Annotated in this window: 48 protein-coding genes (1 of these 48 running past the window's edge); 19 read left to right on the forward strand and 29 right to left on the reverse strand. The window is 42.0% G+C overall.

What is annotated here, in order from left to right:
- Positions 1–197: 197 nt before the first annotated feature.
- The 4 genes from F0249_RS00005 to F0249_RS00020 form a co-directional block, all read right to left on the reverse strand.
- Positions 198–869, reverse strand: a complete 672-nt coding sequence (locus tag F0249_RS00005) for a hypothetical protein (RefSeq protein ID WP_171755452.1) — start codon at positions 867–869, stop codon at positions 198–200.
- Positions 808–2,421 carry a hypothetical protein gene (locus tag F0249_RS20105; RefSeq protein ID WP_216599477.1) on the reverse strand — a complete coding sequence of 538 codons (1,614 nt, stop codon included), beginning with the start codon at positions 2,419–2,421 and terminating at the stop codon, positions 808–810. The genes F0249_RS00005 and F0249_RS20105 overlap by 62 nt, the downstream gene beginning before the upstream one ends.
- Positions 2,421–3,419: a hypothetical protein gene (locus F0249_RS20110; protein WP_216599478.1), complete on the reverse strand. Its 999-nt coding sequence runs from the start codon at positions 3,417–3,419 to the stop codon at positions 2,421–2,423. Before F0249_RS20110 ends, F0249_RS20105 begins: the two co-directional genes overlap by 1 nt.
- 253 nt (positions 3,420–3,672) lie before the next feature.
- Positions 3,673–4,932: an adenylosuccinate synthase gene (locus tag F0249_RS00020; protein WP_171755453.1), complete on the reverse strand. Its 1,260-nt coding sequence runs from the start codon at positions 4,930–4,932 to the stop codon at positions 3,673–3,675.
- A gap of 130 nt (positions 4,933–5,062) precedes the next feature.
- Here F0249_RS00020 and F0249_RS00025 point away from each other — a divergent pair, with 130 nt between their 5' ends.
- Positions 5,063–5,941 (forward strand): LysR family transcriptional regulator, encoded by an 879-nt coding sequence (locus tag F0249_RS00025; protein WP_017053440.1) that lies wholly within the window; start codon positions 5,063–5,065, stop codon positions 5,939–5,941.
- A 60-nt stretch (positions 5,942–6,001) separates the two neighbouring features.
- Here the strand turns inward: F0249_RS00025 and F0249_RS00030 are convergent, their stop codons facing one another.
- Positions 6,002–6,418 carry a GFA family protein gene (locus F0249_RS00030; RefSeq protein WP_017053441.1) on the reverse strand — a complete coding sequence of 139 codons (417 nt, stop codon included), beginning with the start codon at positions 6,416–6,418 and terminating at the stop codon, positions 6,002–6,004.
- A 103-nt stretch (positions 6,419–6,521) separates the two neighbouring features.
- Complete coding sequence (locus tag F0249_RS00035; RefSeq protein WP_171755454.1) at positions 6,522–6,899, reverse strand: hypothetical protein; 378 nt, start codon at positions 6,897–6,899, stop codon at positions 6,522–6,524.
- Between the two features lie 98 nt (positions 6,900–6,997).
- On the opposite strand from F0249_RS00035, the gene F0249_RS00040 reads away from it, so the two are divergent.
- On the forward strand, positions 6,998–7,765 hold the full coding sequence (locus F0249_RS00040) for a YafY family protein (RefSeq protein WP_171755455.1): 768 nt from the start codon (positions 6,998–7,000) through the stop codon (positions 7,763–7,765).
- 120 nt (positions 7,766–7,885) lie between these two features.
- On the opposite strand, the gene F0249_RS00045 is transcribed toward F0249_RS00040, so the two are convergent.
- Positions 7,886–8,446, reverse strand: a complete 561-nt coding sequence (locus tag F0249_RS00045; RefSeq protein ID WP_113798253.1) for a TetR/AcrR family transcriptional regulator — start codon at positions 8,444–8,446, stop codon at positions 7,886–7,888.
- Positions 8,447–8,566: 120 nt separating this feature from the next.
- Here F0249_RS00045 and F0249_RS00050 point away from each other — a divergent pair, with 120 nt between their 5' ends.
- Positions 8,567–9,130 carry a dihydrofolate reductase family protein gene (locus F0249_RS00050; RefSeq protein WP_017053445.1) on the forward strand — a complete coding sequence of 188 codons (564 nt, stop codon included), beginning with the start codon at positions 8,567–8,569 and terminating at the stop codon, positions 9,128–9,130.
- A gap of 32 nt (positions 9,131–9,162) precedes the next feature.
- Here the strand turns inward: F0249_RS00050 and F0249_RS00055 are convergent, their stop codons facing one another.
- Both F0249_RS00055 and F0249_RS00060 read right to left on the reverse strand, forming a co-directional pair.
- Positions 9,163–10,695 (reverse strand): phospholipase D family protein, encoded by a 1,533-nt coding sequence (locus F0249_RS00055; protein WP_171755456.1) that lies wholly within the window; start codon positions 10,693–10,695, stop codon positions 9,163–9,165.
- A gap of 329 nt (positions 10,696–11,024) precedes the next feature.
- Positions 11,025–11,192: a hypothetical protein gene (locus F0249_RS00060; RefSeq protein WP_171755451.1), complete on the reverse strand. Its 168-nt coding sequence runs from the start codon at positions 11,190–11,192 to the stop codon at positions 11,025–11,027.
- Here F0249_RS00060 and F0249_RS00065 point away from each other — a divergent pair.
- Positions 11,116–12,015, forward strand: coding sequence for a DMT family transporter (locus F0249_RS00065; RefSeq protein WP_029203458.1), 900 nt, complete (start codon positions 11,116–11,118; stop codon positions 12,013–12,015). The genes F0249_RS00060 and F0249_RS00065 overlap by 77 nt on opposite strands.
- Positions 12,016–12,120: 105 nt before the next feature.
- On the opposite strand, the gene F0249_RS00070 is transcribed toward F0249_RS00065, so the two are convergent.
- The gene (locus F0249_RS00070) at positions 12,121–13,101 is read right to left on the reverse strand and encodes a Gfo/Idh/MocA family protein (RefSeq protein WP_171755457.1); all 981 of its coding nucleotides are present in this window, start codon (positions 13,099–13,101) and stop codon (positions 12,121–12,123) included.
- Entirely contained in the window at positions 13,098–13,400 is a 303-nt protein-coding gene (locus F0249_RS00075; RefSeq protein WP_017053450.1) for a putative quinol monooxygenase, read from the reverse strand. Before F0249_RS00075 ends, F0249_RS00070 begins: the two co-directional genes overlap by 4 nt.
- A gap of 112 nt (positions 13,401–13,512) precedes the next feature.
- On the opposite strand from F0249_RS00075, the gene F0249_RS00080 reads away from it, so the two are divergent.
- The 3 genes from F0249_RS00080 (at position 13,513) to F0249_RS00090 (ending at position 16,728) form a co-directional block, all read left to right on the forward strand.
- On the forward strand, positions 13,513–14,394 hold the full coding sequence (locus F0249_RS00080; protein ID WP_171755458.1) for a LysR family transcriptional regulator: 882 nt from the start codon (positions 13,513–13,515) through the stop codon (positions 14,392–14,394).
- Between the two features lie 190 nt (positions 14,395–14,584).
- Positions 14,585–15,559, forward strand: a complete 975-nt coding sequence (locus tag F0249_RS00085; RefSeq protein ID WP_171755459.1) for an ornithine cyclodeaminase family protein — start codon at positions 14,585–14,587, stop codon at positions 15,557–15,559.
- 44 nt (positions 15,560–15,603) lie between these two features.
- Positions 15,604–16,728, forward strand: coding sequence for an aminotransferase (locus tag F0249_RS00090; protein WP_171755460.1), 1,125 nt, complete (start codon positions 15,604–15,606; stop codon positions 16,726–16,728).
- A gap of 72 nt (positions 16,729–16,800) precedes the next feature.
- On the opposite strand, the gene F0249_RS00095 is transcribed toward F0249_RS00090, so the two are convergent.
- Positions 16,801–17,427 carry a transcriptional regulator gene (locus F0249_RS00095; protein WP_017053454.1) on the reverse strand — a complete coding sequence of 209 codons (627 nt, stop codon included), beginning with the start codon at positions 17,425–17,427 and terminating at the stop codon, positions 16,801–16,803.
- Between the two features lie 200 nt (positions 17,428–17,627).
- Here F0249_RS00095 and F0249_RS00100 point away from each other — a divergent pair, with 200 nt between their 5' ends.
- A complete protein-coding gene (locus tag F0249_RS00100; RefSeq protein ID WP_171755461.1) occupies positions 17,628–19,166 on the forward strand; it encodes a PAS domain-containing methyl-accepting chemotaxis protein in 1,539 nt (512 codons plus the stop codon).
- Between the two features lie 129 nt (positions 19,167–19,295).
- Here F0249_RS00100 and F0249_RS00105 read toward each other — a convergent pair whose 3' ends face one another.
- Positions 19,296–19,547, reverse strand: coding sequence for a DUF2999 family protein (locus F0249_RS00105; RefSeq protein WP_029203459.1), 252 nt, complete (start codon positions 19,545–19,547; stop codon positions 19,296–19,298).
- Positions 19,548–19,612: 65 nt separating this feature from the next.
- The gene (locus F0249_RS00110) at positions 19,613–20,842 is read right to left on the reverse strand and encodes a M20/M25/M40 family metallo-hydrolase (protein ID WP_171755462.1); all 1,230 of its coding nucleotides are present in this window, start codon (positions 20,840–20,842) and stop codon (positions 19,613–19,615) included.
- Between the two features lie 202 nt (positions 20,843–21,044).
- On the opposite strand from F0249_RS00110, the gene F0249_RS00115 reads away from it, so the two are divergent.
- A complete protein-coding gene (locus tag F0249_RS00115) occupies positions 21,045–22,325 on the forward strand; it encodes a DEAD/DEAH box helicase (protein ID WP_171755463.1) in 1,281 nt (426 codons plus the stop codon).
- 122 nt (positions 22,326–22,447) lie between these two features.
- On the opposite strand, the gene F0249_RS00120 is transcribed toward F0249_RS00115, so the two are convergent.
- Positions 22,448–24,433, reverse strand: a complete 1,986-nt coding sequence (locus tag F0249_RS00120; RefSeq protein WP_171755464.1) for a GGDEF domain-containing protein — start codon at positions 24,431–24,433, stop codon at positions 22,448–22,450.
- Between the two features lie 545 nt (positions 24,434–24,978).
- On the opposite strand from F0249_RS00120, the gene F0249_RS00125 reads away from it, so the two are divergent.
- Positions 24,979–25,344, forward strand: coding sequence for a hypothetical protein (locus tag F0249_RS00125; protein ID WP_017053460.1), 366 nt, complete (start codon positions 24,979–24,981; stop codon positions 25,342–25,344).
- A gap of 79 nt (positions 25,345–25,423) precedes the next feature.
- Here the strand turns inward: F0249_RS00125 and F0249_RS00130 are convergent, their stop codons facing one another.
- On the reverse strand, positions 25,424–26,311 hold the full coding sequence (locus F0249_RS00130; protein WP_171755465.1) for a DMT family transporter: 888 nt from the start codon (positions 26,309–26,311) through the stop codon (positions 25,424–25,426).
- A gap of 733 nt (positions 26,312–27,044) precedes the next feature.
- On the opposite strand from F0249_RS00130, the gene F0249_RS00135 reads away from it, so the two are divergent.
- From F0249_RS00135 to F0249_RS00145, 3 genes are read left to right on the forward strand one after another with little or no spacing between them, the layout of a single operon-like run.
- Positions 27,045–27,488: a TadE/TadG family type IV pilus assembly protein gene (locus F0249_RS00135; protein ID WP_040887258.1), complete on the forward strand. Its 444-nt coding sequence runs from the start codon at positions 27,045–27,047 to the stop codon at positions 27,486–27,488.
- An 8-nt stretch (positions 27,489–27,496) separates the two neighbouring features.
- Positions 27,497–28,051 carry a TadE/TadG family type IV pilus assembly protein gene (locus tag F0249_RS00140; RefSeq protein WP_017053463.1) on the forward strand — a complete coding sequence of 185 codons (555 nt, stop codon included), beginning with the start codon at positions 27,497–27,499 and terminating at the stop codon, positions 28,049–28,051.
- A gap of 11 nt (positions 28,052–28,062) precedes the next feature.
- A complete protein-coding gene (locus tag F0249_RS00145) occupies positions 28,063–29,451 on the forward strand; it encodes a pilus assembly protein TadG-related protein (protein WP_017053464.1) in 1,389 nt (462 codons plus the stop codon).
- A gap of 126 nt (positions 29,452–29,577) precedes the next feature.
- Here the strand turns inward: F0249_RS00145 and F0249_RS00150 are convergent, their stop codons facing one another.
- The 3 genes from F0249_RS00150 to F0249_RS00160 all read right to left on the reverse strand — a co-directional run bounded on the left by F0249_RS00150 (position 29,578) and on the right by F0249_RS00160 (position 31,806).
- Positions 29,578–30,135: an outer membrane beta-barrel protein gene (locus tag F0249_RS00150; protein WP_171755466.1), complete on the reverse strand. Its 558-nt coding sequence runs from the start codon at positions 30,133–30,135 to the stop codon at positions 29,578–29,580.
- A gap of 110 nt (positions 30,136–30,245) precedes the next feature.
- Positions 30,246–31,121, reverse strand: coding sequence for an EamA family transporter (locus F0249_RS00155; protein WP_171755467.1), 876 nt, complete (start codon positions 31,119–31,121; stop codon positions 30,246–30,248).
- A 73-nt stretch (positions 31,122–31,194) separates the two neighbouring features.
- Positions 31,195–31,806 (reverse strand): beta-phosphoglucomutase family hydrolase, encoded by a 612-nt coding sequence (locus tag F0249_RS00160; protein ID WP_171755468.1) that lies wholly within the window; start codon positions 31,804–31,806, stop codon positions 31,195–31,197.
- A gap of 86 nt (positions 31,807–31,892) precedes the next feature.
- On the opposite strand from F0249_RS00160, the gene arfB reads away from it, so the two are divergent.
- The 4 genes from arfB (at position 31,893) to F0249_RS00180 (ending at position 38,278) form a co-directional block, all read left to right on the forward strand.
- Positions 31,893–32,303 carry an alternative ribosome rescue aminoacyl-tRNA hydrolase ArfB gene (arfB, locus tag F0249_RS00165; RefSeq protein WP_017053467.1) on the forward strand — a complete coding sequence of 137 codons (411 nt, stop codon included), beginning with the start codon at positions 31,893–31,895 and terminating at the stop codon, positions 32,301–32,303.
- A 164-nt stretch (positions 32,304–32,467) separates the two neighbouring features.
- Positions 32,468–34,234 carry a methyl-accepting chemotaxis protein gene (locus F0249_RS00170; RefSeq protein ID WP_171755655.1) on the forward strand — a complete coding sequence of 589 codons (1,767 nt, stop codon included), beginning with the start codon at positions 32,468–32,470 and terminating at the stop codon, positions 34,232–34,234.
- Between the two features lie 162 nt (positions 34,235–34,396).
- Positions 34,397–34,846, forward strand: a complete 450-nt coding sequence (locus F0249_RS00175; protein WP_017053469.1) for a dCMP deaminase family protein — start codon at positions 34,397–34,399, stop codon at positions 34,844–34,846.
- 450 nt (positions 34,847–35,296) lie between these two features.
- Positions 35,297–38,278, forward strand: a complete 2,982-nt coding sequence (locus tag F0249_RS00180) for a diguanylate cyclase (RefSeq protein WP_171755469.1) — start codon at positions 35,297–35,299, stop codon at positions 38,276–38,278.
- 117 nt (positions 38,279–38,395) lie between these two features.
- Here F0249_RS00180 and F0249_RS00185 read toward each other — a convergent pair whose 3' ends face one another.
- The 5 genes from F0249_RS00185 to nirB all read right to left on the reverse strand — a co-directional run bounded on the left by F0249_RS00185 (position 38,396) and on the right by nirB (position 46,700).
- Positions 38,396–40,024: an NAD(P)/FAD-dependent oxidoreductase gene (locus tag F0249_RS00185; protein WP_171755470.1), complete on the reverse strand. Its 1,629-nt coding sequence runs from the start codon at positions 40,022–40,024 to the stop codon at positions 38,396–38,398.
- Positions 40,025–40,230: 206 nt separating this feature from the next.
- Positions 40,231–42,063 (reverse strand): bifunctional protein-serine/threonine kinase/phosphatase, encoded by a 1,833-nt coding sequence (locus F0249_RS00190; RefSeq protein ID WP_171755471.1) that lies wholly within the window; start codon positions 42,061–42,063, stop codon positions 40,231–40,233.
- 81 nt (positions 42,064–42,144) lie between these two features.
- The gene (locus F0249_RS00195; protein WP_171755472.1) at positions 42,145–43,614 is read right to left on the reverse strand and encodes a NarK family nitrate/nitrite MFS transporter; all 1,470 of its coding nucleotides are present in this window, start codon (positions 43,612–43,614) and stop codon (positions 42,145–42,147) included.
- A gap of 17 nt (positions 43,615–43,631) precedes the next feature.
- Positions 43,632–43,970 (reverse strand): nitrite reductase small subunit NirD, encoded by a 339-nt coding sequence (gene nirD / locus F0249_RS00200; RefSeq protein ID WP_171755473.1) that lies wholly within the window; start codon positions 43,968–43,970, stop codon positions 43,632–43,634.
- 93 nt (positions 43,971–44,063) lie between these two features.
- Entirely contained in the window at positions 44,064–46,700 is a 2,637-nt protein-coding gene (gene nirB / locus F0249_RS00205; protein WP_171755474.1) for a nitrite reductase large subunit NirB, read from the reverse strand.
- Between the two features lie 443 nt (positions 46,701–47,143).
- Between nirB and F0249_RS00210 the strand changes: the two genes are divergently transcribed.
- A complete protein-coding gene (locus tag F0249_RS00210) occupies positions 47,144–49,675 on the forward strand; it encodes a molybdopterin oxidoreductase family protein (protein WP_171755656.1) in 2,532 nt (843 codons plus the stop codon).
- 143 nt (positions 49,676–49,818) lie between these two features.
- On the opposite strand, the gene tdh is transcribed toward F0249_RS00210, so the two are convergent.
- The 4 genes from tdh to F0249_RS00230 all read right to left on the reverse strand — a co-directional run bounded on the left by tdh (position 49,819) and on the right by F0249_RS00230 (position 55,390).
- Positions 49,819–50,850 (reverse strand): L-threonine 3-dehydrogenase, encoded by a 1,032-nt coding sequence (gene tdh / locus F0249_RS00215; RefSeq protein WP_136995139.1) that lies wholly within the window; start codon positions 50,848–50,850, stop codon positions 49,819–49,821.
- A gap of 19 nt (positions 50,851–50,869) precedes the next feature.
- On the reverse strand, positions 50,870–52,066 hold the full coding sequence (locus F0249_RS00220) for a glycine C-acetyltransferase (protein WP_113798314.1): 1,197 nt from the start codon (positions 52,064–52,066) through the stop codon (positions 50,870–50,872).
- A gap of 392 nt (positions 52,067–52,458) precedes the next feature.
- A complete protein-coding gene (locus F0249_RS00225; RefSeq protein ID WP_171755475.1) occupies positions 52,459–53,706 on the reverse strand; it encodes an SGNH/GDSL hydrolase family protein in 1,248 nt (415 codons plus the stop codon).
- A 439-nt stretch (positions 53,707–54,145) separates the two neighbouring features.
- Positions 54,146–55,390 (reverse strand): MFS transporter, encoded by a 1,245-nt coding sequence (locus tag F0249_RS00230; protein ID WP_171755476.1) that lies wholly within the window; start codon positions 55,388–55,390, stop codon positions 54,146–54,148.
- A gap of 446 nt (positions 55,391–55,836) precedes the next feature.
- Between F0249_RS00230 and F0249_RS00235 the strand changes: the two genes are divergently transcribed.
- On the forward strand, positions 55,837–56,769 hold the full coding sequence (locus tag F0249_RS00235) for a LysR family transcriptional regulator (protein ID WP_136995136.1): 933 nt from the start codon (positions 55,837–55,839) through the stop codon (positions 56,767–56,769).
- An 84-nt stretch (positions 56,770–56,853) separates the two neighbouring features.
- Here the strand turns inward: F0249_RS00235 and F0249_RS00240 are convergent, their stop codons facing one another.
- Positions 56,854–57,671, reverse strand: partial view of a PepSY domain-containing protein gene (locus F0249_RS00240; protein WP_171755657.1) — the 3' portion only. 631 nt of this gene lie beyond the right edge of the window; only the last 818 of its 1,449 coding nucleotides appear in the window; its start codon lies beyond the right edge, outside the window; the stop codon is at positions 56,854–56,856.

Genomic DNA, 57,671 nt, shown 5'->3' on the forward strand with positions numbered 1-57,671 from the left:
TCAAAACTGGCGTCAGGCTATGAGTCGGTTTATTATCGAGTTCGAGGAACGTCTCGATAAACACGTTAACTAAATGGCAGTTACACAGAATCTGTTACAGCCTCGAAAGGACTTAACGTTCCACGTTCAGTCCTATTTGTCCCAGCCAAATACATGAATACACACACTTGGTTTGAATAGTACTTCTGCAAAATAGGTTATTCCGAAATAAGTTCAGGTATTTCATCTAGCCCACTTTCAGCAATAGTCGGAGCACCCTGCACCGTTACACCATCACAGCTAACATAAACTTTTCCGTTCCTACGCACTTGAGTACATTCTTCTGGAATAATTTCTTTTTCGACCGTCTCTGTTACTGTTTCAGTGACTGTCTTAATAATAGGCTCTTCCGTTACCATCCTATATAAGTAATAAAGCCCCAAAGCAGCAGCGGTTGTAATAGCAACTAATAGCACTAGTAGAAAGGCTAACTTTAACCATCGAAGCACTCTGTCTAATCTACTGTTCCAAACACCATCTGAACTCTCTTTTCTCGCACTTGCTTCTTTTGAAGTAGCTTTAGCATTGGCCTCAGCAGTCCGACGATTAGCTTCCGCAGCTTTTCGTTTCTCATTCGCTATCTGTAATTCAATATGTGAATTTCGATTCTTTTGCTTATTGAGCTTAGAGCGTTCCTCTTCAATAAAGGTCTCTTGTTTTACAGCAGTTAACTCCGAATGCTCAGCTCCTGTATTATTTATATTGTTATCATCATTCTCTGTTGGAATACCTGTAGGGAATTTAGACTCTTCTAAGCTTTCGCTATTACTAGAGCTTGGCATCCCCGACTGAGTTGTGTTCTGGTTGTTTTGATTCAGTTGCGAAATCACTTGCTGCATCCGAATCTGGTGTAACTTCGTTAAGTCGAGGCTGCGCATTGATTAATTCCTCTAGCTCTTTGCCTGTGATATCAGCTGGTACAGGGATGATTCGCTCATGGATGATTACCTGAGGATCTTTAATGAAAATAGGTTCAGGTACAGTTTTAATCTTATCTACATAAACGGGAACTTCCGTTGGTACTTCGACGATTTTATCGACTTCCACAGCAACTTCTTTTACAACAACTTTTTCGATTTCTACAATTCGTTCTACTTCTACCTCTTTCTCGACAATCTTCTCAACCTCAACGATCTTCTCAACTTCTACTTCAACAGGTATTTCAATCTCAACAATTTTCTCAACTTCAACCTCTGTTGGGATTTCTTTAATTTTCTCGACTTCAACCTCTCGAATTTTCTTTCGACGATGAGCCCAAACCCTCATGTAACGAATCATTTTCCGATATGTAACTTCACGACGTGATTTCCTTTTACGTCGCAGTTTCATACTATCAGTAAGGCTATCCAAGCTAGCTTTTTTCTTTCTGAGAACTCTAGCTCTAACAGAACGTGCAATATGTTGAAGCAATGTATGCCTGACCTTCTTACTCTCCAAACGTTTTTCTCTAGCAATTCGGTTCTCTTCCGAGTTAAGAGACAAAAACAAATTGAGCAAAAAATACACTGGGTAAATCAGTCCAGAGACAAGCATCATAAATAAATCAAAAGGCTTCTGTAACTCAACATCAAACAAAGAAAATACAGATACAACAGCCTTTTCATAAGCGGCTTTCTTCAAGATGAATCCTGATTCAGTGCCTGCAAATTGATTCTTACTTTGTGTATTTTCTAATTTACGTTGTTCTATAGCGGTTTGTGTCTTATCCAAACTATCTTGAATACGAGATAAACGTTGCTGGTTATTCTCTCGAGTTATATTGAGGTTCGACACATCACTTGCTATTAGAGCCGCCTGTTGTTCAAAAGCCTTTACGGAGGAAGCACAATCAGCAACAGCAGAACAATCTACAGCTTTAAACCTACGAGTACTTGCTTGGTCATTTTGCTGTTGAATTTGTTCATTTTTAAGTGATATCTGTTCATTTATTGAAATCTGTTCCGCTCTAATTTCTGTCAATTGACGTTCAAACTTTTCAACATTGGTAAGAAGCGTAGTTAAGTATTCTTCACTGTTAGAAGTCAGTGTCTTTGCCTCTTCAACTTTACGAATTTCTTCTGTCGCTAAAGAATCCAGATAACTATTAACACCTGCATAGCAAAGAAACCAAAAAGATGGAACGAGAATGAACATCGAAACTTTTAGTACCCGACTAGATACACTCCACTCCTTGATCACTGCCGACGTCCAAATTAACACAGCAATCTCAGCACACCCCAGCAAAATACCAAATGGCGATATTGGTATAAATGGAATTAAAGGCTCAGCAGCAAAAAGGACATCATACCCTTTCACATTAAAGGTTATGATCATTGCACCCATGACATAAAGCATCAGAGTTAGTCCCCAGTGCTCTGGGAATTTCGCGGTTTCTATTTTCATTAATACATCTCTACGGAAAAGTATTCACGTATATTGTGAGCTTCAAGGATTAGCATGTCGTCACGACCATACTCAGCCATAAATTTGACGTACAAGTCCATGTCTCCACCAATGACCTTCCAATAGTCGATATATTCTTCGTACACTGCTTCTATGAATTCTGGGGTGTCTGGTTTGCTCGGTATATATGGGCGATGAAAACCAATTTCAGCTCCAGTTTGAATCCGTTTGTTAGTTCCTGCTGCATATATAAATCCACACGTAGAATAGCAATGCATATACTTATCAGCATCAGTGTCCCACTTATTATCATGCAAATATTGGCCGATCAAAATACCTTCGTCTAGAACACCTCCAGGGCTATGAAGCATCAATCGGTCAAGGTTAACTCCTTGTTTTTTAAAATGTTCGACATATGTAATAAACTTTTTATATGCCCCTTCAATTATCGGTCCCTCACCATATAAATAATGCCCATGCTCATCTTCTCCAATCATAAAATTCAATTTTTTAGAGTATTGCAAAGGGTGCTTATACTTCTCCGGAGCAAAAAAGCTCGGAAATATGAGTTGTTCAGGTGGCACTGTTGGTTTGGTAGGCTCAGTAGGCTCAGTAGGCTCAGTAGGCTCAGTAGGCTCAGTAGGCTCAGTAGGCTCAGTAGGCTCAGTAGGCTCAGTAGGCTCAGTAGGCTCTACATTAAGAGTCTCTTCTATCTTTTCAACATCTTTATCAACTATTTTCGAATTTGGCTGAGGTTCATTAGCTTTTTTATCTTGAGGCTCAGAATTTAGCTCGCTTGATTCGTCAGCATATAATGCCATTGCAGGCTCAACAGGAGCCTTAGCATTTGAAATACTAGGGTTCGAGCTATCAACTTGCTCAGCCCGACTTCCAAACTCGATTCTCTCAGATGTTGTATTTAATGATTTGTTGTATGAAGAGCAAGCTGAAACAAGAAGCATTAAGATCGTAGACACATATTTCTGATACAAGGTCATCTAAGAGCTCTCAATATGATAAAAGGGGCGTATCATATAGAATGACGTCTTATATATCAATATCCCACTCTAAAGAAAAGCTTCAAGGGATAAACACTAAAACTCCGTTGATTTACGACTTAACTGGATTTTAGCTGTCTGGTGATTTTATTGACTCTGTCATTCTTTGTAATCAGAAGAGCCACTCAGCAAAAACAAATAAACCCAGCGCGATGCTAGGTTTATTTTTTCAATAGACAATGAGGTTACAACGCTACTTGCGAATGATCATTTGCTCACGCTCTGGTCCAACCGAAACCATAACAATCGGCACACCCATTAACGCTTCAATCCGTGTGATGTAATCTTGCGCACCTTGAGGAAGGCTCTCGAACGTACGGCAACCAGTGATGTCTTCATCCCAGCCCTGCATAGTTTCATATACAGGCTGAAGATTTGCGGTTTGAGGCCAGATTGGGTTTTCGCTGTGTTCACCCTCATAAGCGACACAGATTTTAAGATCTTTCATACCCGTCAGGCAGTCAATTTTGGTCAATGCAATCTCGGTGGCCGCTTGCAGTTCAACCCCATTTCGAGTGGCTACCGCATCAAAGTAACCCATATCACGAGGACGGCCAGTAACCGCTCCATACTCATTCGAACTTTCGCGGAAGTTATCTTGCTCTTCCATCGCGGTCACTAAGGTTCCGGTTCCTACTGATGAGCTGAAAGACTTAGCAACGGCAATCACTCGCTCTGGTCTTAGCGCTGGTAAACCGCTACCAATTCCTGCATACGCTGCCGTCACATTAGATGAAGTTGTCCACGGATACTCGCCGTAAACAAGATCACGACCCGCCCCCAATTGCGCTTCAAATAATAGATTGGCTTGTTTGGCCTGCAATGCTTTTAGAGGCTCGGTGACATTGCAAATAAATGGTCTCCAAGTTTTTGTCTCTTCTAATAACCATGCCGTAAGTTCTGCCGCACTTTGGGTATAATCGAAATCAGGATATAACGCTTTCAACTGAGGCAGTTTCCAATCCAGCATGAACTGAATGCGTTGTTCTAATACCTCTGGTTGATTCAACCAACCGACCAAGATGCCTTTTTTCATGACACGATCACCGTAGGCTGGTGCAATGCCCTGTCGAGTCGAACCGTACGCGGCATCACCCAGTCGTAGCTCTTCTAGCGTATCTTCCAAAGCATGAAGAGGAAGGCATAACGTTGCACGATCAGAGATACACAAATTGACATCGACACCTACACTTTTTACTTCTTTAATTTCTTCTGTCAGCGCGGCAGGGCTGATCACCATTCCAGGGCCAAGAACAGCAATACAACTTGGATTGAAGATGCCGCTTGGAAGTTGGTGCAGTTTAAAGGTACCAAAGTCATTAACGACGGTATGGCCTGCATTATTACCACCTTGAAAACGAATGCTGGCAGAAGCATCTGATGCTAAAAAGTCAACGATACGGCCTTTGCCTTCATCACCCCAATTGGCACCCACAACAACAATAGACGACATAATAATTCTCCTCACTGATTAAGAAATGATCTTAGGCTCATTGATGAGATATGAGAAATTAATTATAATTATCAGCTTAATAAGAAACTCATATACCAACCTATTTTGTTCGCACACATAAAGGTAAACGATGCTCGATATCCATTGGCTTAAAACATTTGTTACGTTGGCGGAATATAAGCATTTTGGCAAAGCAGCCATCGCATTGCATATGACTCAGCCCAATGTGAGTTTGCACCTCAAACAGTTAGAGCAAGCCACCAACGTCAAACTCATTGAACGAAGCCCTTTTCATTTAACTCAAGCTGGCGAACGGTTACTTGAAAGTAGCCAAAGAACACTTCAAGAATTACAGGTTTGCCAAGCTGACCTTAATGCTCTCAATGATCTCGATAAAGGCGTGATTACCATTGCGGCCAGCGATATTATTTCTCGTGCGTTACTCATTGAGGCATTTAAGTTGTTTAAAGCCCAGTACCCGGGTATCGATATCGTGCTATTAAACACCACATCATCACAGGCTTCTAAACTGGTGAAAAATGCGGAGGCTGATCTGGGTTTTGTTATCTCCCAAAAACAGACACAACCTTTGCATTTTGTCGAATTACAGCAGGTAAACTGGGTCGCATTCGGCGATGGATTTGAACGAAATACCGAACAAGGCGAGGAGTTAACTTTGATCTTGCTCGGTCATGATACTCGTACAAGAGATCTCATTGATAACGCGTTACCGAAACTCAACCTTTCCAATTACAGAGTGATGGAAGTCGGCAGCGTGGATGCACAAATCGATTGGGCAGAAGCAGGATTTGGCGTCGCCATCGTTCCTGAATTCGCCCTATCCACTCAACGCCACCTGACCTCCTTGGTCACACCATTACCTGACTTTCCGACCACCGATCTGGGCTACATTGTTCGGCAAAATCAGATTCTATCTAAAGCCACCAAGCAGCTTCTTCATTGGGTCAACGATGGCATTTCTCTATTGCAAGAGAACGGAAACGAATAACGAATAAAGTGACAGCCTTTCTTTATCATCGTTTTGTGCCCAGATCCTCACAATATCTATTTACACTTTATCTGCAAAATAGGCCATGATCTCAGCAGTTGTCATCTCTTGGGTTTCATTTGAGAAACAATAATAGCTTGGCCTCATATCACTGAAATACTGCATATCCATTTCTAACCCATCCAAATTCGGAAACAAACCTACGGGCATGTTGTACTCACCCGTTGCTTTAAGTTTATAGAACAGATGAGTTCCACATTCAGAGCAAAAACCTCGCGATGCCCAAGAGGATGACTCATACATTTTGATATGGTCATCCCCTTCAATGTTTACTTTTGAGCCGCATTTCACCGCAAAGAAGGGTGCCCCACCCCATGTCCGGCATGATTGGCAATGACACACCGTAAATTTTGGATTTATATCCTCTGCAACGATTTTTACAGCGCCACAAAGACAACGTGTTTCTGAATGAGACATTCGCTTCACTCCTTAGTGAATGGATCGGTAAACGTATCTTCTCTCTTCGAGATATTGATCAAGATATATAACTAAAATTGAGACCTAGAGATCCCCTTTAACCCTACTTAACCACCGACTCCGCTTCGATGTTTCCAACCGATTGATAATGTGAAAATATCGTATTATCCATATCCATTTTAGAAAAGACTTGCTGAGCCTTTGGGTTTTCCATCGCTTTTACGGTTGCCGATTGAGCGAGTTCCGCACTTTCCCAAACAACAATATCAGTCCAACGATTTAGCTCCTCACTATAAAAATAGTGACGGCTCTGAAAACCATCGAAATGCTTCACTATTGTATTTAAGCTCTCCATCGCCTCTTGCTGCTCTTGATAATTCACCCCATCTACAAATTTAGTATTCACAATTTCAAATGTCGATGCCGCGCTAACTGAAGAAGCCAAAACTACGGCGGTAAAACCAGTCATCAGTGTTTTCATTTCTCTATTCCCTATTTAAACATTCCAATTATTTGATTAAGTCATGTCCATACTCAAAGCGAATACTGCATATCTGTCTCAATCAGTGGTGAAATGTTATGCTAACTATAAATACGACACTAAATGGCCTATTAATAATGCGCAGCTTTCAAAATAGACAAGAACGGCTTGATAATCTTATTGGTCTATTAGAAAACAATAATCTATGGACGGCGAAGGCATTAGCCGATTCACTTGATGTCTCGGTGAGAAGTATCTCGCGAGATATAACTTTGTTACGTCAACAAGGTTACGATATTGATGCTGAACGAGGTGCCGGAGGTGGGATTGAGTTAAGAGGGATGGCCCGTCCTCCTAAATTCTTTTTAAGTGATGAAGAGATTTTGAATACCTTAATGGCCCTCGCACTGACCGATTCGTTGAACTGCCCCATACTGGGTGACAACATATCGAGCGTGAAAAATAAACTCACTTTCTTTCTAAACGATGAGCAGAGAAAACGCATCAACCTCTTACGTAAGCGTGTATTGGTTGGTGCTGTTGCTTCTGAAACTGTCGCCAATACAGTGACGAATACGCACTACCCTTTTTTGAATAACGTCAGCCAAGCATTTATTCAGCAGCAAAAGCTCTCCATTCGCTATGTCTCAGAAAAAGAAGTAGAGACAAAAAGAACCATAGAACCGCAGTTTATTTTACTCAATTGGCCTGCTTGGTATCTTTTAGGCTGGGACTATCTGAGAGCTGCACCTAGATTATTTCGAATTGATAGAATAACCGATGCCACGGTCGAAAATGGGCGTTTTCGGCTTAGAAGTTCGCGGAGTTTACTTAGTGAGTATGGGGATTATTTCAATAGCATGTAGCTTTGGCGGCCTAAAGACCGCCCACACAAAACGAAACTACGCAGCTTGGTTCACGCCATCTTCAGGACAATTTTGTCATCTTAAAACCGCCGCGCCAGTACGAGATAAGTTGCTGTCCTTCTATGCATTTTCCAACGCAATACAGTACATATTAAGTGGGCCTTCTAACATATCGATATTCAGTTTCGAAACGTCAACACTACAATTTAATGCAAGTGCAAATCCATGAAGATAATCAACCAGTAAATCTAGTGCATTTTTCGTTGATTCATCACTTAAGTTTAATGGCGCTACCACCACATGAAATCGCTCAATGAATACTGCTGCGGGGCTATCAGAACTCATACCAAGAAGTGTTTCCAGTAGTCCAGAGTAATTGTTTAACAACGCTAAGTAGCTGGTGCACAACTCTTTCAGCTCTAGTTTCCAATGGTTAATCGCCTGCGGTTCATAAATATCTTCTATCAACGACGTTGTGATCGACTCTAGTAGTGTATTTTTATTGCTGAAGTAGTGATAAATCGCCATCGCATCAACATCTAAATGTGATGCTAACTTTCTGATACTCGGGATTTTTCCCTCAGCTCTCATTAATGATTTGGCCATATCAATAATGGTGTCCGCACTTAACTGATTGCTCACACCTTTTGGTCGACCGCGTTTTTTTTCCTTGACAGACATTTCACTCTCTCACTAAAATAACTTTAATTTCTACACTGTAGAATAATTTAACTCCATACTGAATGTAAAGCAAGGGCTCAGCTCAGCTTCGTTCTTCTAAACTCAAAAAGAGACGACAATATGAAATGTTCCGTATATATCGCGACCAGCCTTGATGGTTTCATCGCTAAAAATGATGGCAGTGTCGATTGGCTACATACTGCTGGTAACCCAAATGCAGATATGGGTGACCAAGCCGATATGGGATTTGCTCAATTCATGGCGTCTGTAGATTGTTTGATCATGGGCCGAAAGTGCATGGAAATGATTTCAAGTATGGAACTAACGCCAGAACAGTGGCCTTATGGTGACACTCGTATCATCGTTCTGAGTAACACCATAAAGCAGGCTCCAGACAACGTGAAGCAACACGTTGAAATGTATTCAGGGGATCTCAACGCTTTAATCTCTAAGCTTGAAAATGAAGGACACCACCACGCGTATGTCGATGGCGGTAATACAATTCAAGCCTTTCTTAATAAACAATTAATCAATGAGATCACCATAACACGCGCCCCACTGTTACTCGGAGAAGGTATCCCTCTATTTGGCGAAACGGCCAATGTAATCAAATTAGAACAGGCACAAGCAACGGCTTTTGCTAACGATTTCATTCAGGTTAAGTACAGCGTCAATTATTCATAACCAATTTTATTTCAGTGATATTGATACTCAGCCTACAAGTATTTCTCTATCGGTAATAGCTGCAAGAAGCGTGATTTGAAACGCTCCCATTTGCCTGTTTCTGGCTCACTTTCCCAGCTATTATCCCCTGAATACCAACGCGTCTTGCCTTCGTACAAACTAAGACGCCAACTATTATCTTCACTCATCGCCAGCTCAATATCATCTGCGAGGCTTTGTGCCACCGTTTGATTTTCAATGATCAAAACAGACTCAGTATTCAGATAGGTAGAACGTAAATTAAAATTGAAAGAGCCAATGCTCGCGATTTGTCTATCAAAAACAGCTGATTTTGCATGCAGCCCATAAGCTAATGTTGGTGCACATTTAGAGGCATCACCCGTAGACACTTCACACAATTTTGTCTCAGGTTTTAGCTCAAATAGCTCGATTCCGTGATCAAGCATCTCATCTCGTCGACCTGCATAGCCAGAGTGATTCGTTGTTAAATCATTAGACGCCATCGAATTCGTCAATGCTTTTATCTGAACACCTTCACGGTTAAGCGATTGCCACTCCTCTAATTGGTTATCATCAAAGATCAAATAAGCGGATTCCAATAGTATCTCTTGATCAGATTCTCGCGCTAACTCAGCTAATACTTTAGCCGTGGCTTTTGGTTCGCTGGTATTGTCTGCATCAATTGGAACAGGTCGGTCAGACACAAAACGGGCGCTCACCCATGTCATCTCACTCATCAGTGTTTTTAGAAGCAGATTCGCCGTCTTACTATCTTCAGGTAATGCTGGATAATTTGTATAACGAGGTGCTGAGATTTCATCTAATACAGGCAGATCAGATGACGCCTTCCCGCCTAACAAATCGACAGGGTATGACCAACGACTGTCCCAATAGCGTCCAAAGCTCATTTGGATATCGCCAACAACCGCGCCCATCACGAGAACATCTCGGTCACGGAAATTAATTTCATCTGAGAGATCAAAATACTCATCACCAATGTTACGTCCGCCAACAACAGAAAAGGCACCATCAACGGTAAATGATTTGTTGTGCATACGGCGATTTAGGCGAGAAAAATCACCCAATACATTTAACCATTTGGCGACGCCACGACGAGTAGGAATGGGATTGAAAATGCGGATCTCAATTTGAGGATGTGAATCCAGTGCAACAAGCAGATCTTCTCTTTCATTAAGATTAATGTCATCAAGCATGACACGCACTTTAACGCCTCGATCAGCCGCAGCAAGTAAGCGGCTCGCGAGATAATGACCCGACGCATCAGAGTTCCAAATATAGTATTGAATATCAATGCTCTGTTCTGCAGTTTCTATCAGTGCAAGCCGTTGTGACAATGCATCCCAACCCGTATCTTGCAATAAGACGGCACTGTTTTCTTGTTTAGAAGGACTAAGCGGATAAGTACTCACCAACTCTGATAATGTGCTCGTCGACGAAGTGATGATCGGCTCTGCTGGGTGGTCGATCTCTTCTGGAAGTGATCCACACCCAGATAGAATCGTGATTAAAAATAGGGTGACACTGACACGTTGTAGCAAAAGCATGAATCGCACTTCCTCTATAGTATGAAGTCCAATAAGAACTATCTTTCCTTTAATGTCGGCATCACCATACAATTTGGGAGTACCGAACTGAAAACTATTATGGCAAACAAAGTTCATCAAGATAAGTACGATAGCCATTTAAACTTTTGTCACATAAACTTTAGTCACATAAACTTTAGTCACATAAACTATAGTCACTTAAATTTCAGCTACTTGAACTTTAGTCGCTCAACATTAAAGAGTCCAAAATACCTTTACCACTATGAATGCCGCCTTCATTTTACTCGCAAGATCATAATGCCAAATTGCACCACAGCCTAGCGTTAGAGCTACTGGCTGAGCATCTCAATGAGCAAACTTTTAAGCTGAATATCTAAAACTAAGATATGATGACCTACCCACAACTTGACTGATATTTTTATGCCCTCTTTCTCTTTTTCGCTAATCCCTGTTGGGGTTAGGTTCATGCTCCTCTCTGCTTTTGGATTCGCGCTCATGTCTGCTTGCGTGAAGTACATTAGCCTATACGGTATTCCAGTATTTGAAATTGTAGCAGCAAGGGCTTTAGTCTCTTTGATCATTAGCTATATCGATGTCAAAAGAAAAGGCATTTCGATTTGGGGAAACAACAAAACACTGCTTTTCGTTCGCGGCCTTGTCGGCACTACCGCTTTGATGTGTGTGTATTATGCCGTAACGACGTTGCCGCTAGCTGAGGCAACCATCTTACAATACGTTCATCCCATTTTTACCGCTTTACTCGGCGTTCTATTTCTTAAAGAACGAGTCCAACACTCCACCATGATATGCATTGCTTTCTGCCTTGCAGGTTTATTGGTGATGGTACAACCGAGCATGACAAGTGACTTAACCCATGAACTGCCACTTTTTAGCGTAATCATCGCGTTATGTGGGGCATTTGGAAGCTCGATTGCTTACGTAATCGTGAGGAAGCTAAGCCAAACTGAAGATAGCTCCGTCATTATTTTCTACTTTCCATTGGTCGCGTTGCCGATCTCGACTGTACTTATCTGGAATGACTTCGTATGGCCAAGCTTCTTTTTAACCATCATGCTGGTTTTGGTCGGTATTTTTACCCAAATCGGTCAATACGGTCTTACTAAAGCGATGCAGACTCAAGCCGCAGGTAAAGCTTCAGCCTACTCATATGTTCAGATTATTTTTTCTGCACTTCTAGGAGTATGGATATTCAATGAAGTCCCTTCAATTTGGACTTATTTAGGAGGCGGTTTGATAGTGACAGGCGCTCTGATCAATGTATTCGGCAAACGAATATTCTCTCAATTTAGCGCTAAGTAATCGAAAGGCAGAGTCTCTTGTAACGACTCTGCCTTCGCTTATCTATTCTGCTAAAGAGAAAATATCGTTTTAGCAGTATGGCTTGTCTACATCAAACGTTGGAAACTATTCGCTGGCCGCGGCGGATTCCCATTCCGTTAGCAGTTGCATTATTCGATACGAATCATCCCAAGTCGCGCATGGGTTAGATAACGCTTTCTCTCCTGCTTTTACTGCATTGGCTACATGGCGCACTTGATACAAAAAGGCGTCACCGTCCGCAGGAACAGAAACATTACGCTTTGACGTTTCATACACTTCAACCGAGAAGTCATTCTCTTTATTTGGCAGCCATGGATTAGAGTTCATGGTGATGCACCCTTTGCTACCTAGAATAGTGAAGTGGTGTTTTAATCCATGATCTTCTGCGGTGTGAACCGTTGCTGTCTGCTGGTCGCCAAAGCGCATCATAAGGCTAGATTCACAAAGGTTCCCATCCGAGCCTTTTCTTCCAATAGCATGGAGTGTGCGATTATCAAAAACGTGCTCTCCTAGCATAGTTTTTGCTACCAAATGCAATAAAGACACGGGATAACAACCCAAATTGTATAACGCGCCTTTACTGTCTGGATTTACAAATTGAGCAATGGATGCGATGTACGACGTTTGAATGGAGCGCAGTTCACCGATCTCGCCCGAATCAAGAACCGCAACGAGTTCACGAATAAGTGGGTGGTGCAAATACATCAGCCCTTCAGCAAAAAAGACGTTATGTTCTTTCACGGCTTGTAAGGCAAGTTCTGTTTTTTCCATATCAACCGATAGTGACTTTTCACAGAGAATCGCTTTTCCACGCTGCGCGGCTTTGATAATAAAATCATGGTGGACGTGGTTTGGCAATGCGATGTAAATGATATCCACCAGATCATCGTTTAATAGCGCTTCGTAATCGGTATAACGAGTGCCAACGGAGTATTGATCTGCAAATAAAGACAGGTTCTGTTCTGAGCGTCCAGCAACGGCATACAAATGGCTATCAGGATCTGAGTTAATCGCTTCAGCCATGACGCCAGAAATAAAACTTGTACCTAAAATTCCCCAATTCATTCTGCTGCCTCTCCCGCTTGATGAGTTTCAAAAACTTGAACTAATGAGGTCACATCTGAAGCAATAAACGCTTGAGTGTGTGGCATAACAAAGTGTGCGTCGATGGCGGCTCTATTTTTATACCGCTCCCACAATATCACTCTGTCTGGTGTCTTTTCATCGTAAGTCGCCATCGCTTGTAAACACCCTTCTTCAGCCTGCATGTCGACACAAAATTGCTCAATGGCTTCAATAACGGATTCTCTTGATAACTGAGTCTTCATTTTTAGCTCAGCCGTAACAAATATAGTGTCGTTCATCATCACTTCCTATGTTGTTAAATTTATTCTCAATATTGGGCTCAACTATAATTAACTTCATAAGATTGATAAACTGCCCCATATTTTATTGTTTATTAACTGGTAGTGCATAATGGACAAACTAACAAGCATGAAAATTTTTGCTTATATTGTCGAACATGGCAGCTTTCGAAGTGCTGCTCATCAGTTCCAAATTTCACCGACAATGGTAGGTAAACACGTCAATTTTCTTGAACAAAGCTTGGGAACTCAACTGATTCAACGGACAACTCGTAAGCAGTCTTTAACTGAAGCAGGTAAGCTTTACTACAGCGAGTGCCATCGAATTATTGAAGATATAACAAACGCAGAAAACCTGATTCAGACGTTAATCAACCGACCAACAGGGACCATTAAAGTCAACTGCCCTGTAACATTCGGCAAGAAAATTCTGACTCCCATTGTGGCAAGCTTTCTTGAAGAATACCCAGATCTTAATATCGAGTTAATGCTAGATAACGGACTTATTGACCCTTATCAGAATGATGCAGATATGATAATTCGTATTGGCGATCTTGTTGATTCTTCCCTTGTTGCAAGAAAGCTCGGCCACTATGAAATGACCTACTGCGCTTCTCCCATTTATCTTGAAAAGCATGGACAGATTAATTCATTAGAAGAACTCAAACACCACCACTGTTTAGGATTTCACTATCATCAAAGTGAAAGCCAACAGGTGATGAACTTACCGTCGAACACCTTTAGCAATACTAGCTCTCGGCTGACCTCTAATAATGGTGATGTTTTAAAGTTTGCAGCACTTCAAGGCATTGGCATCCTTCTTCAACCCAAGATTTTGGTCACACAAGAGATAGAATCGAATCAGCTTATCGAAATTCTCACAGATTCCACTCCAAAGCCAAAACCGATCCATTTACTTTATCGATCTAAACATCTGTCTTTAAAAAATAGAACTTTTGTTGATTATGTTCTCAAGCATATTGATGAGAGTTAGCCGACTTTCGATACTTACTCATAGCCTAAAGCATCAGGAAACTTTCAATTTATGGGAAGCTTCAATGGATAGGAAACTTAAGAGCTATAGAAACCTTAAATTTATAGATTCACAAAAACACCATAGACTTCACAGTATAGTTTGGACTAATAAGTATTATTGGTACTACAAAATCTAACGAGTAACTCAAATGACCAATAATACTTCCGAGTCACCCTGGGCTCCCTACGTTCTCAATGACCAAGAGGTGCAATCGCTTCTCCCTAAATTAGATGTTAAATCTCTCATGGGGACGCTGTTTTCATCTTTAGCTCGTGATAACGCAGTACAGCCTAGCCAAACGTTAACACCATTCCCTAACAATAAAGGCGATTACATCACTTACCTCGGCGTACTTGCTGAACAAGGAGTGTTCGGTGCTAAGCTTTCCCCTTACATAGTGACTGATGGGGCTCCGATTATTACCGCTTGGACACACCTGATGTCGATGAATACAGGTATGCCACTGCTGCTTTGTGATTCAGGGCAACTGACGGTTGAACGAACCGCAGGAACCACGGCATTAGCCATTGATTACTTAGCAAAAAAAGAGAGTTCGCATTTAGCATTAATAGGTGCAGGTAACGTCGCTTTAGCGCATCTTCGCCATGTGATTTCGTTAAGAAAGTGGGAACGCATCACGATATTTGCCCCTGAATTAATTGATAACGACGTTCGCCAAAATGAAATACGGGCAATAGATAGCCGAATTCAAATTGCTTTACACTCTAGTCAAGCCACAGAAAACGCCGATGTCATTATGCTATGTACCTCTGCGGCAAGCGCTGTCATTTCCGAACAACAGATCCCACAATCGGCATTGATCACTTCCATTAGTACGAATGCCGTCAATGCGCATGAAGTGCCACCAGCGTTACTGAACAAAATGGATGTATATTGCGACTACAAATTAACCACACCTGAAAGTGCTGGGGAAATGAAATTGGCAAAAGATCAACACGGTTGGGATAAGGCTAACATTGTTGGAGACTTATCAGATCTTGTCGCTCAACGCTGTCACCTACCGGACTATAAGAAGCCTGTGTTCTTTCGCTCTATCGGCTTAGGGCTCGAAGATGTTGCGATCGCTTATGGTATATGGCAACTGATAGACAGCAAAAAATAATAGAGACCATCGATTTTAAAACTTTATGAATAAAGGAATGTAATATGAAAATTAAAGAGTTTGGTGTTGAAATTTGGATGAATGAGTATGAAAACTCTTGTCTCTATAATTTGGCTGAAACCTGTGTTGAATCTTTAACTGTTGAACAGTTGCTCGATATGGCAGGAAAACGAGAAACGATTCTCAATGAGTTACTGCCAATGAAGCTCACTTATGGAGCAATTGAAGGTTCGGATCGTTTACGCAATAACATCACTGAGATTTATCAGAATCAGCAAAAAGAGAACATTCTGATTACTCACGGAGCAATCGGTGCAAATGCGCTGATTCACCAAACGCTGGTAGAACCGGGAGATCGTGTTGTTTCAGTCTTACCCACTTACCAACAGCACTACTCCATTCCCGAAAGTTTCGGTGCGGATGTGCAAATAGTAAAACTAAAAGAAGAGAATAATTTCTTACCTGATTTAGAAGAATTGCAAAAGCTAACCAATAGCAACACTCGCCTGATTACTATTAACAACCCGAATAACCCAACAGGCGCATTAATGGATGAAACTTTTCTAAAACAAGTCGTAGATATTGCTCGTGCCTGTGATGCGTATTTACTGTGTGATGAAGTCTACAGAGGAACGGATGCTTCCGGAGACGGTTTCACCGCGTCCATTGCCGATCTGTACGAAAAAGGGATCAGCACTGCAAGTATGTCTAAAAGCTTCTCTCTTGCAGGGTTAAGACTGGGCTGGATAGCGGCTCCAACGGATGTTATTCACGCGGTCACTATCCATCGGGATTACAATACGATCAGCGTTGGAATGCTAGACGATCACTTCGCCTGCATAGCATTAGAATGCAAAGAGCAGATCCTTGAAAGAAGTCGTTCTATCTGCCAAGCCAACCGAGAGGTTCTTGATGCTTGGATCTCTAATGAACCGTTAATCAGCTACGTAAAACCACAGTCAGGAACCGTGGCATTACTTAAATATGATCTTGATATGTCCAGCCGTGAATTCTGTGTACGCCTGCTTGAATCAAAAGGCGTCATGTTCACACCTGGAAGTGTTTTAGAAATGGAAGGTTATGTACGAATCGGATATGCCAATAACCCACAAGTACTCAAAGATGGGCTTCAGAAGACTTCGGAGTTCCTTGCTGAATTGAATGGTTAAATGCTCCATTCGTTTTTATATTATCTAAAAAATGCCCTTAACTTTATACTCTAAAGAAGGGCATTTTTGTCATCACGACTTTCTTAGCTGCTTGATTTCACGTAAGTAGTTAAATACGGTAGCCCTTCCCATCCCAAGCACGTTGGCCACATAGTCTGCCGAGCTTTTTCCGTTGAATGCTCCTTGATCAAATAACGCTTCAATCAATTCACGTTTATCCTGACGAGACAGTGCCGAGATCGTTAAGCTATTACTCGCTAACCAACTATGAATAAAGCTATTTACTTTATCTTGCCAATCATCATGAAATAGCTTCTCTGGCTGTGGAATAAGGTTCTTTATTGGAAGCAAAAGTGCCAACGCATCTTGAGCCGCTTGCACCGGAGCCGTGCTCATATTGATGCATAACATACCAATAGGGCTGCCTTGATCATCTCTAAGGACAATACTAATGGAACATATTTTCTTTCCGTCCCAGTTTAGTTTTTCATAAGGACCAATTACCGCTTCATTCTGCGCAAAATCGACATCATCAAGAGACGACGGATCGCCAATTTTCCGCTTAGAAATATTATTCGCAATATGCACTACGGACTGACTTTCTAAATCATGAATAATGACTTCTACATAGTCAGAAAATAGCAGAGCTATCCCATCAGCAACAGAAGCATATCGGCTTAATATCGTATTGGCGTTCAAAGAATTCTTATCCTGTTCCGTTTAGCTAAATGCAGGTAATACATCGCAAAGAAGAAGTATATTACCTAGCCTCACTAATATTGTATAGATTTTGGTACTTCACGCGAGTCCCTAGCGAAAGTGCACATAGTCACCTATGTTTATATATGCATATTAAGAAAAACGACTATCAATGAAAATATAACGTCAGGCTTATCATTATGAATAGAAGAAATAAAGCGATCGTCGATGAAGAAGTCGAATTCTCAGACAATGAGGAGCTAGTCTCAACGACAGACAAAAGGGGGGTAATTACCTATGTAAACGAAGAGTTTTGCAGGGTATCAGGCTACGAAACGCACGAGCTTCTAAATAAAAACCACAACATGATTCGCCACCCAGACATGCCTAAAGCGGCGTTTAAAGATTTGTGGGAACATCTCAAGAATGGGCAAGCATGGCGAGGCGCTGTTAAAAATCGCTGCAAAGATGGTCGGTACTACTGGGTTGATGCTTTTGTCACCCCCATTTTTGAAAACAACATCTTGGTTGGCTATCAATCTGTTCGCCGTAAATTAGCGCCCGAAGTCAAAAACCGTGCGATCAATTTGTACTCCGTTTCGAGTAAGGCTCGAAGCCTCACATCAAGCATTCTTGTCACCACCAAACACCGAATCATCATGCTATTTTTTGTCACATTATGCGCCGTCATTATGGGTTTTTATGTCTCTCCTCTTGCCACTTTGATCGTGCCATTTGCAACCATTAGTGTGCTTTACCATGAGCTATTCATTCGCCAAAAATTCTACGACGAACTCAAACAAAGCTATGACAGCATTTCTCGTTTGGTCTTTTGTGATGACAAGACAAACTACGCCGAATATCACTTAAAGATGCAGCAAGGACGAGTACAAACCATTTTAGGACGAACGTTAGACAGCAGTAGTAATTTACTTAAACAAGTGCACTCTTTAGAAAACGTCTCCGATAACGCTCACCATAACATTGAAAAAGAGACCGTAGAGATTGAGAACATTGCATCGGCGGTTGAGCAAATGGTGGCAACCATCGGTGAAGTTTCAAGAAATAGCGCCTCGACATTGGATCAAGTGCTCTCGGCCAATACGACTTGCCAAGATGCAAACTCGTTAAGTAAGAAAACTCAAAATCAAGTCTCGACCTTAGTGGACGACGTTTCCGCTTCCTATGAGTCTGCCGAAAACTTGTCTCAAAAGCTAACCAGCATCACATCGATTATGTCTGAAATTCAAGGCATTGCGGAACAGACAAATCTCCTTGCGCTTAATGCGGCAATTGAATCGGCTCGTGCTGGTGAATATGGCCGAGGTTTCTCAGTTGTTGCCGATGAAGTGAGGGCTCTCAGCCAACGAACACAAAAAGCCACCAGCGATATCCAGCAATCAATGGGCAGTGTATTAGAGTCTGTAGCGGAACTCTCTGAAACGATGAAGCAAGGGAAAAACTCGGCGCAGATATGCATTGAATTCACAGCAGATACGCAGCGGAAAATTGAGGAAATGGCGAATGTAATGCAGCACATCGAAGCCGCAGCGACTCAAATATCAACCGCAACAGAAGAGCAATCTGTCGTAGCCAGCGATATTAATCAGAACATTGTAACTATTCGAGATGCATCCCAATGTAACTTAAAAGAAGTAGATGAAGTCACGGAGCTAACGCGTCACATTAAAGGCAAAGCGCAACAGTTGGCATCGCTGGGGTTATCTTTTCAGAAATAATGGAAAGTAGATAAGCAATAAAATGGAGATCAAAAAAGAGTCGTGAACGCATCTTGGAAAATGCACTACACGACTCTCTATTATTCAGACTCTTGATGATCTCTAACGTTTAGATCATTGAAACTAAGTCTATTTCTGAAGCTGCTCTTTTGCTGCTTCAACTTTTGAGAAGTCTAGTCCAAGCTCTTCTACTGCTTCTTTAATTAGCGCAGGGTTTTGCATAACCTGCCCCATTAGCAATTGCAGTTTGTCTTGAGGTAAACCTAATTGACCAATTGTTGCCATTGCCGCGAGTGGATTTTGAGTCAACGTCTCAAAAAGTTCACGGATTTGTTCGTCACTGATATTACTTTCTTTCAAGATTGCAAGAATTGGGTTCATTACTCTACCTTTAAATACTAAATCAAACATCGCGTAGTCTAACATTATTTAGACTACGCTGAGAATTACAGGTTATCTAATCGAATATGACTGTTTTTCAGGTCATCACGGGTGATACCGTTTCCGTTATTAAAATCATTGAAGTGACGCAATAACTCTGCAATAGCGTGAATAGATGCCAATAAGTCACCAGTATGTGCAGATTCAGATGACGTATGCATATTACGAATTGGATAGCCGATGGTGATCGCAGCACTATCTACACCTGCAAGTGCAGCCGCCATGCCATCCGTTCCCATATCTCGACCAGAAAAGTCGATTTGGTATGGGATCTCTTTCTCGCTACATACATTTGCTAACGTTTGAACTAAAAATTCAGAGCTTACTGAGCCTCGACCAACGGTAAAGCCTTCGCCCATTTTCAATGGCGTCATGTTACGGCTGCCAATTCCCGGAGCTGCTTCATAATCGTGATTAACATCGGTTGCAATCAACACGTCAGGCTTAAGCTCACCCACCACTTGCGTTGAACCAAAACGACCAATCTCTTCATGAGTCGCAATTGTGTACAACACTCGAACTTTATCTAGCCCTTCGCTTGCCAACATACGTGCAATTTCAGTCACCGAAAAACAGCCCAAACCGTTATCTAAATACGCACCATAGAAAGTATCGGCCGCAACACCACGTTTAATTGGTCGATCTAATAAAATAGGGTCTCCTGCACGTAAACCAAGCGCTTCCACTTGCGCCTTGCGATCTTCGCCATGCATGTGCAATTCTAAATAAATTGATTCAGGTTTAATCCCTTGCTCGCCCGTACGTTGCGCAGGAGTAGAGAAGTGAATCGCCCCTAGAGCTTCAACCGTACAACCTGTAATTGATTTATACGCTCCTGACTTTTCAGGATCCAAACAGAACACTTTCACTTCGTGGCCAATGAGCGTGGTTGGCAAGAAAGAATCGGTGTTAATCCATACTTTGCCATCTTCATCAATTTTACGAACTTGCATACGAATCTTATCTGCGTGACCAACAATCATTACGCTGGTTAAATCATCACGCCCAGGGTGTGAATCGAAAACGATGCTCGCACTTCCCTTAAATTGGTGAACGCCCCAGCTTGCTGGCATAAAAGATTCAAATTCTGGTTTGATGACACCGTAGCTCATTGCCGCTTCGAAGCCAATTGGAGAGGGAGCCGCTAACACTGTAGACATGAAATCAAATTGATCTTGTGCCATTGGTTGGGTCCAAGCCGACTGTTTTTGAGCATTCTCATTGGTTGTATTCATTGTTTACTCTTTTCTATCCATTAATTGACGCTACGTTAATCAGAGCAACCGTGAACTTCAAGTGATTCGAATAAAATAATTCCCACATTACTTACCATATCACTCTTAGAGTAATGCGCATTAGGTCAATATCGAGCTACTTAACCAAGCCCAAATAAGCTAAAATGCTGCCCATTATCTTAGCTTTGAGCCTTTTATACTGATGACAACAACCACAACACCAGCCAACTTTGCAGAACTTGGGTTAATTCAACCTCTGTTAGCTCGTCTAACTGAACTTGAATATCAACAACCTACACCGATTCAAGCACAGGTCATTCCTAGCGTTTTAGCAGGTCGTGACTTGATCGCTGGTGCGAATACTGGTTCAGGTAAAACCGCCGCTTTTGCGCTTCCTTTGTTAGAGTACGTTTTCACGCAGAAGCAATCTGAAAAGCCAAGCGGTAAAGGAAACTATGTTACTGGGCTTATTTTGGTTCCAACACGTGAATTAGCCAAGCAAGTATCAGACAGCATCAAGTCTTATGCTACGCACTTCAACGGAGCGGTTAAGACGGTTGCGGTATTCGGTGGCGTATCAGCAAATACACAAATGCTCGCACTGCGTGGTGGCACCGATATTCTCGTTGCAACCCCTGGTCGATTGCTCGATTTAATCTCAAGCAATGCCATTAAGCTCGATAAAGTAAAAACCTTAGTGTTAGATGAAGCAGACCGCATGTTGAGCCTCGGCTTTACGGAAGAATTATCTGCACTGTTAGGTTTACTACCGAAACAGAAACAGACGCTACTTTTCTCTGCAACGTTCCCTGAACAAGTTCAAACACTGACTCAAGAGTTATTGATCGACCCAGTAGAAGTACAGTTACAAAGTACCGATGCCAGCACGTTAGTGCAACGCGTATTTACTGTGAACAAAGGTGAGAAAACAGCTCTACTTGCTCATTTAATTCATCAACATCAATGGCGACAAGCGTTGATTTTTGTTAACGCAAAGAACAGTTGTGAGCACTTAGCGGATAAGCTTCATAAGCGTGGCATTATTGCGGAAGTATTTCATGGCGATAAAGGCCAAGGCGCTCGTACTCGTGTACTTGAAGCGTTTAAAGCCGGCGAGATTGACGTATTAATCGCAACAGATATCGCCGCTCGTGGTCTTGATATTGAAAAGCTACCTGTTGTCATCAATTTTGACTTGCCAAGAAGCCCATCAGACTATATGCACCGTATTGGCCGAAGCGGTCGTGCTGGTGAAGTAGGTTTAGCGCTCTCACTTATCGATTATGAAGATTACCATCACTTCAAGATCATCGAGAAGAAGAACAAAATCAGACTTGACCGTGAACAAGTTGAAGGATTTGAAGTCGATGAAGCAGCGGCTGAAGCCTATCTAGCGGCCAGTAAGCCAATGGCAAAGCCAGCAGGCACTGGCAAAAAGAAGCGCAAGAAAAATGCAGCTGGAAACTCAGACTACTGGTTGTAGCAATTAATACTAGTGCACAGTAAACGACGATTTTAGATAGAAACCGTCGTTTAAGGTTAGGTGGTTAGCGCCAACCCATCTAGCCTTAAATGCCTACCCTAAATAACCTGCAACGTTGAACATTAATTATCCGTAACTAATTTGACACGGTTACGACCCGATAATTTCGCGTCGTACAACGCCTCATCAGATTTTGAGAGTATCTCATTCCACCGTTTACGTATTTCACCATATTTAATCTTTCCAAATGCACCAATCGAAATGGTTACGGTTAACTCATGATTCGCACATATGATAGGAGTGACTGAAATCGATTCACGCAGGCGATTGAGTACCAACTCAACATCAGACTCTGGAGATACCGCTAACACCAGAACGAACTCCTCACCGCCCCATCTAACCAGCAAGTCATTATCACTACGCGCATTTTCATTTAAGCGACGAGCCACTTCTGTCAACACAACATCGCCAACATCATGACCGTAAATATCATTCACTTTCTTAAAATGATCCACATCGGCCACTAACACAACAAGATCATAAGCCGCTAGCTGGTTATTTTGTGCAGCCTTTTCCAACCATTGCTCCAAATATCGACGGTTATGCAGGCCAGTTAAAGGATCTTCTAATGATTGAGACGTCAGTGTTTCATTAGATCGACGAAGACGGAAATTTGTTTTGGACACGGAGATATAACGACGGAAAAGAATATAAATCACCAAACAGAATATAAGTAACACTGACACCCACAATTTATCGAGCATTTTCTGCTGTGACAGGCGAGCCGAATTTAGTGCATTTTCATACTTTAATAGCTCTATTTCGTTTTCTTTATACTTAGCCTCATAGTTTTCTTGAAGAGCAAATAACTCTTTGCGTCGTTCGTCGAATAGATAGTCATTCCGTTCATTCGCATACTCCTTATACAACACTAAAGCCTCTTTATAATCAGACTTATCTTCATGAATTTTGGCAATAAATGCCTTCATTGATATTGCTTTTATGCGATTATTGGCGGCGTCAAATTGTGCGAACACTTTTTCCGCTAGCGCTAAGGCTTCATCAAATCTCTTCTGCTTCAAATACGTTTCTGCCACCGCTTCATTGCAATACATGAGCCCCGCTCTATCTGATACTTCCTCTGCTAGAGTCAAACATCGATGAGCACTTACTATCGCTTCATCTATTTGATTTTCCTGAATCAGTAACGTTACCAAGTTAGCAAGCGCATAAATTTGGGAATAACGAGAGCCTTTTTCTGTCGATAACTTAACCGCAGCGCGAAAATGCTCGGACTCCAACTCCTTATTATCCAAACTTTTAGCAATAATCCCGGCATTGATATGCAGCATCACTTTAACGCTAGGGTTATTAAAATGCGAGTGTTCAACCAACGAAAAGGCCCGACGACTGTATTTATCCGCTTGCCCCCACTCCTCTAAGCGAAAGTAAACGGTGGAAATATTGGACAGTACTCTAGCCTGTTGAAGTATGTCTTTTTGTTGAGTAAAAATATCCAGCGCAGTTCGGTAATCCTCCATCGCTTTTGGATAGTCAGATAACTCAACATATAGATTTGCTCGCCATTTCGTGGCTCTTGCCAACAAATGCCAATATTCTGCTTGTTTGGCAATCTCGATGACGGTTTCTACTCGTCGTAATGCTTCGTCATAATATCCGATCTCAATGAATTCAATGATCCTCTCCAATTCAGCCTCACCCTGCATCCATGCTTGATCTAATCGCTCACCTAAAGAGTCTAGCCTGGCGACATGGTCCCCTGAATATTTATCCTCTTGCCACATATCGGTAGAACCAAGCGCGCCTTCCAAACGAAATAGAGTCAAATAATATAGAGCTTGCTTAAGGTTATCCTTTTCCTCAATGCTCGCTAATGAAATTTGGGACAGCATTTTCCGGGCGACTTCTGGTTCGCTATCGGCTAACTGATAAATGGAAAATATGGCTTCATCTTGTGCGGTAATTTTATCCGCAAAAAAGAGAGGAATAGGTAATGGTCCATTGGCTTGCGCGTACAAGGACACGGAGAGCAAAAGTGACGAGATCAAGTAAAAAGCGAGTGTTTTAAATTTTCGAGGTTTGGGCATAAATTATTTTTTTGGGGGTAATTTACATAAGATCTTGATTGCTTATCAATTTTTAGTCAATCCTTTGTCTCAATTTATCTTGAGTCTTTTGTAAACAAACTAAGGCACTGTACAATTTTTTTCACTTAGAGATAAAAATATCAACGTTTAACAATGCAAGAGGTATGTGTTCAGCTTTCAACTATTCATACACCGAATTATCCACGAGATACGTATCACCTAATACTGCAATGTCGTTGTGTACAAGTGAGTACGAGTAGATGCTTCCTATATAACACTAACCTCACAGTATTCAGCAAAGAAATGAAAATATAGGGTGACCCGACGACCAGATCTCCTTATCATTTATTGCTCAACGTTAAAAATGGAAATTTAACTCACATCAAGCCGATTCCAAGGCTTTGACGCTGTGGTTTATGGCGCAATGGTTTATGACGCGATGGTTTTAACACAATAGCTTTAACGCTAAAGTTAATGCTGAAATATCCGTTAAAGCGTAAACTTACCTTAGAGATAAAATTCCAGCTAAAACAGGAAAATCAACTATGATTCATGAAACTAAAACAATGGAAGTACCTGTAGCAATCGTCGACAGAATACAAACGTTGATTGATGCTTTCGAAGCAAAAGAAAAGTTTAACGCAGAACGTAAAGTCGTCGTGAACAACCTACTTGCAATGGATAACCTTAGCTGCGAGATGGCAGTGTATAGCTTGGTTCAAGATGAACTATTAGACACGCTACGATTTGTATATGAGTTATCTGGCACAAATAGTTCGTTCATTAAAAAGCTGCTCACACAATCGAGAGAAAACCCAACAAAAGCGCTATCTGATGCGCAACGATCAGCGGCAAAAAGTATGCTATTTAACTTGCTGAATGATCCTTCCGTCATTTCAGAAATGAAATAACTCTCCAATTTTGAATTCATCGGGTTTAGTGCACACGTCTATAATGCACTAAACCTTAAAGCACTAAACCTTAAAAGCACTAAACCTTCGCTCTTGAAGCCTTCAAGCTAGAGAGTGAAAAACCGGTTACCAACATTGTTCCTCCAACAACAAAAACGGTTCCAATAATGGTATTGAAGCCTATCGTTTCGCCTAAGAATAAGTTCCCCCATAAAATACCAAACACTGGAATAATAAAGGTCACCGATAATGCGGAAGCAGGCCCAACCTCGGTAATCAATCGAAAATAGAGCAAATAAGCAAGCCCAGTACACATAACACCCAGCATAGTAACGGCAATTAATGTATCAGTGGTCAGTGGCGCTTGTGTTGGGAAAAGTGGGAGTAACGGCAGAACAATGATGACCGCTGCCCACATGCTTCCATGCGCATTGTTAAAAGCCGGAACGGAAGGTGCATTCTTAGCGTAGTTAGTTGCGATACCATAGCAACACGCTGCCATTACGCCCGCAGCGATAGGAAGCATCGCGCCTTCGCCAATTTTCACCGCATCCCAGCCAACTAAAATTGCACAACCTACAATCCCCATAACTAAGCCCATTGACTTATTTCTAGTTAATGCATCTTTTCGCCATAACACACCAATGATGGCCCCCCAGATCGCTGCTGTTGAATTCAAAATAGAGAGTGTTGAAGCGTTCAGTGTCTGAGCGGCATAGGCAAAGAGCAAAAAAGGCGCCGCTGTATTAAATAAACCAATAATGAAAAAGTGCTTATAGTATTTTCTGAACGCTAACTTTCGCTTCAGATACAGCGAAATCAAGAATAAACATATCGCCGCGAGCGCAACTCGAACCTCAATCAAAACAGCCGCTCCCATTGATGGAGCAGCAATACGCATAAAGAGAAAAGACGCCCCCCAAATAGCAGCGAGCGTTATTAGGCGAAACATATTAGAGAGATTCATAAGTTCAGATACCATAAAACATGTATTTGTTAAGATATTGTAAGTTAGTATTAATGAGCAACGAATACAATACTTATCTGGGCTCACCATGCACTTAACTAAGAATCAAATCATCATGTGGCTACTTTTAATGCTGAGCTAACGAATAAAAACATCATAAATAAACTCAAAAACCTATCTATTGACCATGATTTCGGTGCTCTAAAATCGTCTCGATTTTGAGACTTTGTACATTATAGCTATTAAATAACACATTAAAACAGAAACAAATAATGAGAACCTGGCTAAAACAGTGGCTCTAGATTAATCGTTATTATAAACAATCCCTTACAGAAAAATTCATTCAAGCATAAAAGCAATTAACGTTACTTTCTAAAACTAAAGTTTACCGTAAATTTAAATACTAGTATTAAAGTCCAATATTAGTATATTTATTTTTTACATTTAAATACATAAAGATAGATACATAAATTGCAAAACCTTCTCGTAAACTTCAAATTATATTTAATTCACACTTAGAATATGAAATATTGATATGGGTTTCTATATCACCTATACCATTATTAAAGAATGTCAGGGCAATGTCATAAAATAAAGCAACCTCATCATTACAAATACAATAAGAAGCGCTTACATCATGGTTGAATACAATTTAAATAGACCTAAAGAAACACAAATAAGAGGCACTGCACAAGTGAATCATCACTTCGGGAAATGCGGTACCTATCGAGCAATGAAAAGAAGCCGTGGACTTGCCATCGTTGAATTCTCAATTGTTGCTAGCTTTTTCTTCTTACTTATTTTTACAGTGATTGATTTAGGTATCTATGGCTACGTAAAGCTCACCATGCAACATTCTGTAAGGGAAGGGGCGCGATATGCCGTGACAGGGCAATCCAATCTAGACCCTGATCTTCTAGGTAATCGAGAAGCGGCTATCTTGCAGAAAATATCCACATCATCCGATGGCCTCTTATCGAAAGTAATGAATGTGGATGATATTAGAGTCGAAGATACTTCTGGCAATGCAGTCACTGGGTTTGGAAGTTCCGGAGAGATTATTGCCATTCATTTGGATTGTGAGTGGCCTACAACCAGCCCCTATATCTATCCTTTCCTCGATGACGGAAAATACAAATTCACCGTTAGCGCCGCTATGAAAAATGAAGCATTTTAGGTGTATATATGATGACATTACCAAAGTATCCACAAAAACAAACTGGATTTGCAGCCATTGAAATGACTCTAGTGACACCTGTGTTTATTTTATTAATTGCAGGAGCGGTCGAACTCACTCAAATAATCCAAGCCGATCACATTATCATCAGTATCAGCCGTGAAGGTGGCAACATCGTATCTAGAAGTAGTACCGAAACACCTCAAAAAATAATGGATACCATTGCCATCACCGCTGGTCCATTAGATTTAAGTAGTGATGGAGCAATTTATATAACATCAGTAACAGGCAAGCAGAATGAATTACCCTATGTCAGCAGTCAGTATAAATGGAATCAAGCTGGTTTTAATAAAAGTAGTGATATTTGGAGTAATTGCGGCGATTGGGAAGCGGATGGGGCTTGTGATATTTCTCAAGCCAATCCTCCTACGCTTAATAACTTTTCGTTAAATTTAGATGATGGAGAATCGGTTTATGTGGTGGAGGTTTTCTACGATTACACTCCCCTCTTTAATCTGGTATTAGATGCTAATTTCACACTTAGTGATGTCACTTATATGTAGGACTTGGTGCGATGATTAACCGAAAAAAAACAACTAATAAGCGCTATAGCAAAGGACTTGTCGCTATTTTAACCGTCATTTCTTTACCTTTTATATTGCTTATCGTCGGTCTGGCGATCGATACAGGTAAAGCCTATGTGGTGAGGTCAAAACTGCTCGCGGCTGTCGATGCTGCCAGTATTGCCGCAGCTAGGGCCGTCGCAAATGGGGAGCAAGCAGGAACAACCGCAGCAAACAAATATTTTACCGCTAACATGCCACCCGACTTCTATGGTGCAACATCCCGATTTGATGGGGTAAGTTATGCCTATGACACTTTCGGTAATATATCCATTGATGTAGACGCGTCATCAGAGATCTCGAATGCATTTTTATCTTTTATCGGATTTAATTCATTTAAACCAACGGCAGTGGCTCAGGTCATTCGTCGTCCTGTAGATTTAGTGCTTGTTATTGATAACACAACATCATTGAGGCTCGGCAGCATCGGAGATGTCACCCAAGATGTTGTCGACCGCTCCAAATCATTTGTGGAAAATTTTCATGAGTCTTTTGATCGAATTTCGCTGGTAAAATTTGCTTTTGGTGCTGAAGTCCCTGTTCCTTTTACTGCCGCTCGTGGTCATAACCGTACAAGCATACAAACCCAAATTGATGCGTTTAATTTCGGCAGTAGTTCTAATGCACAATACACCAACGCATCCGAGGGATTCTATGCAGCACTGAATGAACTACGTAATGTTTCCAATCCTGCAAACCTTAAAGTCATTGTCTTCTTCACCGATGGTGCGCCTAATACTTTTGCCTCGCAATTTTCTCTTACCGATGGAAATGACTACATAGGATCGATTCGCTCTAGTGATGGGTCGAGAGGGACTCCTAGGGGCTTGTGGAAACACGATTCGATTGCAACTAAGCTATCTGGAAATGGCTACGAAGGGAGTAATATTGATGACCACTTGGTTGAACTACCTGATTACTATACCGCCCATGATTCAACCGCAACTGAATTCAACATCCTAAACCCGGATCATCCAGTACGACCTGTAAGCCAATACAACCGCTATGCTCACTCTGCGAATAATCTGTATCAACGAGTAAATCGTGTTGCTAGGAATCTAGTTGAAGACATGGCAACCGCAGCTCGAAATGAAGACATTTATGTATTTACACTCGGTTTAGGGTCGTCACTCACATCTTCATCAGGGCCAGATAGTGAATTCGGGGAAGATCTATTATTGCGAATGGCAAACTCTCCTGCACTCTTAAATGATCCGGATTTAAGTAGCGATTTTCACTCTGATCAGTTACAAGGTGTTTATTGTCATGCGGTCGATGAAGGAGCTCTAGGGCCATGCTTTGATGAAATGCTGGATGTAATTATTAGGCTAACTATGTAGGTCATCTGTTAATGATCCGGTGGGCGTGATCATCGACAATGCCTAAGCAATATTGAATAAAGTCGATTCAATTTCAATACGAATCAACTTCATTCAATAGTCATACGTTGATCTTAAAGCTGAGGCTTAAAACTTAAAGCCGACTTTAATTGATGCCATTGTATTTTCTAGTGTAATACCATCATCTTGGCCTTCAAACTGCGTTAGTTCGAGACCGGAATAAGCACCATTAGGTGACTGGTAAGTAATGCCCAATCCGTAGATAAAATCAATACCACTCAAAGAAGTTGCACCTGGAAGATCAGCATCCCAAGACACAAAACCACCTTTTGCATAAATGTCGATTTCATCGATTAGCGAATATGAAATAACAGGTGCTAGCGTGATCATACTAAGATCCGCCTCCATGCTAGTATCATAGTCAAGCGTGGTAATATCAAAGGCAACGTTCACACCAAACTTAACTTTATTCGTTTCTTCATCAGATATTGGGCGAAGAGCAGTGTACTCAATACCATATACGTTACCTTTATCATCCGCGCTACCCGAGATCCCACTTGCACTGGCAGTTTGGTCCAAACGGCTGTATTTAATACCAATTTTATGTTCAGTTTCTGTAGGATCTTGTGCTTGTACAGCACAGCTCATACCCGCTAAAAGCAATAGTGGAAGACATTTATTCATTTTATTTTTTCCAGTAAGTAATACATAATCTTACATATGCAACAAAGGCAAGGAGTATATACTAGCAAGTGAGTGGATAACACCCATTTACAATATTACTTTCACGTAAGCTACTGCCACATAACCAAAATAGCGGCAATAGCGATTAAAACCAGTGCGAGCATGTCTTTTCTGCGAATGCCCTCTTTCAGCCAGAAGAATGAAATCAGCATGGTGAAAAAGACTTCAACCTGCCCCAATGTTTTCACTAATGGAACCGTTTGAAGTGACATTGCGCTAAACCAGCCTAATGAGCCAACAAAGCTAGCAACACTGGTCATGATGACGAGTTTAGACTTAATGAACATTAAACTTAAGGTTCGTCTATCTTTTAACAGCATATAAGCTAATAAGATCAGAGTTTGAAAGGAGATAACGAAGAATAGGACCCAAGCAGCACGATGAGGAAAAGGCAAATCAAGAGTGAGGCTTGCCTCTCTAATCCATAAAGAGGTCAACGCAAAAGAGGTACTGCATGCTAAGCCTATAAGTGCCGTTTTCAATGAAATAGTACGTATACCATTCGAGCAACTAAGCATAAACACGGCTATGCCCCCAACGATAACACCCGCCCAACCAAACATCGAAAGAGACGTCCCAAAAAATAATACGCCTAAAATTGCCGCAACTGGCGCTTCACTTTTTGCAAGACCAGCGCCAATGGCAAAATTCTTCTGTTTGAATAGAACCACCATTAGCGCAGTCGCTAAAATTTGCATCACTGATGCACCAAAGATAAATAGATACGAGCTGATATTAAGATAGGGCAATGCAACCGGCTCAAACCAATATAGGCACACTAAATAAAAAGCGGCAAGCGGGCTTGCCCACAAGAATCGCGATAGCGTCACACCAATCACATTCATCTCTTTACTGAGCTGACTTTGAAAGGCATTGCGCCAAGACTGGCTAAATGCGGCTAATAACGTAAAAAATATCCAGGTCACGATAATCCTTAGTAAACACCATTCACCCTTATCTATGAATTGTGCCGATTTGAGTCGAAAATTCCCTAATAACTTAGTCTGTCGCTTGTGAAACCGGATGAAACTCTAAGCGTCCATCCACCACTAAGTAACAATCCATTCCTGCGGCATGCGCGGCCATTTTGCCAAGATGAGTATCCTCAAAGACCACGCATTGTGTCGATCCTAGCGCTAACTCTTTTGCTGCTTGCAAGAAAGTATCAGGCGCGGGCTTATGATTGTCGACATCAGTAGCGGAAACCATGGCGTCTAACCTATCTAACAGCTGTGCTTTTTTGAGTAAACGAGTCGCGCTTTCTCTTTGACTTCCCGTTCCTACCGCTAGCTTTTTCTTACCAAGATTGTCTAATAATATCTGGTATGTACATTCAATCACTTCACCATGATGCTCCAAGGCAGCAAAACTCTGCATTTTGAATTTAGAAACCTGCTTAGCATCTAAATTCAGACCATACTTTTGGTTCACTTGTCCGATAATTTTAAAGCTGGGCATTCCCCCTAGGCTATGCAACCAATCCATATCAAATGGAAATTCAAACTGATTGGCTGTTTTCTCCCACGCATCAAGGTGCGCAGGCATAGTATCAATGAGTGTGCCATCCATATCAAAGATCAAACCTTGATAACTACTAAGATCAATACTCATATTTACACCTATTAAAAACAAAGTTGTACTACCTTAGCGAAGATTAAGTAGAATGTATGGGATTTTTACTAAGGCCCTCTCTATCTATGCTTCAAATATCTAACGCCGTCACAATTCAAAGCTGGGAAATCCAACTCACAGCGATACGAGCCCAAGGTGCTGGCGGACAAAATGTCAATAAAGTGTCGAGCGCCATCCATCTTAGGTTTGATATCCACCATTCAACGCTTCCTGATTTTTACAAACAGAGGTTGTTAGCTTTAAAAGATCAACGCATCACTAAAGAAGGTGTCATCATCATTAAAGCGCAGCAATATAGAACACAAGAACAAAATCGTGACGATGCCCTAGCTCGCTTAAAAGCATTAGTCATCTCTGCAACCACCGTTCAAAAAAACCGACGTGAAACCAAACCAACTCGATCTTCACAACGGAAGCGACTCGATAAAAAAGCACAAAAAGGCGCAACGAAAAAATTAAGAGGAAAGTTAATTTAGCTTTTTCTTATTTATCATACTGTTAGTTGCAAGTTTCATTATTGTGACTTTTGTTTGTCATAAATTTGTAACATTAATAATAATAAACTCAATTAGTCTTACTGTATGGAAAGACCTATGAGTGTAATGCATTAGATATAAATTTATAAAAACAAGGAAGTATGATGAGTATAAAGCAAAAGCTATACCTGTTAGGTGTTATCGCTATTTTAGGCGTTCTTTCCTTACTTTTTGCAACCAACAGTTTCGTTCGGACTTCCAATGAGTTAACCCAAGCCGCTAAGCTTGTTGATAAGCTAGAAATTCGCTTACTCAACTTAAGGCGAAATGAAAAAGATTTTTTACTTCGACACGATCTCAAATACCTCGATAAGTTTTCAAAGAATATTAATACATTCCTGAGTTTGGAAGACGATCTCACCTCAATTTTAACTCAGCAAAACCTCCCTTCGAGTAGTCAATTACGCCAAGATATTCTCAAATACCAAGCAGGATTTGAAAAGTTAGTCCATGCACAAACAGTTCTTGGATTACAGGAAGATACGGGCCTACTTGGTCAATTTTCACAAGAACTAGAAAGTGTAGAGAGCCAAGCAACTGGAGATCAATTGCTAAATCTGATCCATTTTAATACTAAGGTACTGCACGGAGAGTTCGATGGCTCTTTCCTAGTTGGTATTAACTCAGCGCAGCTACGTAAAAACGCACAACAATTAATCGCTCAAAAAATAGTGGTCGGCCTAAAATACAATACAGGTTTACTTGGAGACACTCGTGCACTCTCACATGCTGTTGAGGAGCAATTTAAAGCGTTTTCGAAAGCGTTAACGACTGAATCTAACTCTCAAACCAACTCTCTTAACACCATAAAAAATATCATTAGCGGTTCAGTCTTACTCATTATCATCCTATTTATCTGGCAAATATCTCGCTCGATTAATACCCAGGTTCAACGGTTACTATTGGTTATTCGACGTATATCTGAAACCAACGACATTGGAATGAGAGCCGATTTAAAAGGAAAAGATGAATTGGTTTCAGTCGGACTTCACTTCAATACCCTACTCAACAAGATCGAGGACCTGGTCTCTGGCTCTCAAGAAAAATCTCACCAATTGACCAGCAGCACGAATAACATGCAAGTCCAACTAGCAGAGGTCATTGAGCAATTCAATGTTCAAGCCGATCACACCACAACCATGGCAACGGCAGTGCAAGAGATGGTCGCAACCATCAATGAGATTTCAGAAAGTACAACGATCGCCGTAGAAGGGGTACAACAGGCAGCAGGTAATGCCGAAAATGGACGAGTAGTGGTTGAATCAACCGTTACGAACATTGGGCAACTCTCTTCAACACTATCGAGCAGTCAACAATCCATCGGTTCACTCAATAGTCATGTCGATAAAATCGGTGGAGCGGTTCACATCATCCAAGAAATTGCAGAGCAAACTAACCTATTAGCCTTAAATGCCGCGATTGAAGCCGCACGAGCGGGCGAACAAGGGCGTGGATTTGCTGTGGTAGCTGATGAAGTGCGAGCGTTGGCCAGCCGAACTCATCAATCAACGGAAGAGATAACCAATGTGGTCTCTGCAATTCAGAGTCAGATGTCGACAGTTGTTGCTGATATCGAACAATGCAATACCCAAGGTCACGAAACCCTCGCCGCGTCAGAGCAATTAGACAATAGTTTGCAACAAATCATCAATGATATGGGCTCGATACAAGCCAACTCTGAACGTATTGCCTCTGCGATTGAAGAGCAAGGGATTGTGATGAATCAAGTGAGCGAATCCATTACAGAGCTCAACACTATCTCAGATAACAACATGCACTCTGCCCAGCAGTGTCTCACCGAGGTAAACACGGTGTCATCTCAAGCAACGGAGATGGATAATGCCGTCGCGGTCTTCAAAACACATAAGTGATCGAAGGCCTATTTATATTAATCAGCCAAAATTGAACTTTGCCCAACTCATTCAATATCATGTGACAGAATTATTTGGGTCAAAGCTGAGAATAGTCTAACTTTGATGTATGATGATTCAATAAGTTAGAAGCGTATTCACGCAACAATAAAGGCAAACACAATGATATCGAAATGGGCAAAACGTTTTTTTCAGATGGCTGAACTCGTTGGTTCATGGAGTAAAGATCCATCAACACAAGTGGGCGCTGTGATCACAAAACACAATCGTATCGTCTCTGTCGGCTTTAATGGATACCCTCATGGCATTTCAGACAGTGCTGAAACAGACGATCGTGAAATGAAATTGCTGAAAACACTACACGCAGAAGAGAATGCCATCCTTTTTGCTAAACGTGATTTAGACATGTGTGATATATGGGTAACGCACTTTCCATGCCCAAACTGCGCGGCGAAAATCATTCAAACAGGCATTACTGCAGTTTATTGTCCTGAGCAGTCAGAAGACTTTCTATCTCGCTGGGGTGATAAAATCAAGATTAGCCAAGATATGTTTCTGCAGTCCGGAGTGAAAGTTATTTGGCTACCCATCAGTGAACTGAGTGAAGAGTAACCGAACAATTAAAGCGGTGACCGCATACACCGATATTTAACCCTATTTTTTAGAGCCTGCCTATTTGTGGCAGGCTTTATTTTTGTCTAATTACTTTCCGGTATTTATTCACCCTACCTATGCATGTCTGACCGCGCGACCATTTAAGCATTTCAAAGACGAACTTCTTTATTGACGAATAATTTGCATCATTAACATCCAATCACTCACACTCAATAGCCCATTAGAAAACTACGATGTTGCAACCAAGGATTGAACCAGAGTCACACATTGGACAGCATAACGTTTATTGACTTTCTTATAAATGAGACTACTCATCAGTAACACACCAAAACAGTGTGCTACTTCACCTTATTACTATTTTATAAAAAAAAAGAGCACCAATAATTGAGTGACTATAAGCATTACTCTATTCTGTGGGATTAGAGAATTAATACATTGATAGATTATATGCTTATTCGTTTACTGACTGCTCGCACTCTTTCGATGATGATGTTTGTCGCGTTTTCTCTCGGCAGTGTGTTTTCTTCATCCGCGATGATTCTTGATGAGTACCAATACGAAAATTGGACAAGTCGAGATGGATTACCCCATAACAGTATCAACGCAATCACTCAGACTGATGATGGCTATTTATGGTTTGCCACATGGGAAGGCATCGCTCGATTTAACGGACAAGAGTTCAAGCATTTCACCCGCGGTTCTGAAAGTGGATTAGTCGATTCTGGCGTACGAGCATTATATTCAGATACGTCTGGAGGATTATTGGCAGGAGGCGCTCGTGGAGGGCTCGTCTATCGAGAGGCTTATCACTGGTCTTCACTACCAACTATTAAAAATCTAATCAACGCCGTCATTAAACAACCCGACGGTGGAATATGGATTGGTCTTAGTTCTGAAGGACTTATTTTCAGAGCAGAGGCTAATGCTGATAATCAACTCATCCTTCCTAACCTCACCGTTTACCAACTGTCCTTTCGTAAAAATGGGGATCTGCTAGCCTCAACAAGTCGCGGGTTGTATATCATCTCTGGCAAGGCCGTCGAAAATGTCAGTGAGTCTAGTGGGCTCGGTAATACCACCGTTTACTCAGCGGTTGAAGATGATCAAGGTACTATTATCTTGGGCGGAAAAAATGGCGCATGGCAATATAAAGATGGCCGTCTTTCCCGAATACATGAAGCATTGAATCGTTCGATCGTAACTAAAGTCATGATCGACGAGCAAAAAGAGCTGTGGTTTGGTACTCGCAGCCAGGGCGTTTTTCACTACTTCAACCAGCAAATATCGTCTTTTTCTGAACAACAAGGTTTATCCCATAACCATGTTCTTTCACTTTATCAGGATCGTGAGAAGTCCATTTGGATTGGGACAAACGGTGGGTTAACTCGTTTGCGGAAAGCTCCATTTAACACCTGGGATCAGTCCAAGGGGTTATCTGGCAATTACGTTCGTACCGTACTCGCAAACGGTTCTGGTAAAATCATTGCGGGAACGAGCAATGGCCTCAGCGTGGTTGAAGGTGACAAAGTTACCAAATACAGTCCTAATTCAAGCAGCCAAACTGCTCAAAAACAACTATCAGTACTGAGCCTAGCGTCAAGATCAGCAGGTGGAGCTTGGGTAGGGACTTACTCAAAAGGTCTATATCTCTTTGATCAAGGAATATTACAACCTCACTTCTTACCTTCTTTACCGACGAAACAGATCCGTTCCGTTCTGGAAACTTCAGAAGACGAACTATGGGTAGGAACTACAGCAGGGCTAGTTAAATACTCACCTGATGGAAGCTATAAACTATTTACTACTCAAGATGGTCTACCTGACAACTATATCATGGCATTATCCACCGATACTCTTGGTCGAGTATGGGTTGGTACTGGGGTTGGAGTCGCCATTATCGAGAATAACATCGTCGCTACTTTAGACCTCGACCCTCTTGATAAAGCCCAATACGTTTTCGGTTTCTATGCAGAAGAAAACCAAATGTGGATGACAACAGATCGTGGTTTAATTCGCTATCGATTCTCTGATAAAGATTTAAGCTTAGTCGGTAAAAGACACGGACTGCCCATCGATAAACTCTTCCAAGTTCTCGCTGACTCCAACGATTATTTTTGGTTAACGTCAAATCGAGGAATTTGGCGAATATCCCAACATGATGCCAACGCAATCGCGGATGGAACGGCTGAGACACTAACATTTGAGCATTACAACGAACTAGATGGTATGGCAAGTGCGCAGCTCAATGGTGGCTCAAACCCAGCAGCTACGATCGACTCTTCTGGTCAACTTTGGTTTGCTTCTGCGCTTGGCGTGACAGTGACTCACCCACAACGATTCAAGCAGTTAGTTACGCCTACGTTTCCAACGGTTATCGAAAGCGTCATCAGTGATCAACATGAACTTGATCTATCAGATGAAAAAGCCTCTATCTTGCCAGCAGGTACACAGAGAGTCGTCTTTAACTTTGTTGGACTAGGTTTTCAATCATCTCAGCATATTCGCTACAAAACAAAACTCGAAGGGCTCGATTCTGATTGGATAGAACGTGGCTCCCAAGGAATATCTGAGTATACAAACTTAGCTCCGGGCGAGTACAGGTTTGTTGTCAACGCCTACTATTCCTACCACCAAAGTATGCTAAACGAAGCCAGTTATTCATTTACTATCCTGCCTCACTGGTGGCAAAGAGCGAGTATTCAATTATCTATTTTTGCCGGGTTTATTCTTATGATTGCTCTCTCATTCCAATGGCGTGTTAGCCTATTACAGAAATCTGAAATGAGACTCACCTATGAAATAGAGCAAAAAACAAAAGCGCTACAAGTGCAAGCGACTGCATTTAAGAAACAGGCAGAAGAGGATCAACTAACGACCTTACCTAATCGCCGTGCATTTGATGACTGGATTAGAAATACAATCGACCCAAGTGGTATCGAATCACCTAGCACCAAAGCTAATAACATCAAAACTAATAGCATCGAAACTAATAGCATCGAAAAGAACTTCTCTATCGTGATGCTCGATATCGATCACTTTAAAAGGATTAATGACAACTTCGGCCACATCATAGGCGATGAAGTGTTAAGAAAAATTGGTCAATCTCTCAAACCATATATACAGGAAGATTGTTTCATTGCTCGTTGGGGCGGCGAAGAGTTTGTCATTGGCACGATTGGTTGGAAACCTTCAGAGGTTTACGATTTTTGCCAACAACTCAACCAGTTAATTAAGCATTTAGACTACTCAACAGTAGCAGATAAACTCTCTACGACCATCAGTATTGGCATTGTAAACGCCTCGACCAGTCACGATTTTGAAGATTTACTACGTATCGCAGACGACGCTCTGTTTCAGGTAAAACACTCAGGTCGCGACGGGATATACGTGTGTGAAGAACCACAAGAGCAAATCACCAGTCATGTTTAAAATCCATTAAAAAGGGATCCTAGACAAGGATCCCTTTGATGCAGGTCGATACTATCATCATTGATATTATCGGCTGTTTTTTGGCTTCGATTGTTATCTTAAGCCTCTATTAAGGTCTTAAGCTTCTACACCTTTCAACATATCTAGAGCCACAGCTTCTGCAATCTTAATACCGTCAATGCCAGCGGATAAAATACCACCAGCGTAACCAGCACCTTCACCACCAGGATAAAGACCTTGAGTATTAATACTTTGGAAATCTTTGCCTCGTTTGATCTGCACTGGAGATGAAGTACGTGTTTCTACTCCAGTCAGCATTGCATCTTTACTGTCGAACCCACGAATTTTCTTAGCGAATGCAGGCAATGCTTCACGAATAGCTTCAATTGCAAAATCTGGTAATGAATCCGTTAGATCGGTCATTTTCACGTTTGGCTTGTAAGATGGCTCCACCGCTTCAAAAGGTTTACCTTTACCCGCAGCTAAGAAATCACCCACCATTTGTGCAGGTGCATCGTAGTTACTGCCACCCATGATGTAAGCGTTTCGCTCAAGTTTACGCTGTAGTGCTACACCTTGTAGTGGATCGTTATCAAAATCTTCAGGAGAAACACCCACCACAATCGCACTGTTCGCATTACGTTCACTACGTGAATATTGGCTCATGCCATTAGTTACAACCGCATGCTCTTCAGAGGTCGCAGCAACAACTACACCGCCCGGACACATACAGAAGCTATATACTGAACGACCATTTTTACAGTGGTGAACAAGTTTATAGTCTGCCGCGCCTAACAATGGGTGACCTGCGTTTTTACCAAAGCGAGCTTGATCAATCATCTCTTGCTTATGTTCAATACGAAAACCGATCGAGAAAGATTGCGCTTCTAAGTGAACTTCTTTGTCGTGCAGCATTTGGAAAGTATCACGAGCACTGTGACCGATGGCAGCCACAACATGGTTACTGCTTATCACTTCGCCACCGTTTAAAGTCACGCCAGTTACTTTTCTTGCATCACCCGAACCTTCGATGTTGATCTCTTCCACACGAGTTTCAAAACGAATTTCACCACCAAGTTCGATGATTTTACGGCGCATTTTCTCAACCATAGTCACTAACTTGTAAGTACCAATATGTGGTTTGCTTACATAGATAATTTCAGAAGGAGCACCCGCAAGTACGAACTCTTGCTTCACTTTTAAGCCTAAAAAGCCTGGATCTTTCACTTGGCTGTATAACTTACCGTCAGAGAATGTACCCGCACCGCCTTCACCAAACTGAACGTTAGACTCTGTATTCAGTTTGCTAGTACGCCAAAAACGGAATGTATCTTTTGCGCGTTCATGTACTGATTTTCCGCGTTCTAATACAATCGGTTTGAAACCCATTTGCGCTAAAATTAGTGCCACAAATAATCCACATGGTCCCATACCAATCACGATTGGACGCTCAGTCAAGTTCGCTGGTGCATTCGCAACGTATTTGTATTCTGTATCTGGAGAGACACGTACATTTGGATCTTCAGCAAACCCTTCTAACAGTTTGTCTTCATCCACATTTTGCAAAGTAACATCTAGCGTGTAGATCAGCGTAATTTGGTTCTTTTTTCGTGCATCATAACCACGTTTGAATACATGGATATCAACCAGTTGTTGTTCAGTTAAAGATAATGCTTTTAATACATAATCTTGTAGTGCATTTTCACTGTGATCCAGCGGTAATTTTACTTGGTTGAGACGAATCATAATTCACCTGATAATTGGACGAAAAAATAAGCGCGTAGTTTACGTGATCTATCTCAAAAATGTAATAACATTGTCACGTTAAAACTAATGGGATGACTGCTTAAGATTTTCCGTATATTTATCTCTAATTACCCATCGAAAAGATCGACCAGATTAGTCATTTATCCCCCGCACTCTCCGTACCAAGTTCATATCCATATCAAAAATTATCCAACGAGTAATAGCCATTCCACAACCGCTATAACAAAACATACCAGGGCCGCGCTTTTCCAAAGTATCACTGGATTAGTTGTCGTTAATGGGCTCTTCTTCATTTCTTTGATTAACTGAGCGTTCGGAATTGAGAGATCCGCAATAAACTCACTCATCACCTGATAACGTTGCTGGGTGGATGGATGGCACGCTTTTTTGAACGTTAAATCGAGCCATAAAGGGATGTCATCTCGCACTGTCCTAGCAGATCGATAATGCCATTTTTGATGCCGAGCATGAGAAATAGACTGGGTATTTATTTCTTTATACGGCAAAGTGCCTGTTAACATTTCATAACCGATCACCGCCACTGAAAATAGGTCGCTAACGGTAGTCACCTCTTCACCCGCCAAATACTCTGGCGCAATATAGTTTGCGGCACCTAGAGGAAATTCATCGGAACATAACCCCATAGCTTCGGTTAAACCCATGACTCTAGCGCTACCAAAATCGATTAATTTAATGCGACCATTTTCGGTGATCATGATGTTCTCAGGCTTTAGATCACGATGCACCATGTCTAACCTTTGCATGACTCGAACCGCTTTGACGATTTCAGCCAGAATCAACCGCACAGACTGAATGGAGGGCATTGGGTTATCATAAATCCATTGTCTTAGGGTGACCCCATCAATTTGCTCATAAAGATGATAGATAAATTTAGAGCCTTCTGGCTTAGGATAGACACGCATGATTCGTTCACTATTCATTTGCGACCCAATCCAATACTCGTGGCTAAAATTCGTTAATGCGGCTTGATCATCAATATAGCTAGGAGGCAGAGCTTTAAGAATAAACCGCTCACCAGTTCCCTTCTCGATGACCTCGTACACATAGCTTCGACTGCTCTCATTCAAAATATTGACCACCTTGAAACCATCGATGGTGTTATTCACTTTCAACGCTGGGGGAATCGCACAATCAAGCGTCTTTTTATGTATATCGAGGGCCGACTTCATTGGGAGTTCAGTTACGCTGACAATCAGACTCGTCGCATTATCTTGGCTATTTGAATTGAGCGCTTCTTGGCATAAGGTTTGAGCCGTTTTTTCTGGGTTGTGATCTCCTTTTTCAAGCCGTGCTGCTATTTGATCTTGAGGTAGGTAGTCATGCACACCATCAGTGGTCAGAAGGAAAAGATCACCGACCTCTAAGCTGAGGGATTGGTAATCCACGTCAAGCCTATTATCGATGCCCAACGCTCGCGTTAGATACCCCGAAGTTCCAAAGCTCATGCGCTGGTGATCACGAGTTAATAGCGTGAGTTCTCCTCCCCTGAACCTATAGATTCGGCTATCCCCGACATGGAATATATGCGCGGTATTCGACTTGAACACAATAGAACTGAACGTTGTCACCAATCCGTTATGTGGTAAGTTCGAGTTTGGTTCACCGTTCAGCGTGCTTTGGCTGGTTCTGCTCAATTTGTTTGATTGAATAAGTCGGCTATGATCATGGCTATGGTCGCGCTCACTTTGAGTAAAAAGCCATGTATTGAGCGCTGTTAATACTTTCGTTACCGATCGCTTCACACTCCAACTATCTGGCGTCGCATAGTAATCATTCGAAAATTGCATCACGCTAGTATGGCTAGCTTTCTGCCCTTGCTCGCTACAACTCACACCATCAGCAATACAAGCAATGCTGCCTTTAAAATCGAGCTCAGTTCTACTGCTTGGATACTTAACCAAAAAAGCATCTTGATTCTCATCTCTACGACCTTGCAGCGAGCATCCACCATAAGTGAGCAAGAGTGTACGATTTGAGTCTGGCAATAAACCGTCCATTGATTATCTCTCCAAATGCTTTGCCATCACTTTTCAGTTGAAAAAGCGAAAGCCCTAAACACAGAGCTTTTGCCGCCACCATTAATGCGAAACGTTAATCAAGGTTACGCTTCCATCTTCATTGACCTCGGCAATTTGGCCACTAGGCTCTTCCATGAGCATTAGGGTCGCAAACCCCACAACCGCGGTTCCGGCTATCACAAAGAAGAAGGTTTGATAATCCACAAAAGAGAGAACCGTGAGATAGACTACCGCCCCTACATTTCCGTAGGCTCCGGTCATACCTGCGATTTGTCCGGTCATACGGCGCTTAATCAGTGGAACCGTTGCAAATACCGCCCCTTCTCCTGCTTGAACAAAAAACGAACATGCCATTGCCGCAACAACGGCCAACCACAATGGCCATTCGCTGTTAACTTGCCCCATCAAGAAATAACCTACTGCCAATCCAGCAGTGAGGATCAATAGTGTCGGTTTTCGGCCAAACTTATCCGAAATCCAACCTCCACCAGGGCGAGACATCAGGTTCATAAAAGCGTATGCAGAGGCAACCATACCAGCCATAACAGGGGTTAATTCAAAGGTATCGAGAAAGAACAGAGGAAGCATGGATACAACAGCCAATTCAGAACCAAACGTTGCAAAATAAAGGATGTTCAATACGGCCACTTGCTTAAATTTATACTGATGAGCTTCAGATACGGGCGTAGTGAATATCGACTTATTTACTTTCCAAACCTGAGAAACTTCGTAGCAATACAAGGCGATTAATCCAATGTAGATAGAATCCACAACCACCGCTGATATCATTCCAATCCCACTTGGTGACAACTTCCACGCCAACAGGGCAAGAGCAGCATACATAGGAATTTTCATCACTAATAAGAAGAAAAAGTCCCCTTTTGATGTCACTTCCATCGCCGTTAAATATTTAGGTCTGAAGTAGGTCGATCCTTTTGGGGTATCAGTAACATTGGCGTAGAAAACGTACGAGAATACTAAGCTCATTAAACCTGTAATTCCAATGGCATAACGCCACCCTTCTTCCCCACCAAAGATCAATGCTACCGTTGGCAGAGTAAATGCCGCCGCCGCCGAACCAAAATTACCCCAGCCTCCATATATGCCTTCTGCCGTCCCTAATTCATGATGAGGGAACCACTCCGAAACCAGACGAATTCCTATCACAAAGCCGGCACCTATAAATCCTAATAGAAAACGAGCAATCGCCGCTTGAATGAAGGAGTCGGCCAAAGCGAACATAAAACAAGGAATCGAGCAGACGGCCAACAACGTGGAATACACCAGCCTAGGGCCATACTTATCGGTGAGCATCCCTACCACGACTCGTGCTGGAATCGTGAGGGCGACGTTCAAAATCAGTAAAGTTTTGATCTCCTCATTACTCAACCCAAGTGACGTTTTTACCATTTGCAGTAGCGGAGCAAAGTTAAACCACACGACAAAAGTGATAAAAAATGCCATCCAACTCAAATGTAATATTTTCATCTTGCCAGTGAACTTCATCAGCGAAAATGTTGTACTTTCCATAGCCATTTCTTCCTGTATTAAGCTGCCATCAGCAATTGAACTTGAACGTTTTCACCCACCACTCGAACTTCAAATCGTTCCAACTTGTGTTGAGGATCCTCTAAACATATTCCGGTATTCAAATTAAAGTGCTGCTTGTAAAGCGGTGACGCAACACAAGGCTCACCTTGGATGGAACCCATGATCCCACGTGACATGACGTTTGCCCTTCCGATTGGGTCATAATTTGAGAGTGCATACAACTCATCACTACGCCTACAATAGAAAATAGCGACTTGCGACTCTTCAACCTTGGCGCAAATGCCAGTATGCGGAACTAAATCTTGAGTGGTACATACCGTTAGCCAGTTATCCATAACCTTCTCCTAATCGACTTGAATTTTGTTTTTACTTATCTCAATTTCATTTTTGTGATTGTGATTGTGATTGTGATTGTGGCGACTTAGCGATCACACCTCTACAACATCAATCCTTTTCTCTAAAGCGGTATTGGGTTTGTGTTCGGAACGGGCTTGATGTTCAGAGTTGGATTGGTGACCGATAGTCGGAAACCTTTGTTGACGCTGAGTTACAAACTTCAAGTTGTCATCCACCTCTTCACTGTTAATAAAGTGCTGGAAACGCTTTAGCTTCTCAGGGCTCTCAATAGTCGTTTTCCACTCACATTGATATTTGCCAATATTTGCTGCCATCTCTTTTTCCAGATCGGGCGCCACATTCAATTTATCCTCAATCACAACTTGCTTAAGGTATTCCAAACCACCTTCTAGGTTTTCGAGCCACACCGATGTGCGTTGAAGGCGATCAGCGGTACGGATGTAGAACATGAGAATCCGATCGACATATTGGATCAGTGTCTTTTCATCTAAATCGATGGCAAAGAGATCCGCATGACGTGGGCGCATCCCACCATTACCACACACATAGAGATTCCAACCCTTATCGGTCGCGATAAGACCAATGTCTTTTGACTGAGCTTCTGCGCATTCACGAGTACAACCAGAAACAGCAAATTTAAGCTTATGAGGGGAACGTAAACCTTTGTATCGATTCTCTATATCAATCGCGAAACCAACACTATCGGCAACGCCATATCGACACCACGTACTGCCAACACATGACTTCACCGTTCGGACTGATTTTCCGTAGGCGTGGCCTGTCTCAAAGCCCGCATCCACCAGCTTTTTCCAGATGATTGGCAGCTCATTCAGCTGTGCGCCAAAAAGATCCACTCGCTGCCCACCCGTGATCTTGGTATATAGATCGAACTCTTTTGCCACCTCGCCCAGTACGATCAGCTTATCTGGGGTTATTTCACCACCAGCAATACGAGGCACCACAGAGTAGGTTCCGTCTTTTTGCATATTCCCAAGATAAATATCGTTGGTGTCTTGAAGTTCAAGGTGCTTATCTTCTAAAACATAATCATTCCAGTAAGAGGCGAGAATGGAACCCACGGTCGGCTTACAAGTTGCACAACCCAGCCCCGAACCGTGGGACTCCAGCAAAGTATCGAAACTCTTGATTTGGTTAACTCGAATAATGTCACTCAACTCTTGTCGAGAATAAGCAAAATGCTCACAAACATTGTTGTTTACTTCGACGCCAAGATTGCTCAATTCGCAGTCTAATACCTGTTTGGCTAATGCCGCACATCCCCCACAACCGGTTGACGCGTTGGTCGTCTCTTTCAGTGCTGCCATTGTGGTACACCCAGCAGAAACGGCCTGCTTGATGTCTCCTTTCGTCACATCGAAACATGAGCAAATCACCGCCGAGTCAGGCAATGCCTCGACCCCAATACCTGTCGAAGAATCATCCGCGACATTAGGTAAAATCAGAACCGCTGGGTTTGCAGGTAACGGCATATTATTTTGTTTTAGTTGAAGTAGTGTGCCGTAAGCATCGGCATCACCAACTAAGACTGCACCGACAATTTCAGACCCATCAGCAGACACAATTAACCGCTTGTAAACCTGTTCGATCTCATCATGATACGTGTAAGATTGCGCCCCTTCGGTTTGACCATGAACTTCGCCAATACTCGCGACATCAACTCCTAGCAACTTGAGCTTGGTACTCATATCCGCGCCAGTAAATTTAAGATCATCACTGCCGTCAGACAGAATATGTGTCGCAGCCACTTTCGCCATTTGATAACCCGGGGCGACTAAACCAAAGATTTTTTGTTCCCAAAGCGCACACTCGCCAATCGCATACACATTCTTCAGGTTGGTTTGACAGTCGTCATCAATCACAATGCCTCCACGTTCACCAATCGTAATTCCAGACGTTTTTGCCAGCTCATCTTGCGGTCGAATACCAGCTGAAAAAACGATCATATCGGTTTCCAAATGCGTTCCATCAGCAAAGTTCATTCGATAGCGAGACGTTTCCCCAGCCACAATTTCACTGGTCGCCTTTTGGGTATGAACTTTCACCTCTAAATCTTCAATTTTACGGCGTAGTAGGGCCCCACCTTCCTCATCCAGTTGTACCGCCATCAACCGTGGTGCAAATTCCACAACATGGGTTTCCAAGCCTAAGTTTTTCACTGCATTTGCAGCTTCCAGCCCTAGCAATCCGCCGCCTATCACCACCCCACTTTTGCTCTCTTTACTTGAACGTTCGATTGCGTCCAAATCATCAAGGGTTCGATAAACATGGCAGTGCGATTGGTCATTGCCGGGGATAGGAGGAACAAAGGGAAATGAGCCTGTCGCGAGTATCAACTTGTCATAATGCTCCACTCGCCCACTGGCTGTGATCACCTGATTATGGGCCGTATCCAGTGAAACAACCTTGTCATTGAGGACAAAGCTAACTCCATTTTCTTGATAATACGTTTCATCGGTTAATGCCAAATCGTCAGCACTTTTACCGTTAAAATAAGCGGTTAACTGCACTCGGTCATACGCCAATCGCGACTCTTCGCTGAACGTAATCACATCAAACTGCTCCGAATCAGCAGCGATAATTGTCTCTATGAATTTGTGTCCGACCATTCCATTGCCGACGACTACAATTTTCTGCTTCTTCGTGCTTTCATTTGGCGTTTTTCGTCTATCTAGATTGAACTCGCTCATATTTAAATCCTTTAAAATTAAGCTGTCTTCATGTTGCTTTAAAATGCAAAACTGACATTTCTTTGTATTTCTCATAGAGCAAAGAGAGTGCCAACCACCGAAGGGCTCGAAAAATAAAGATACGAAATCAATATAAAACAATAATTTAAACAAAGTTCGTTAATACCTATGACAGGAAAAAAAACATTAAATAGAATGTAAACGCTCTCTTTTGAATCGCTTTGGTGCAAATAGCCACCAAAACAGTGCGAGAAACAGATTTTATCTAAGCTTATGTCTCCCTACCTCAAAATTAACTTTTAAAAATAATTATTAACTCGTTGTTTTATAAAAGATAAAACCCATATCCCAAATGCAAAAACTCAACACTGTAAATGGCTCATTTTTTGCTCTACAAACAAATAGCCTTTAAAACGCTCAATTAGGATGAGGTACGTTTAATGATGATTAACGATGGATGGGTTAAAACAACATGCGCATATTGTGGAGTCGGCTGTGGAGTTGAAGCGAGACCAAATGCGGATGGTCTGCTCGATATTCGAGGTGATAAGCAGCACCCATCAAACTATGGAAAACTGTGTACTAAAGGAGTGGCTTTAGGCGATACGGTGATTACTGATGGTCGATTACTTTCCCCCACTCGCTTTGGCACAAAGAGCTCGAATGATGGTGCAGATCTTAGCTCAAATTCAACAAGCTCAAACCCGTCACGCACTGCTGTTGATATGGACTGGAGCGAAGCAACTCAACTGATTGCCGACAAATTTCAGCAAGCCATAACTGAATTTGGTGCCGATGCTGTCGCTTTCTATGTTTCTGGCCAGCTACTCACGGAAGACTATTACGTGGCCAACAAATTGATGAAAGGATTCATTGGTAGTGGCAACATCGACAGTAATTCTCGCTTATGCATGGCTTCTAGCGTAGTGGGTCACAAACGGGCATTCGGTTCCGATACCGTTCCGATTTGTTACGATGATCTTGAACATGCAGAGTTGGTCATCATCACTGGTTCTAATCTTGCTTGGTGCCATCCGGTTCTATTTCAGCGACTTCGCAGCGCCAAACAGAATAATCCGCAGTTAAAAATCGTCGTGATTGATCCAAGAAGTACAGCTACGTGTGAGCTTGCCGATCTACACCTTCCAATACAATCAGGATCGGATGTCGCGCTGTTTAATGGCTTATTGAGCTATCTTTATCAGCACAATAAACTCGATCTCGAATATATTAACCAGCATACCGACGGATTTGAGCATGCTCTGGAGTCGGCACTGCAACACAAAGACCTTTCACAACTAACGGGGCTAGCCTCCTCTGTGATCGAGAACTTCTACCATCTTTTTTCGAATTCAGAGAAAGTCATCACTGTCTATTCGCAAGGCGTCAATCAATCTTCCCAAGGCTCTGACAAAGTGAGCAGCATTTTAAACTGTCACCTTGCAACAGGAAAAATAGGTAAAAAAGGCTGCGGACCTTTTTCTATCACTGGCCAACCGAATGCGATGGGCGGAAGAGAAGTTGGAGGGCTTGCCAACATGCTTGCGGCACATATGGAATTTAACGACCCTAACCATCTCCAAATCGTCAGTGACTTTTGGCAAACGGATAATCTTGCGACTCAACCGGGCTTAAAAGCAATAGATCTCTTTGATGCTATGGAAGCCGGGAAAATAAAAGCAATTTGGATAATGGCAACTAACCCAGTGGTTAGCTTGCCCAACAGTAAGAAAATTCAATCCGCATTGGAGGCATGCCCATTTGTCGTCGTTTCAGATTGCATTGCAGATACCGAAACCACAAGGTTAGCGGACGTGATTTTACCCGCGCAAGGCTGGAGTGAAAAATCAGGTACAGTCACAAACTCAGAGCGTCGAATTTCGAGACAACGCCGTCTTTTTCCTAGCCCCGGACTCGCAAGACCTGATTGGTGGATCATAAGCCAAGTCGCAAAAAAAATGGGGTTTGCCAAAGCGTTTGATTACCTGCATGAGGGCGAAGTCTTTAAAGAGTATGCACGTTTAACGGCGGTTGATAACACAAAAGGAGAAAATAGAGGTCTGACATTGTCTGGTTTAGTTGATTTGGATACGCATGAATACAACGCGCTTACTCCACAACAGTGGCCAGTGCTGAAGAAACAAGATCACATCATCCACCAGCGTATGTTTAGTGACCATCAATTTTTCACACCGAATAAAAAAGCGCAATTCATTGCCACGACACACGCATCGCCACTCAGCCACCTTAATGCCGAGCATCCACTCATTCTAAACAGCGGAAGATCGCGAGATCATTGGCACACGATGAGCCGTACTGGCCTATCCGCTCGTCTATCTGAACACTCGCCCGAGCCATATGTCATGATTCATCCTGAAACGGCTAATCGACATAATATCAAGCCTTATGACATCGCAACGATTTACAACGATCACAATCAAATTCAAGCACGCGTCGAAATATCCTCGACTGTTGCTCCTAAACAACTATTCATGCCAATTCACTGGAATAACACCACGGCTAAAAACAGTAAGCCTTGCGATCTTATTCTACCTAACGCCGATCTCGATTCTGGACAGCCAGAGTTTAAACATACTCCTGTCAACATCAAACCTTGGTATTATCGATGTGAAGCCCTGTTTATCAGTAAACAAACTGTGGATCTCACCGAATGTGATTATTGGGTGAAACAGAAAGTCGACAATGGTTACCTCTACCGAATTGCTTCTTTGCAAGACCCGCTACAATTAACTCTGACTTTAAGCCAATATCTCACCACAAACCCAGAAAAAACACTCTCACAACATGGGGGGCAGCACTCGCCATACCGTCTGGCAACCATCAAATCACATACCATTCATAGTGCCTTTGTCGTTCAGGAGAAGATTTCAGATGGAGATAAAACATGGCTACAAGATCTATTTGCGACTACAAAAGATAATGCTGAGGAACAATTTTGGGGGGTTAAAGTATAGATAATTGAATCGTAGGTAAAAATAAAAAATCGCAACCCAAAAGGTCGCGATTTTCTTAGTATTTCGCTATTAGAGATCGAGCAAACTGAGGCATATTTTGTAAATACTGTTCACCCTATCCAGTAGATTTTTATCAGTTCAATCTATTCCCAATCAAGGATAACTTTTCCTGAAAGCCCGCTACGCATAGCGTCAAAGCCTTTTTGGAAGTCATCAACTTTGAAGTGGTGCGTGATGATTGGTGTTAGATCTAGGCCAGATTGAATCAAAGAAGCCATTTTGTACCACGTTTCGAACATTTCACGACCGTAAATGCCTTTGATCACCAAGCCTTTGAAAATCACTTGGTTCCAATCGATGCACATATCTGATGGTGGAATACCTAGCAACGCAATCTTACCGCCGTGATTCATGTTCGTCAGCATGCTGTTAAATGCAGATGGGTTACCTGACATTTCCATACCAACATCAAAACCTTCCGTCATGCCTAGATCAGCCATCACATCTTCAAGTTTTTCGTTCATAACGTTTACTGCGCGAGTGACACCCATTTTTTGAGCCAACTCTAAGCGGTATTCGTTCACATCTGTGATCACCACATGGCGAGCACCTGCGTGTTTCGCAACCGCAGCTGCCATGATACCAATTGGGCCAGCGCCAGTGATCAGCACATCTTCACCAACCAAATCGAATGACAATGCAGTGTGTACTGCGTTACCAAACGGGTCAAAGATAGACGCTAGATCATCTGAAATTTCAGCCGGGATCTTAAATGCATTGAATGCAGGGATCACAAGGAATTCAGAGAACGCACCAGTACGGTTCACACCAACACCCGTAGTATTACGACAAAGGTGAGTACGACCGCCACGGCAGTTACGGCAGTGACCACATGTAATATGACCTTCGCCAGATACACGATCACCAATTTCGAAACCGCGAACTTCTTGGCCAATGCCGACCACTTCACCTACGTATTCATGACCCACAACCATAGGTACAGGAATCGTCTTTTGTGACCATTCATCCCAGTTGTAAATATGTACGTCAGTACCACAAATTGCCGTTTTCTTAATACGGATAAGAATATCATTATGACCCATTTCAGGTTTCTCAACCTCGGTCATCCAAATGCCTTCTTCAGGCTTTAGTTTTGATAGTGCTTTAATTTTCATAATTATTCCTCTCGCCTGATTAAGCGATGATCTCCATGTCTTTACCTACTTGGATAAAGGCATCAATGGCACGATCTAACTGTTCACGAGTATGAGCAGCCGACATTTGTGTACGAATACGAGCTTGGCCTTTTGGCACAACAGGGAAAGAGAACGCGACAACGTAGATATCTTTTTCTAACGCACGCTCTGCGAATTCAGCTGCTAATTTTGCGTCGCCTAACATAATTGGAATGATAGCGTGATCAGCACCGCCCATAGTGAAACCAGCCGCTTCCATACGAGTACGGAAGTGTGCAGAATTTTCCCACAGTTGAGTGCGTAGGTCGCCAGATTCAGCAAGCAGATCAAGCACACGAATTGAAGCAGAAACAATTGCAGGAGCAACAGAGTTTGAGAATAGGTACGGACGAGAACGCTGACGTAACCAGTCGATCACCTCTTTCTTACCTGATGTGTAACCGCCTGATGCTCCACCCATTGCTTTTCCTAGCGTACCAGTAATGATATCGATACGGTCGATAACGTCGTGGTGTTCGTGAGTACCCGCGCCATTTTCGCCCATGAAGCCAACTGCGTGAGAGTCATCAACCATCACAAGTGCTTCGTATTTATCCGCTAGGTCACAGATAGCTGGAAGGTTCGCAACCACACCGTCCATAGAGAACACACCATCAGTTACGATAAGTGTATGGCGAGCACCCGCTTCTTTTGCTGCAATTAATTGCGCTTCAAGTTCTTCCATGTTGTTGTTCGCGTAACGGAAACGCATCGCTTTACAAAGACGAACGCCATCAATGATAGAAGCGTGGTTTAGTGCATCTGAGATGATTGCATCTTCTTTGCCTAAAATAGTCTCAAATAGACCCGCGTTAGCATCAAAACAAGATGTGTATAGGATCGTGTCTTCTTTGCCTAGGAAAGTAGACAGTTTTTCTTCTAGCACTTTATGTGAGTCTTGAGTACCACAGATAAAGCGAACAGACGCCATACCGAAACCGTGCTCATCCATGCCGCCTTTTGCTGCTTCGATGAGGGCTGGGTGGTTAGCTAAACCAAGGTAGTTATTAGCACAAAAGTTCAGTACTTCTTGGCCTGTTGAGATAGAAACTGACGCTTTTTGTGCTGAAGTGATGATACGTTCTGATTTGTATAAACCATCATTTTTCACTTCTTCAATTTGATTTTGAATCTGTTGGTAAAATGCTGAAGACATTATCCAATTCCTTCCTAGTTATTATGAATAGTAACTTTAGAGTCACTTTTTCGTAGGGGGACAAAAATCATTCGCTATATGGCTTACATTTACTAAAAAACCATAGTGTGAGCTGAATCACTTTTGCTCTAAAACCGTTGTCATCATTGTAGTTCATCCATTTGATTTCGATTATCCCTCAAGGTGGAAAAGCATTAGTGAATTCAAGGCACAAATATAACAGTCATTCCCTCTTACCATTACTGACGTATTTTATTGTGGACTATAGAGAAGATAATGTCCGGCTAGACCCAATAAAAAAGCGACCTAATTTAAAAACTAGATCGCTTACATCCATAATCACTAGAAAAGAGGTCAAAATCTAAACTGCGATACTGGCAATAGAGTAAAGATTAGAAATTAAATCGATCTAATCCCTTCGCTAGCATTTGATCAGCTATGTATTTATGCGCTGCCGTAGTTGGGTGCGTAACCCCCCAAAATACATATTTATCAGAACCATTTGCCGCACAATCATTCGTTAGGCTATGACTCAGTAAATAATCAATAGAAGAGCTTCGATTAATATTCAAACAGGCGTCACTAGCATTTGCAAAGCCATGCTGAGTCGGATTACCCGTCAACTCTTCAAACAGTGTGTATGTATCATACAGCGTCACATTATACCCTTGCAGAATATAGTAAGCCGCTTGCTCTTGAATGAAACTATTAAAAGCGATTATTTTTGCACGAACTTTAGTAATCTCTTCTGTCGTTGAATACTTAAATTGCGGTGCTTTTGTTGCATCAGGCAGAGTCATCAATAAAATATTTTTTGCCCCAGCATCGGTCAAGCGAACAAGTGCGCTGCTATAATCCGCTTTTACGTCTCCAACCTCACGGTTGTAATTCATAAAGTCATTGAGGCCAAACTCTAAAGTAAATAGAGTATTTTCTGGGTTATAGTTCTTTGCCATCTTCATATAAGTAAGATATGACGTCACTTGATCATAAACACCAGTCAAAGCAACATACTGATTGGTCCCTGCAGCACCACCGACCGCCCAATTGTAGAGGGGCAAGTTTTTTGCGTTCGCAATGTATTCCGTCCATACAAAACCATTAGAGAAATGGCCCAAGAACCACGAGTTCGGATTGGGGAAACGCCACTGGGCAGCATTAAAGATATTACCGGTATCAGAGAGGCTATCTCCAAAAGCAACCATGCGATTAATCTGATTTGGTTGCATCACCGCATCATTGGTCCATATCGAATGGTTATATGAAAAACGATTATCTGCCGCAAAATAGGTCATATCGACATTTTCTCTGTCCATGCCTAACGTTTCGCTACAGCGTTGCTTAATTAGTTCTTGAGGTGTATCGGTATAAAACAGGTTTTTAAAAGAGGTCGACGACCACCAATATCCATCAACTTTTAGGTAGTTACCTTCGGAATTATTCGCCCACTCCCAATCAGAAGCAGAGTCGTCATGTGAATTACTGGTGCGGTACCAACAACGCACATAGGTATAGGTTTCTTTACCTTGAACGCCACTGACTTGTGCCGCAGTAATCGATTCAGGAACAACGACGGTTTCTGTTGCCGCCGTAACAGTAAAAGGCAATATTGCGCTAAGTAGAATAGTCAATTTTTTCATCGTATCTTTCTTCTTATGATTAAATGACAAACCAAATATAAGACAACCTTATATTTGTAACGATTCAATTTTGAGCAATTACTCTAGTGAGTCAATACAAAACGTATGCAATTGATCTGGTTCTGGTATCAAGATCAATTTATCAATCACAACCTGTACTCTTGGCATTTATAAAACAAACAAGAACACCTACACTCAAGAGCAAAAATATCGACACCATATGTAAGCACATGCTTTATAAGTAATTTATTAACTACTTCATTATTCCGTTCTACGTTAACTTAATTCGTTTAAGCCGTGAATCTTTACACGAATCATGATTTAAAATTCATCAATTTATATTTTAGAAACCTTCTAACATGCCAATAATATAATAAAGCCACAATCACTATCCGTAATCGTGGCTCTATATAATATTTCTTGCTAACCATAAGCTGTACTAGGTTGTAATGGGTTCTCTCTCTACGTTATCTTCACTGTGTTCTGCTAGCCAATATAGCCAGATCATCACTAAGCAGAGGAAGAAGCAGACCCCAAACAGCCAGTTTGAACTGAGTGATTCAATCACCACCCCACCGACAAGAGGTGCAATGGCAAAACCAAGGGAATACAAAGCTGCGGCTCCAAAATAGGAACCTCTTAAATGTGCAGGAGCCAAACGGTCGATCTGAACATTTAGCGTCGGGAATGCAATCACCTCCCCCATACTCAACACAAAACAGGCAATTCCCCACCCAATTGGCCAATCCGCAGGTGTCATTAAAAAACCTATTTGAGCTGCAGCCATCAGAGCCATACCTATTCGAGTTCGAACAAACAGTGGAATGTGTTCTAACCATTTCAACATCGGAAATTGGAATATAATAATGGTAAGCGTATTAACGAGTACTAAGCCTGCAATAATTTGCGCAGCATCCGATGTCGATGCTCGTACAATAACCTGAGGAATTGATGATTCAACTTGAGCATAAACAAACATCATAATGAAGTTCGCTAGCATCAATTTAACGAAAATATTGTCTTTACGGATAACCTTGAGCGTCGCGGAGAAATTGGGCAACATCGATGAATCAGGCTTGGTATGCACTCCTCGCCTCTCTATCCCGAACAGAAGCCAAAACCCGTATACAACGTAAGTCGCTCCAGCAATGAAGAATAAATTTTGCGGCTGGCTCAGCCCAATGGTAATACCGATCAGCGGCCCAATCGCACCACCCAGATTTAACAAAAAATACCGAACGTTCAACGCCAACTCTCGGTCTTTTACATTATCTAAATTATCACCGATGACGGCTTTGGCTGGCGCTTCAATCATTGGGCGCATCAGTCCCGTAATGATGATCAATACATAAAATTGCCAAACCTCACTGGCCAAGCCAATTCCGCTATAAGCGATGGCTGCAATCCAACTTCCGCACACCATGACCCACTTCCGACCAAACTTGTCAGAAATATAGCCTGAATAAAGCCCTGTCACCGCCCCTACAACGGCAGATGATGCCAACATTCCACCCACTTCAACTGCGGTTGCCCCATAATCTTTGTATAAGAAGACAATCAAAAATGGCCATGCCATAAAAAAGCTGGTGCGTGCGATTAATGTCCCGACCAATACCGTCCACACTGAAAAATTAAACCTTTGTACTCTTTCAAGCTGAAATAAACTGTCCTCACTTTTGCTCATAGAATCTCCCTTTAACGACCTAACCATTCCGCATTGTGCAACATGCATCACATTTGCATGCTATTTAGCCAGTATAGAAAAGTAACGTTAAAAATAAAGGATAAATTTACTCATGCTATCAAAACAGTATTAATCATTAATATCATAAATAAAGCCCTTGTTTTTATTTCATTTATTTAATAGCGATCACCATCAGTTCGATACTTTATCTGGTACTTATGCATGAGAAAATTATCAATTTTGCCAAACTAATTTACAGCACGGCATCAAGCATGCGTTATTATCAATTTATTTAAAACTCGACAGCTGACCACGCTTTATCCTAGCGAGAAGAATTAAATGCCTGTATTTTGTTATACATAGAGCCGCAAGTAGCAATACACTTATGTTTTCACATGAAAGTGATATGCGTAAACCACTGAATTCACCAACCAAAATGATAAATTATGATTAACCCCAAACTGATTTCTTTATTACCCGATCTTGCTTCATTTATATTGGTAGTGAATGAAGGTAGTTTTACTGCCGCGGCCAAAAAACTCGGAGCAACCCCTTCCGCACTTAGTAAGCTGATTACACGCTTAGAAAATGCGTTATCCGTTAAATTATTTGAGCGCACCACTCGAAAGTTGATCATTACGCAAGCAGGGCAGAAGGTGTATGACCAAAGTGTATTGATGGTTAATGCCGCTCAGCAAGCGGTTGAACTTTCAACGGAAGATCATGCTGAGCCCGCAGGTTCACTCACGGTTGCAGCCCCGGAAGCCTTTCTCAATTCAGTTCTCCAACCTTTCGTTGTGCCTTTTCTCAAACAGTACCCGGAAATCCAACTCAAGCTACGAGCCGCTGATGGCAACATTGATCTGTTTAAGCACAATGTCGATGTAGCGTTCAAATTGACAGATAAACCTGATGAAAATTTGGTATTAAAAGAGATCGGAAAGACGAATCTAGTGCTCTGTGCCAGCCCGGATTACTTATCTCAAAAAGGGATTCCGGATCACCCAACAGAACTTGCAACTCATGACTGCCTGTATCTTGCTGAAACCGATAAAGATCATATTTGGGACTTTTTAAAAGATGATGAATTCCACACAGTATCAGTCACTGGCCGTTACGCGGTGAATCACTCTCAAATGCGCTTAAATGGTGTCAAGAATGGTTTAGGGATCGGTATTTTCCATGATTTTGTCATTAAAGATGCGATTTCTGAAGGGAGCGTAGTTCAGGTTCTTGATGACTGGACGATTAAGAGTAACTACCACGGTGCGATCGCAATGCAATACGCTCAAACTAAATATATGCCTGCTCGTTTGCGAGTCTTCATTGACTACGCAATCAATAACTTAACTCACAAGCTTTACATCGACCAACAGTAATCTCTCGTTCAGATTATGATAAAAACCTGAGTTCACGTTGCAGCGGTAAACTCAGGTTTGATGCCTTAGATTTAATCGAATCCGCTAGTTAAGTGCCGACTTTAACTGGCTTACACGCTGAAAGATAAGCCAGTCAATAATGAGCACAACAGCAATCGTTCCGCCCGCCATTGGCATTACCAACCCCAAAATAATGATGGTCACAATACCTGCTTTCCATAAGCCATCACTCTCAAAACGAGGTGGCGCACCGATTCTCATTTGTCCTGTCGGTCGACGGATCCACCACATGACACCACCCGTAACAGCAATGACAATAAAAGCTAAGCAGAAAACCACATTCAAAATTTTATTCAATATACTGATGTCACCTTGATGAAGTGCAATACCTGCCGCCATTAATTTCGCGACTACGCTGTAATCATCCCAAGTCACATCCGCTAAGATTTTTCCTGAATATTGATCGATATGAGTCGTTCTATCGAGCCTTGGATCAGTAACATCTCCGCTCATGGTGTTTGCTGTTAAGGTGTAAACTCCGGTTTCTGAGCGCGGGAAATTCAATTTAAACTGCGTAAAACCTAACGCTTTGGCTTGGCTCAACAGTTGATCGATATTCACTGCTTGTAATTCCGCATGCGAGCCCAATTCATTACTGTCATTCTGGGCTAACATCGCACTGTGATCGTGAGATTCAGGCAACAATGTCTGTTCCAAATTCCATGGCACCTCCTCTTCACTACCATGATTCATGGAAGCATGAGTTAACGTTGACAGTGGTGCATCATCCCACTTCTGTGCAGGAAAACTGCTCCATGGCTGAACAAATTTACTTCCCCACACGCCCGCCCAAGCCAATCCCGAAATTAGAAAAAGCAACATCACAATGGACAAGACACCAC

Origin of the sequence: Vibrio sp. 03-59-1 (assembly GCF_013114135.1) — a bacterium.
Taxonomy (GTDB): domain Bacteria; phylum Pseudomonadota; class Gammaproteobacteria; order Enterobacterales; family Vibrionaceae; genus Vibrio; species Vibrio cortegadensis.

Excerpts from the sequence above, each read along its gene's own strand:
- F0249_RS00195 (WP_171755472.1), bottom strand. The coding sequence starts at position 43,614 with ATGGAAAGTACAACATTTTCGCTGATGAAGTTCACTGGCAAGATGAAA.
- F0249_RS00230 (WP_171755476.1), bottom strand. The coding sequence starts at position 55,390 with ATGAGCAAAAGTGAGGACAGTTTATTTCAGCTTGAAAGAGTACAAAGG.
- F0249_RS00225 (WP_171755475.1), bottom strand. The coding sequence starts at position 53,706 with ATGAAAAAATTGACTATTCTACTTAGCGCAATATTGCCTTTTACTGTT.
- F0249_RS00050 (WP_017053445.1), top strand. The coding sequence starts at position 8,567 with ATGAAATGTTCCGTATATATCGCGACCAGCCTTGATGGTTTCATCGCT.
- F0249_RS00030 (WP_017053441.1), bottom strand. The coding sequence starts at position 6,418 with ATGTCTCATTCAGAAACACGTTGTCTTTGTGGCGCTGTAAAAATCGTT.
- F0249_RS00175 (WP_017053469.1), top strand. The coding sequence starts at position 34,397 with ATGATATCGAAATGGGCAAAACGTTTTTTTCAGATGGCTGAACTCGTT.
- F0249_RS20105 (WP_216599477.1), bottom strand. The coding sequence starts at position 2,421 with ATGAAAATAGAAACCGCGAAATTCCCAGAGCACTGGGGACTAACTCTG.
- nirD (WP_171755473.1), bottom strand. The coding sequence starts at position 43,970 with ATGGATAACTGGCTAACGGTATGTACCACTCAAGATTTAGTTCCGCAT.
- F0249_RS00160 (WP_171755468.1), bottom strand. The coding sequence starts at position 31,806 with ATGAGTATTGATCTTAGTAGTTATCAAGGTTTGATCTTTGATATGGAT.
- F0249_RS00040 (WP_171755455.1), top strand. The coding sequence starts at position 6,998 with ATGCTAACTATAAATACGACACTAAATGGCCTATTAATAATGCGCAGC.
- F0249_RS00090 (WP_171755460.1), top strand. The coding sequence starts at position 15,604 with ATGAAAATTAAAGAGTTTGGTGTTGAAATTTGGATGAATGAGTATGAA.
- F0249_RS00190 (WP_171755471.1), bottom strand. The coding sequence starts at position 42,063 with ATGGACGGTTTATTGCCAGACTCAAATCGTACACTCTTGCTCACTTAT.
- F0249_RS00080 (WP_171755458.1), top strand. The coding sequence starts at position 13,513 with ATGGACAAACTAACAAGCATGAAAATTTTTGCTTATATTGTCGAACAT.
- F0249_RS00075 (WP_017053450.1), bottom strand. The coding sequence starts at position 13,400 with ATGAACGACACTATATTTGTTACGGCTGAGCTAAAAATGAAGACTCAG.
- F0249_RS00235 (WP_136995136.1), top strand. The coding sequence starts at position 55,837 with ATGATTAACCCCAAACTGATTTCTTTATTACCCGATCTTGCTTCATTT.
- F0249_RS00070 (WP_171755457.1), bottom strand. The coding sequence starts at position 13,101 with ATGAATTGGGGAATTTTAGGTACAAGTTTTATTTCTGGCGTCATGGCT.
- F0249_RS00060 (WP_171755451.1), bottom strand. The coding sequence starts at position 11,192 with ATGAGCGCGAATCCAAAAGCAGAGAGGAGCATGAACCTAACCCCAACA.
- F0249_RS00055 (WP_171755456.1), bottom strand. The coding sequence starts at position 10,695 with ATGCTTTTGCTACAACGTGTCAGTGTCACCCTATTTTTAATCACGATT.
- F0249_RS00130 (WP_171755465.1), bottom strand. The coding sequence starts at position 26,311 with ATGAATCTCTCTAATATGTTTCGCCTAATAACGCTCGCTGCTATTTGG.
- F0249_RS00065 (WP_029203458.1), top strand. The coding sequence starts at position 11,116 with ATGCCCTCTTTCTCTTTTTCGCTAATCCCTGTTGGGGTTAGGTTCATG.
- F0249_RS00125 (WP_017053460.1), top strand. The coding sequence starts at position 24,979 with ATGATTCATGAAACTAAAACAATGGAAGTACCTGTAGCAATCGTCGAC.
- F0249_RS00110 (WP_171755462.1), bottom strand. The coding sequence starts at position 20,842 with ATGAATACAACCAATGAGAATGCTCAAAAACAGTCGGCTTGGACCCAA.
- F0249_RS00150 (WP_171755466.1), bottom strand. The coding sequence starts at position 30,135 with ATGAATAAATGTCTTCCACTATTGCTTTTAGCGGGTATGAGCTGTGCT.
- nirB (WP_171755474.1), bottom strand. The coding sequence starts at position 46,700 with ATGAGCGAGTTCAATCTAGATAGACGAAAAACGCCAAATGAAAGCACG.
- F0249_RS00120 (WP_171755464.1), bottom strand. The coding sequence starts at position 24,433 with ATGCCCAAACCTCGAAAATTTAAAACACTCGCTTTTTACTTGATCTCG.
- F0249_RS00220 (WP_113798314.1), bottom strand. The coding sequence starts at position 52,066 with ATGTCTTCAGCATTTTACCAACAGATTCAAAATCAAATTGAAGAAGTG.
- F0249_RS00115 (WP_171755463.1), top strand. The coding sequence starts at position 21,045 with ATGACAACAACCACAACACCAGCCAACTTTGCAGAACTTGGGTTAATT.
- F0249_RS00085 (WP_171755459.1), top strand. The coding sequence starts at position 14,585 with ATGACCAATAATACTTCCGAGTCACCCTGGGCTCCCTACGTTCTCAAT.
- F0249_RS00140 (WP_017053463.1), top strand. The coding sequence starts at position 27,497 with ATGATGACATTACCAAAGTATCCACAAAAACAAACTGGATTTGCAGCC.
- F0249_RS00045 (WP_113798253.1), bottom strand. The coding sequence starts at position 8,446 with ATGTCTGTCAAGGAAAAAAAACGCGGTCGACCAAAAGGTGTGAGCAAT.
- F0249_RS00035 (WP_171755454.1), bottom strand. The coding sequence starts at position 6,899 with ATGAAAACACTGATGACTGGTTTTACCGCCGTAGTTTTGGCTTCTTCA.
- F0249_RS00025 (WP_017053440.1), top strand. The coding sequence starts at position 5,063 with ATGCTCGATATCCATTGGCTTAAAACATTTGTTACGTTGGCGGAATAT.
- F0249_RS00145 (WP_017053464.1), top strand. The coding sequence starts at position 28,063 with ATGATTAACCGAAAAAAAACAACTAATAAGCGCTATAGCAAAGGACTT.
- F0249_RS00170 (WP_171755655.1), top strand. The coding sequence starts at position 32,468 with ATGAGTATAAAGCAAAAGCTATACCTGTTAGGTGTTATCGCTATTTTA.
- F0249_RS00180 (WP_171755469.1), top strand. The coding sequence starts at position 35,297 with ATGCTTATTCGTTTACTGACTGCTCGCACTCTTTCGATGATGATGTTT.
- F0249_RS00135 (WP_040887258.1), top strand. The coding sequence starts at position 27,045 with ATGAAAAGAAGCCGTGGACTTGCCATCGTTGAATTCTCAATTGTTGCT.
- F0249_RS00185 (WP_171755470.1), bottom strand. The coding sequence starts at position 40,024 with ATGATTCGTCTCAACCAAGTAAAATTACCGCTGGATCACAGTGAAAAT.
- F0249_RS00210 (WP_171755656.1), top strand. The coding sequence starts at position 47,144 with ATGATTAACGATGGATGGGTTAAAACAACATGCGCATATTGTGGAGTC.
- F0249_RS00020 (WP_171755453.1), bottom strand. The coding sequence starts at position 4,932 with ATGTCGTCTATTGTTGTTGTGGGTGCCAATTGGGGTGATGAAGGCAAA.
- F0249_RS20110 (WP_216599478.1), bottom strand. The coding sequence starts at position 3,419 with ATGACCTTGTATCAGAAATATGTGTCTACGATCTTAATGCTTCTTGTT.
- F0249_RS00100 (WP_171755461.1), top strand. The coding sequence starts at position 17,628 with ATGAATAGAAGAAATAAAGCGATCGTCGATGAAGAAGTCGAATTCTCA.
- tdh (WP_136995139.1), bottom strand. The coding sequence starts at position 50,850 with ATGAAAATTAAAGCACTATCAAAACTAAAGCCTGAAGAAGGCATTTGG.
- arfB (WP_017053467.1), top strand. The coding sequence starts at position 31,893 with ATGCTTCAAATATCTAACGCCGTCACAATTCAAAGCTGGGAAATCCAA.
- F0249_RS00105 (WP_029203459.1), bottom strand. The coding sequence starts at position 19,547 with ATGAACCCAATTCTTGCAATCTTGAAAGAAAGTAATATCAGTGACGAA.